Origin of the sequence: Pseudonocardia adelaidensis, from assembly GCF_039543345.1 — a bacterium.
GTDB classification, from domain to species: Bacteria; Actinomycetota; Actinomycetes; order Mycobacteriales; family Pseudonocardiaceae; genus Pseudonocardia; species Pseudonocardia adelaidensis.
The window spans coordinates 1-57,671 of record NZ_BAABJO010000030.1 but is presented as its reverse complement, the minus strand read 5'-3'; the positions used below and the strand labels follow the sequence as shown (position 1 = coordinate 57,671).

General features: G+C 69.7%; 48 protein-coding genes and 1 pseudogene (1 of these 49 running past the window's edge). 33 read left to right on the top strand and 16 right to left on the bottom strand.

What is annotated here, in order from left to right:
• Positions 1 to 36: the final stretch of a hypothetical protein gene (locus tag ABEA81_RS31310; protein WP_345610048.1), read on the top strand. The gene continues 624 nt to the left of window position 1, outside the view; the window shows 36 of its 660 coding nt (coding positions 625-660); its start codon lies beyond the left edge, outside the window; its stop codon occupies positions 34 to 36.
• 101 nt (positions 37 to 137) lie between these two features.
• Here the strand turns inward: ABEA81_RS31310 and ABEA81_RS31305 are convergent, their stop codons facing one another.
• Positions 138 to 1,388 carry an MFS transporter gene (locus tag ABEA81_RS31305; RefSeq protein WP_345610047.1) on the bottom strand — a complete coding sequence of 417 codons (1,251 nt, stop codon included), beginning with the start codon at positions 1,386 to 1,388 and terminating at the stop codon, positions 138 to 140.
• A 207-nt stretch (positions 1,389 to 1,595) separates the two neighbouring features.
• Between ABEA81_RS31305 and ABEA81_RS31300 the strand changes: the two genes are divergently transcribed.
• The 7 genes from ABEA81_RS31300 (at position 1,596) to ABEA81_RS31270 (ending at position 10,941) form a co-directional block, all read left to right on the top strand.
• Positions 1,596 to 5,297: a nitrate reductase subunit alpha gene (locus ABEA81_RS31300; protein ID WP_345610045.1), complete on the top strand. Its 3,702-nt coding sequence runs from the start codon at positions 1,596 to 1,598 to the stop codon at positions 5,295 to 5,297.
• Positions 5,297 to 7,027 carry a nitrate reductase subunit beta gene (gene narH / locus ABEA81_RS31295; RefSeq protein ID WP_345610043.1) on the top strand — a complete coding sequence of 577 codons (1,731 nt, stop codon included), beginning with the start codon at positions 5,297 to 5,299 and terminating at the stop codon, positions 7,025 to 7,027. The genes ABEA81_RS31300 and narH overlap by 1 nt, the downstream gene beginning before the upstream one ends.
• On the top strand, positions 7,024 to 7,650 hold the full coding sequence (gene narJ / locus ABEA81_RS31290) for a nitrate reductase molybdenum cofactor assembly chaperone (protein WP_345610041.1): 627 nt from the start codon (positions 7,024 to 7,026) through the stop codon (positions 7,648 to 7,650). The genes narH and narJ overlap by 4 nt, the downstream gene beginning before the upstream one ends.
• Entirely contained in the window at positions 7,647 to 8,372 is a 726-nt protein-coding gene (gene narI / locus ABEA81_RS31285) for a respiratory nitrate reductase subunit gamma (RefSeq protein ID WP_345610039.1), read from the top strand. The genes narJ and narI overlap by 4 nt, the downstream gene beginning before the upstream one ends.
• A gap of 5 nt (positions 8,373 to 8,377) precedes the next feature.
• Positions 8,378 to 8,722: a cupin domain-containing protein gene (locus ABEA81_RS31280; protein WP_345610037.1), complete on the top strand. Its 345-nt coding sequence runs from the start codon at positions 8,378 to 8,380 to the stop codon at positions 8,720 to 8,722.
• A 221-nt stretch (positions 8,723 to 8,943) separates the two neighbouring features.
• Entirely contained in the window at positions 8,944 to 9,597 is a 654-nt protein-coding gene (locus tag ABEA81_RS31275) for a response regulator transcription factor (protein ID WP_345610035.1), read from the top strand.
• Between the two features lie 303 nt (positions 9,598 to 9,900).
• A complete protein-coding gene (locus ABEA81_RS31270) occupies positions 9,901 to 10,941 on the top strand; it encodes an Acg family FMN-binding oxidoreductase (protein ID WP_345610033.1) in 1,041 nt (346 codons plus the stop codon).
• A 204-nt stretch (positions 10,942 to 11,145) separates the two neighbouring features.
• Here ABEA81_RS31270 and ABEA81_RS31265 read toward each other — a convergent pair whose 3' ends face one another.
• Entirely contained in the window at positions 11,146 to 11,718 is a 573-nt protein-coding gene (locus ABEA81_RS31265) for an Rv1733c family protein (RefSeq protein ID WP_345610031.1), read from the bottom strand.
• Positions 11,708 to 12,049: a universal stress protein gene (locus tag ABEA81_RS42790; RefSeq protein WP_425570756.1), complete on the bottom strand. Its 342-nt coding sequence runs from the start codon at positions 12,047 to 12,049 to the stop codon at positions 11,708 to 11,710. Before ABEA81_RS42790 ends, ABEA81_RS31265 begins: the two co-directional genes overlap by 11 nt.
• Positions 12,050 to 12,264: 215 nt before the next feature.
• Between ABEA81_RS42790 and ABEA81_RS31260 the strand changes: the two genes are divergently transcribed.
• From ABEA81_RS31260 to ABEA81_RS31225, 8 genes are all read left to right on the top strand, one after another.
• Positions 12,265 to 13,245 (top strand): Acg family FMN-binding oxidoreductase, encoded by a 981-nt coding sequence (locus tag ABEA81_RS31260; protein WP_345610030.1) that lies wholly within the window; start codon positions 12,265 to 12,267, stop codon positions 13,243 to 13,245.
• Positions 13,246 to 13,288: 43 nt separating this feature from the next.
• Positions 13,289 to 14,062: a universal stress protein gene (locus ABEA81_RS31255; RefSeq protein WP_345610028.1), complete on the top strand. Its 774-nt coding sequence runs from the start codon at positions 13,289 to 13,291 to the stop codon at positions 14,060 to 14,062.
• Positions 14,059 to 15,042, top strand: coding sequence for an Acg family FMN-binding oxidoreductase (locus tag ABEA81_RS31250; protein WP_345610026.1), 984 nt, complete (start codon positions 14,059 to 14,061; stop codon positions 15,040 to 15,042). Before ABEA81_RS31255 ends, ABEA81_RS31250 begins: the two co-directional genes overlap by 4 nt.
• Before the next feature lie 723 nt (positions 15,043 to 15,765).
• The gene (locus tag ABEA81_RS31245; RefSeq protein WP_345610024.1) at positions 15,766 to 16,758 is read left to right on the top strand and encodes an Acg family FMN-binding oxidoreductase; all 993 of its coding nucleotides are present in this window, start codon (positions 15,766 to 15,768) and stop codon (positions 16,756 to 16,758) included.
• A 393-nt stretch (positions 16,759 to 17,151) separates the two neighbouring features.
• A complete protein-coding gene (locus ABEA81_RS31240) occupies positions 17,152 to 17,607 on the top strand; it encodes a pyridoxamine 5'-phosphate oxidase family protein (protein WP_345610022.1) in 456 nt (151 codons plus the stop codon).
• Positions 17,604 to 18,215: a CBS domain-containing protein gene (locus ABEA81_RS31235; protein WP_345610020.1), complete on the top strand. Its 612-nt coding sequence runs from the start codon at positions 17,604 to 17,606 to the stop codon at positions 18,213 to 18,215. Before ABEA81_RS31240 ends, ABEA81_RS31235 begins: the two co-directional genes overlap by 4 nt.
• 51 nt (positions 18,216 to 18,266) lie before the next feature.
• Positions 18,267 to 18,518: a potassium channel family protein gene (locus tag ABEA81_RS31230; RefSeq protein ID WP_345610018.1), complete on the top strand. Its 252-nt coding sequence runs from the start codon at positions 18,267 to 18,269 to the stop codon at positions 18,516 to 18,518.
• 145 nt (positions 18,519 to 18,663) lie between these two features.
• Positions 18,664 to 20,478 (top strand): sensor histidine kinase, encoded by a 1,815-nt coding sequence (locus tag ABEA81_RS31225; RefSeq protein WP_345610016.1) that lies wholly within the window; start codon positions 18,664 to 18,666, stop codon positions 20,476 to 20,478.
• A gap of 469 nt (positions 20,479 to 20,947) precedes the next feature.
• On the opposite strand, the gene ABEA81_RS31220 is transcribed toward ABEA81_RS31225, so the two are convergent.
• Both ABEA81_RS31220 and ABEA81_RS31215 read right to left on the bottom strand, forming a co-directional pair.
• A complete protein-coding gene (locus ABEA81_RS31220; RefSeq protein WP_345610014.1) occupies positions 20,948 to 22,228 on the bottom strand; it encodes a hypothetical protein in 1,281 nt (426 codons plus the stop codon).
• Positions 22,229 to 22,427: 199 nt separating this feature from the next.
• Positions 22,428 to 22,604 (bottom strand): hypothetical protein, encoded by a 177-nt coding sequence (locus ABEA81_RS31215; protein ID WP_345610012.1) that lies wholly within the window; start codon positions 22,602 to 22,604, stop codon positions 22,428 to 22,430.
• A 708-nt stretch (positions 22,605 to 23,312) separates the two neighbouring features.
• Here ABEA81_RS31215 and ABEA81_RS31210 point away from each other — a divergent pair.
• Together ABEA81_RS31210 and ABEA81_RS31205 are read left to right on the top strand one after the other, a co-directional pair.
• The gene (locus ABEA81_RS31210; protein ID WP_345610010.1) at positions 23,313 to 25,319 is read left to right on the top strand and encodes an alpha-ketoglutarate-dependent dioxygenase AlkB family protein; all 2,007 of its coding nucleotides are present in this window, start codon (positions 23,313 to 23,315) and stop codon (positions 25,317 to 25,319) included.
• A gap of 294 nt (positions 25,320 to 25,613) precedes the next feature.
• Complete coding sequence (locus ABEA81_RS31205) at positions 25,614 to 26,237, top strand: hypothetical protein (protein WP_345610008.1); 624 nt, start codon at positions 25,614 to 25,616, stop codon at positions 26,235 to 26,237.
• Here the strand turns inward: ABEA81_RS31205 and ABEA81_RS31200 are convergent.
• A complete protein-coding gene (locus ABEA81_RS31200) occupies positions 26,221 to 28,518 on the bottom strand; it encodes a hypothetical protein (protein WP_345610006.1) in 2,298 nt (765 codons plus the stop codon). The genes ABEA81_RS31205 and ABEA81_RS31200 overlap by 17 nt on opposite strands.
• Positions 28,519 to 28,632: 114 nt before the next feature.
• Between ABEA81_RS31200 and ABEA81_RS31195 the strand changes: the two genes are divergently transcribed.
• A complete protein-coding gene (locus ABEA81_RS31195; protein ID WP_345610004.1) occupies positions 28,633 to 30,480 on the top strand; it encodes a DUF6585 family protein in 1,848 nt (615 codons plus the stop codon).
• A gap of 280 nt (positions 30,481 to 30,760) precedes the next feature.
• Here the strand turns inward: ABEA81_RS31195 and ABEA81_RS31190 are convergent, their stop codons facing one another.
• Positions 30,761 to 31,132, bottom strand: a complete 372-nt coding sequence (locus ABEA81_RS31190; protein WP_345610002.1) for a YybH family protein — start codon at positions 31,130 to 31,132, stop codon at positions 30,761 to 30,763.
• Positions 31,133 to 31,192: 60 nt separating this feature from the next.
• A pseudogene (locus ABEA81_RS31185) lies at positions 31,193 to 32,480 on the bottom strand (IS256 family transposase).
• Positions 32,481 to 32,766: 286 nt separating this feature from the next.
• Between ABEA81_RS31185 and ABEA81_RS31180 the strand changes: the two are divergent.
• Positions 32,767 to 33,048, top strand: a complete 282-nt coding sequence (locus tag ABEA81_RS31180; protein ID WP_345610000.1) for a hypothetical protein — start codon at positions 32,767 to 32,769, stop codon at positions 33,046 to 33,048.
• 330 nt (positions 33,049 to 33,378) lie between these two features.
• Here ABEA81_RS31180 and ABEA81_RS31175 read toward each other — a convergent pair whose 3' ends face one another.
• Complete coding sequence (locus ABEA81_RS31175; RefSeq protein WP_345609998.1) at positions 33,379 to 34,410, bottom strand: hypothetical protein; 1,032 nt, start codon at positions 34,408 to 34,410, stop codon at positions 33,379 to 33,381.
• Positions 34,411 to 35,214: 804 nt separating this feature from the next.
• On the opposite strand from ABEA81_RS31175, the gene ABEA81_RS31170 reads away from it, so the two are divergent.
• Positions 35,215 to 36,036 (top strand): hypothetical protein, encoded by an 822-nt coding sequence (locus ABEA81_RS31170; protein WP_345609996.1) that lies wholly within the window; start codon positions 35,215 to 35,217, stop codon positions 36,034 to 36,036.
• 307 nt (positions 36,037 to 36,343) lie between these two features.
• On the top strand, positions 36,344 to 36,628 hold the full coding sequence (locus ABEA81_RS31165; protein ID WP_345609994.1) for a hypothetical protein: 285 nt from the start codon (positions 36,344 to 36,346) through the stop codon (positions 36,626 to 36,628).
• Here ABEA81_RS31165 and ABEA81_RS31160 read toward each other — a convergent pair.
• Positions 36,600 to 37,589 carry a GlxA family transcriptional regulator gene (locus ABEA81_RS31160; RefSeq protein ID WP_345610173.1) on the bottom strand — a complete coding sequence of 330 codons (990 nt, stop codon included), beginning with the start codon at positions 37,587 to 37,589 and terminating at the stop codon, positions 36,600 to 36,602. The genes ABEA81_RS31165 and ABEA81_RS31160 overlap by 29 nt on opposite strands.
• A gap of 260 nt (positions 37,590 to 37,849) precedes the next feature.
• Here ABEA81_RS31160 and ABEA81_RS42785 point away from each other — a divergent pair, with 260 nt between their 5' ends.
• The 5 genes from ABEA81_RS42785 to ABEA81_RS31135 all read left to right on the top strand — a co-directional run bounded on the left by ABEA81_RS42785 (position 37,850) and on the right by ABEA81_RS31135 (position 42,870).
• A complete protein-coding gene (locus tag ABEA81_RS42785) occupies positions 37,850 to 39,112 on the top strand; it encodes a GlxA family transcriptional regulator (protein WP_425570750.1) in 1,263 nt (420 codons plus the stop codon).
• Between the two features lie 132 nt (positions 39,113 to 39,244).
• Positions 39,245 to 39,415, top strand: coding sequence for a hypothetical protein (locus ABEA81_RS31150; protein ID WP_345609990.1), 171 nt, complete (start codon positions 39,245 to 39,247; stop codon positions 39,413 to 39,415).
• A gap of 223 nt (positions 39,416 to 39,638) precedes the next feature.
• Positions 39,639 to 40,205 (top strand): dihydrofolate reductase family protein, encoded by a 567-nt coding sequence (locus ABEA81_RS31145; protein WP_345609988.1) that lies wholly within the window; start codon positions 39,639 to 39,641, stop codon positions 40,203 to 40,205.
• A gap of 241 nt (positions 40,206 to 40,446) precedes the next feature.
• Complete coding sequence (locus ABEA81_RS31140; protein ID WP_345609986.1) at positions 40,447 to 40,794, top strand: hypothetical protein; 348 nt, start codon at positions 40,447 to 40,449, stop codon at positions 40,792 to 40,794.
• 636 nt (positions 40,795 to 41,430) lie between these two features.
• Positions 41,431 to 42,870, top strand: coding sequence for a cellulase family glycosylhydrolase (locus ABEA81_RS31135; protein WP_345609984.1), 1,440 nt, complete (start codon positions 41,431 to 41,433; stop codon positions 42,868 to 42,870).
• 592 nt (positions 42,871 to 43,462) lie between these two features.
• On the opposite strand, the gene ABEA81_RS31125 is transcribed toward ABEA81_RS31135, so the two are convergent.
• The 3 genes from ABEA81_RS31125 to ABEA81_RS31115 all read right to left on the bottom strand — a co-directional run bounded on the left by ABEA81_RS31125 (position 43,463) and on the right by ABEA81_RS31115 (position 45,486).
• On the bottom strand, positions 43,463 to 44,242 hold the full coding sequence (locus ABEA81_RS31125; protein ID WP_345609982.1) for an SDR family NAD(P)-dependent oxidoreductase: 780 nt from the start codon (positions 44,240 to 44,242) through the stop codon (positions 43,463 to 43,465).
• 428 nt (positions 44,243 to 44,670) lie between these two features.
• Complete coding sequence (locus tag ABEA81_RS31120) at positions 44,671 to 44,802, bottom strand: hypothetical protein (RefSeq protein WP_345609980.1); 132 nt, start codon at positions 44,800 to 44,802, stop codon at positions 44,671 to 44,673.
• 108 nt (positions 44,803 to 44,910) lie between these two features.
• The gene (locus ABEA81_RS31115) at positions 44,911 to 45,486 is read right to left on the bottom strand and encodes a hypothetical protein (protein WP_345609978.1); all 576 of its coding nucleotides are present in this window, start codon (positions 45,484 to 45,486) and stop codon (positions 44,911 to 44,913) included.
• Positions 45,487 to 46,449: 963 nt separating this feature from the next.
• Between ABEA81_RS31115 and ABEA81_RS31110 the strand changes: the two genes are divergently transcribed.
• A complete protein-coding gene (locus ABEA81_RS31110; protein WP_345609976.1) occupies positions 46,450 to 46,899 on the top strand; it encodes a hypothetical protein in 450 nt (149 codons plus the stop codon).
• Positions 46,900 to 46,983: 84 nt separating this feature from the next.
• Here the strand turns inward: ABEA81_RS31110 and ABEA81_RS31105 are convergent, their stop codons facing one another.
• Both ABEA81_RS31105 and ABEA81_RS31100 read right to left on the bottom strand, forming a co-directional pair.
• The gene (locus ABEA81_RS31105) at positions 46,984 to 47,589 is read right to left on the bottom strand and encodes a hypothetical protein (protein ID WP_345609974.1); all 606 of its coding nucleotides are present in this window, start codon (positions 47,587 to 47,589) and stop codon (positions 46,984 to 46,986) included.
• Positions 47,586 to 48,203 (bottom strand): hypothetical protein, encoded by a 618-nt coding sequence (locus ABEA81_RS31100; RefSeq protein WP_345609972.1) that lies wholly within the window; start codon positions 48,201 to 48,203, stop codon positions 47,586 to 47,588. Before ABEA81_RS31100 ends, ABEA81_RS31105 begins: the two co-directional genes overlap by 4 nt.
• A gap of 409 nt (positions 48,204 to 48,612) precedes the next feature.
• On the opposite strand from ABEA81_RS31100, the gene ABEA81_RS31095 reads away from it, so the two are divergent.
• Positions 48,613 to 49,248 (top strand): tetratricopeptide repeat protein, encoded by a 636-nt coding sequence (locus ABEA81_RS31095; protein WP_345609970.1) that lies wholly within the window; start codon positions 48,613 to 48,615, stop codon positions 49,246 to 49,248.
• Positions 49,249 to 49,806: 558 nt separating this feature from the next.
• On the opposite strand, the gene ABEA81_RS31090 is transcribed toward ABEA81_RS31095, so the two are convergent.
• The gene (locus tag ABEA81_RS31090; protein ID WP_345609968.1) at positions 49,807 to 52,527 is read right to left on the bottom strand and encodes an ATP-binding protein; all 2,721 of its coding nucleotides are present in this window, start codon (positions 52,525 to 52,527) and stop codon (positions 49,807 to 49,809) included.
• 139 nt (positions 52,528 to 52,666) lie between these two features.
• Between ABEA81_RS31090 and ABEA81_RS31085 the strand changes: the two genes are divergently transcribed.
• From ABEA81_RS31085 to ABEA81_RS31070, 4 genes are all read left to right on the top strand, one after another.
• Positions 52,667 to 54,052 carry an FAD-binding oxidoreductase gene (locus ABEA81_RS31085; RefSeq protein WP_345609966.1) on the top strand — a complete coding sequence of 462 codons (1,386 nt, stop codon included), beginning with the start codon at positions 52,667 to 52,669 and terminating at the stop codon, positions 54,050 to 54,052.
• Positions 54,053 to 54,328: 276 nt separating this feature from the next.
• Entirely contained in the window at positions 54,329 to 54,463 is a 135-nt protein-coding gene (locus ABEA81_RS31080; RefSeq protein ID WP_345609964.1) for a hypothetical protein, read from the top strand.
• 13 nt (positions 54,464 to 54,476) lie between these two features.
• Positions 54,477 to 56,096: a carboxylesterase/lipase family protein gene (locus ABEA81_RS31075; protein WP_345609963.1), complete on the top strand. Its 1,620-nt coding sequence runs from the start codon at positions 54,477 to 54,479 to the stop codon at positions 56,094 to 56,096.
• Between the two features lie 149 nt (positions 56,097 to 56,245).
• Positions 56,246 to 56,803, top strand: coding sequence for a dihydrofolate reductase family protein (locus tag ABEA81_RS31070; RefSeq protein WP_345609962.1), 558 nt, complete (start codon positions 56,246 to 56,248; stop codon positions 56,801 to 56,803).
• Positions 56,804 to 57,671 lie beyond the last annotated feature (868 nt).

The window sequence follows — 57,671 nt, the reverse complement described above, 5'->3', positions numbered from 1 at the left end:
CGCGAACGGGCGCAGGACGCGCGCGACGGCGGCTGAGGGCCCCGATCACTCGGAGACCATTTCCGACCGGTACCCCGGCGTCGAGCCAGCGGTCGGGACGTCACCGGACCTGCGTCACCCAGCTGCAGGTGAATGCCTCACCGAGGAGTACCGGCCCGAACGCGCCCACGGACGCCGGTGGCGGTGAGCGCTCCTGCGGCCGCTGCGGTGAGCGCGAGCAGCACGTACCCGAGCGAGTAGTCGTCGAAGACCCCGTAGGTCAGCCCCATCACCAGCGGCGGGAAGAAGCCCCCGAGCCCGCCGGCGGCGCCGACGAGGCCGGTCACCGCCCCGACCCGTTCCGGCTCGACCAGCCGCGCGACGAGCGCGAACACAGCACCGGTACCGACTCCGAGAGCGGCGGCGAGGCCAAGGAAGGCGGCGGTCCCGACCGGGACGAGCGGCAACTCGACCGCGACCAGGACGGCCAGCCCGGTCACCACGACGTAGGAGCCCGTCAGCACCCGAATCGGGTCGTACCGGTCGCAGAGCCAGCCGCCCAGCGGTCGCATCGCAACCGCCAGCACCACGAACCCCGCCGTGCGCAGCGCGGCGTCGCCGCGCTCCAGCCCGAACGCGGTGGTCAGGTACGAGGGCAGGTAGACGCTGAACGCCACGAACCCGCCGAATGCCACCGCGTAGAGGAAGGACAGCTGCAGGGCCACCGGCATCCGCAGCGTGGCGACGAGCCGGGCGAGCACCGACCCCGACGGGACGGGCCGGTCGGGGCGGTCGCGCAGCAGCAGGAAGGCGACCGCCGCGAACACCACCAGCACGGCCGCGACCAGGTCGAACGGGAAGTTCGCCCCGAACGCGGCCGCCAGCTGCACGGTGGAGAACGCCGAGATCGCCGTGCCGCCCATCCCCGCGCCGAAGATGCCGAGGGCGAGACCGCGTCGGTCGGGCGGGTACCAGGAGTTCACGAACGGGACGCCGATGGCGAACGTGGTGCCGCCGAGGCCGAGGAAGAACCCGCCGACGAGGTAGCCGGCCAGCGAGTCGGCGAAGTGCCCGAGGTAGAGGACCGGCAGCACGGTCAACAGGGCGACGGTCGGGAACATGCGGCGCGCCCCCAGCCGGTCGGTGAGGGCACCGACCGGGATCCGGCCCAGCGAACCGACGATGACCGGGACGGCCACCAGCAGCGACTGCTGGAACGCGGTGAGGGAGAGCTCCTCGCGCAAGCTCGCCCCCAGCGGCGAGAGCAGGGCCCACGCCCAGAACGTCACCGCGAAACCGGCCGTGGACAACGCGAGCGCCCTGCCGGGGCCACCATCGCCCGGCCCGCCCGGCGGCCGTGCTCCCCGGGAACGCATGGGCGAGTTCGTCCGCGGGTCACGCTCGGCCATCGGTGTACCTCCGTCTCGTCCGCGTGGCCGCCTGCCCGGGCCTCGCCCTCGCACCCGATTGCGTCACGGGAATGCGACGCGGGACAGGGTCCTTGCGACCGGGTTCCCGGGACCTTCGCCGTGGAATCGGCGAGAACGGTTCCGCCATGGTTGGCTGCGATGAGCCGCAGGTGTGCACAGTCCCGACGACGGGCAGGGAGCATCGCGATGGCCGAGCCGACGGCGCCCACCACCTCCACGACCAGCGGGTTCGATGGCCCCGCTGCCGACGTCCTGCTACGGACCGGGCACTTCTTCACCCGACACGAGACCTCCGGCGACCTGCGAGCGGTGTACCGGGAGGGCGGCCGCGAGGGCGATGTCTTCTACCGCGACCGCTGGAGCCACGACAAGGTCGTCCGCTCCACGCACGGCGTGAACTGCACCGGCTCGTGCTCGTGGAAGGTCTACGTCAAGGACGGGATCATCACGTGGGAGAGCCAGCAGACCGACTACCCGTCGGTGGGCCCCGACTCCCCGGAGTACGAACCGCGGGGCTGCCCGCGCGGCGCGGCGTTCTCCTGGTACACCTACTCCCCCACCCGGGTCCGCTACCCGTACGCCCGTGGGGTGCTGGTCGACATGTACCGCGAGGCGAAGGCGCGGCTCGGGGACCCGGTCCTGGCCTGGGCCGAGATCACGGGCGATCCGGAGAAGCGCCGCCGCTACCAGCGGGCGCGCGGCAAGGGCGGGCACGTGCGCGTGTCGTGGGACGAGGCCGTGGAGATGGTGGCGGCCGCGCACGTACACACGATCAAGGCCCACGGCCCGGACCGGATCGCCGGGTTCTCCCCGATCCCGGCGATGTCGATGGTCAGCCACGCCGCCGGTTCACGGTTCATCGAGCTGGTCGGCGGCTGCATGACCTCGTTCTACGACTGGTACGCCGACCTCCCCGTCGCGTCCCCGCAGGTCTTCGGCGACCAGACCGATGTGCCCGAGTCCGGCGACTGGTGGAACGCCTCCTACCTGCTGATGTGGGGCTCGAACGTCCCGATCACCCGCACCCCGGACGCACACTGGATGGCCGAGGCGCGCTACAAGGGCCAGAAGGTCGTCGTGGTCTCGCCCGACTACGCCGACAACACGAAGTTCGCCGACACCTGGCTCCCCGCCCAGCCCGGCACCGACGGCGCGCTGGCGATGGCCATGGGCCACGTCATGCTCAAGGAGTTCTTCGTCGACCGGCGGGTGCCGTTCTTCGTCGACTACGTCCAGCGCTACACGGACCTCCCGTTCCTGGTCGCCCTGGACGAGCGCGGCGGGGCCTACGTCCCGGGCAAGTTCCTCACCGCCGCCGACCTCGGCGACACGGGTGAGGGCGCGGAGTGGAAGACGGTCCTGTTCGACGGGCGGACCGGCGAGCCGGTGGTCCCGAACGGCTCGCTGGGCTTCCGCTACACCGACTCGGGCCAGGGCCGGTGGAACCTCGAGCTCGGGGACGTCGCTCCGCAGCTCACGTTGTTCGGCGGGGAGGCGGCGGAGGTCCTCCTCCCCCGGTTCGACTCCCTCGACGGCACCGCTGGGGTGCTGCGCCGCGGCGTGCCGGTGCACCGGGTCGGTGGAAAGGTCTGCACGACGGTGTTCGACCTGATGCTCGCCCAGTACGGCGTGCACCGCGCCGGCCTGCCCGGCTCCTGGCCGAGCGGCTACGACGACGTCGATCAGCCCTACACCCCCGCGTGGCAGGAGCCGATCACGTCGGTTCCTGCCGAGCAGGTCGTGCGCGTGGCCAGGGAGATGGCACGCAACGCGGAGGAGTCAGAGGGCCGCACCATGATCATCATGGGGGCCGGCATCTGCCAGTGGTTCCACGGCGACGCCACCTACCGGGCAGTCCTCTCGCTGCTGCTGCTCACCGGGTCGATGGGCCGCAACGGCGGCGGATGGGCGCACTACGTCGGGCAGGAGAAGTGCCGCCCGACCACCGGTTGGGCGACCATGGCGGGTGCCACCGACTGGTCCCGCCCGCCGCGCCAGATGATCGGTACTGCCTTCTGGTACACGCACACCGACCAGTGGCGCTACGACGGCTACCGCGCCGACGCCCTCACCTCGCCACTGGCAGAGGGTCATCTGGCGGGCACGCACACGATCGACACGATCGCGCTGTCGGCGCGGCTGGGCTGGATGCCGTCCTACCCGCAGTTCGACCGCAACCCCCTGGATGTGGCCGACGAGGCCGGGAACGGCGACGTCGCCGCCCACGTCGTCGACCAGCTGCGGTCGGGGAAGCTGAAGTTCGCGATCGAGGACCCGGACGCGCCGGAGAACTGGCCGCGCTGCCTTACGCTGTGGCGGGCCAACCTGCTGGGTTCCTCCGCGAAGGGCGACGAGTACTTCCTCAAGCACCTGCTCGGCACCCACAACAACCTCCTCGCCGACCAGACGCCGGAGGACCGCCGTCCCCGTGACGTGGTGTGGCGCGACGGCGAGGCGCCGGAGGGCAAGCTCGACCTGCTGCTCGCACTGGACTTCCGGATGACCAGCTCGACGCTGCTCGCCGACGTCGTGCTCCCGGCCGCGACCTGGTACGAGAAGCACGACCTCAACACGACGGACATGCACCCGTTCGTCCACGCGTTCACGCCGGCGATCGATCCGCCGTTCGAGACGCGCACCGACTTCGCCGCCTTCCACGCGATGGCCCGCCGGTTCTCCGAGCTCGCCGGCACCCACCTGGGCGTGCGGCGCGACGTCGTCGCCGTCCCGCTCCAGCACGACACGCCCGGCGAGACCGCCCAGCCCGGCGGCCGGGTACGGGACTGGCGGACCGGGGACGTCGAACCGGTCCCGGGGAAGACCATGCCGAACCTGGTGGTCGTCGAGCGCGACTACACCGCGATCGCCGACAAGATGGCGAGCGTCGGCCCGCTGATCGACCGGCTCGGGATGACGACCAAGGCCATCACCTACCAGCCGGACGAGGAGATCGCCCACCTCGCGGCGAGGAACGGCGTGATGCTGGGCGGAGCGGGCGACGGCCGCCCGGCGATCGACACCGACGCGAAGATGGCGGAGGCGATCCTCACCCTCTCGGCCACGACGAACGGCCGGCTCGCCGTCCAGGGGTTCCGGGTGCTGGAGGGCCGCACCGGCACCCGCCTCGTCGACCTCGCCGAGGGCAGCGAGGAGCGGCGGATCAGCTTCGCCGACACGCAGGCACGCCCCGTTCCGGTGATCACCAGCCCGGAGTGGTCGGGCAGCGAGACCGGCGGGCGGCGCTACGCCCCGTTCACCGTCAACGTCGAACGGGACAAGCCGTGGCACACCCTCACCGGCCGGATGCACTTCCTCCTCGACCACGACTGGATGCACGAGTTCGGCGAGACGCTCCCGGTCTACCGGGCCCCCCTCGACATGCAGCGCCTCTTCGGCGGGACCAGCCTGGGACAGCTCGGTGACGACGGCCGCTCCGTGACCGTCCGCTACCTCACCCCGCACTCGAAATGGTCGATCCACTCCGAGTACCAGGACAACCTGTTCATGCTCTCGCTGTCGCGCGGCGGCCCGGTGGTGTGGATGAGCGAGCCGGATGCGGCGTCGATCGGGGTGCACGACAACGACTGGGTGGAGGGCGTCAACCGCAACGGCGTGCTCGTCGCCAGGGCGATCGTCACGCACCGCCTGCCCCCGGGCGTCGTGTTCGTCTACCACGCGCAGGAACGGGTGGTGAACGTCCCGAAGTCCGAGGCCACCGGGCGCCGGGGCGGGATCCACAACTCGCTGACCCGGATCTTGGTCAAGCCCACCCACCTCATCGGTGGCTACGCGCAGCTGTCCTTCGCCTTCAACTACCTCGGTCCCACCGGGAACCAGCGCGACGAGGTCACCGTCATCCGGCGCAGGTCGCAGGAGGTGCAGTACTGATGCGGGTGATGGCCCAGATGGGCATGGTCATGAACCTCGACAAGTGCATCGGCTGCCACACCTGCTCGGTCACCTGCAAGCAGGCGTGGACCAACCGCAGCGGCGTCGAGTACGTCTGGTTCAACAACGTCGAGACCCGGCCCGGCCAGGGCTATCCGCGCCGCTACCAGGACCAGGAGACCTGGAAGGGCGGCTGGGTACGCAACCGCCGCGGCCGGCTGCAGCTCAAGGCGGGCGGGCGGTTCAGGAAGCTCTTCTCGATCTTCGCCAACCCGGTCCTGCCCCACATCCGCGACTACTACGAGCCCTGGACCTACGACTACGAGAACCTCATCGACGCCCCGCTGGGCGACGACTTCCCCGTCGCCCAGCCGAAGTCGCTGATCTCCGGCGAGCCGATGTCCGTCGAGTGGAGCGCCAACTGGGACGACGACCTCGGCGGCGCCCCGGAGCACGGCCCGCGGGACCCGATCGTCGAGCGGATCCGCAAGGAGTCCGAGGACAAGGTCCGCTTCGACTACGAGCGGGCGTTCATGTTCTTCCTCCCGCGCATCTGCGAGCACTGCCTGAACCCGTCGTGCGTGGCGTCCTGCCCGTCCGGCGCGATGTACAAGCGGGCCGAGGACGGGATCGTGCTGGTCGACCAGGACCGGTGCCGCGGCTGGCGGATGTGCGTCACCGGCTGCCCGTACAAGAAGGTCTACTTCAACCACCGCACGGGCAAGGCCGAGAAGTGCACGTTCTGCTACCCGCGGGTGGAGGTCGGGCTGCCCACGGTCTGCAGCGAGACGTGCGTGGGGCGGCTGCGCTACATCGGCTTGTTCCTGTACGACGCCGACCGCGTCACCGAGGCCGCGTCGGTGGAGGACGAGCACGCCCTCTACGACGCGCAGCTCGACCTGCTGCTCGACCCGCGCGACCCCGAGGTGATCGCGGCCGCGCGCCGCGACGGCATCGCCGACGACTGGATCGCCGCCGCCCAGCGCTCGCCGGTCCACAAGCTGGCCAAGGAGTACCGGGTGGCCCTGCCGCTCCATCCGGAGTTCCGGACCATGCCGATGGTCTGGTACATCCCACCCCTTTCGCCCGTCGTCGACCGGCTCACCGAGACCGGGCACGACGGCGAGGACGCCGGCAACCTCTTCGGGGCGATCGACGCTCTGCGCATTCCCGTCGAGTACCTCGCCGAGCTGTTCACCGCAGGCGACGTCGAGCCGGTCCGCGCCGTCCTGCAGAAGCTGGCCGCGATGCGCTCGTACATGCGGGACGTGACGCTGGGCAGCCCGCGCCGCGAGTCGATCGCGGCGTCGGCGGGGATGACCGGCGCAGAGATCCTCGAGATGTACCGGCTGCTGGCGATCGCCAAGTACGAGGAGCGCTACGTCATCCCGACGGCGTACGAGGCGCAGGCCCACGACCTGGAGGAGATCGGCTGCAGCCTCGACGTCGACGGCGGGCCGGGGATGGTCGGCAGCGGACCGTTCGGGGAGGCCTCGGGTCGCCCGATGCCGGTCTCGATGGAGACGTTCCACGCCCTGCGCGACCGCCAGACCAGCGACACGTTCGCCGACCCCGGGCAGCCCGGCGCCCGGATCAACCTGCTGAACTGGGACGGCAAGGGGCGCCCGGCGGGGCTCTTCCCGCCGCCGAGGGAGGCGCCACCGGAGCCGGGTGACATCACCGGCCGCAGCCGGCCGGATCCCGCGCCCGCGCCGGGGACCGAGCGATGACACGGCTCGGGGGCGAGCAGGCGGTCGTCCTCCAGGCGGCGTCGATCTGCCTGCAGTACCCCGACGATCGGGTCCGGGAGATGTTCCCCCTGGTGCGGAGCGCGGTCGACGCGCTGCCACCGGGTCGGGCGCGTGAACGGCTGACCGCGTTCCTGGACCACGCGGCGCTCACCCGGCCCGGCGCGCTCGCCGAGCACTACGTCGAGGTCTTCGACCGGCGCCGCCGCTGCTGCCTCTACCTCACCTGGTGGAGCGACGGCGAGACCCGCCGCCGGGGCGGCGCTCTCGCCACGCTCAAGCAGCGCTACCGCGCGGCCGGCGTCGAGTTCGCGAGTGGGGAGCTACCCGACTTCCTGCCCGCCGTGCTGGAGTACGCCGCCACCGCGGACCTCGTCGACGGTCTCGCCCTCCTCCAGGAGCACCGGGCCGGGCTCGAGCTGCTCCGGCTCGCCCTCCTCGACACCGGCACGCCGTACGCCACGCCGGTCGAGGCGGTGTGCGCGCTGCTGCCCGGCCCCTCCCCCACCGATGTCGCTGCCGCCAAGGCGCTCGCCCGCAGCGGCCCGCCCCGCGAACAGGTCGGCCTCGAGCTCGCGCCCTTCCCCACCGGAGGAGCCCGATGAACCCCGTGGACATCCTGCTCTGGGGCGTGCTGCCCTACGTGACGATCGCGATCCTCGTCGCCGGCACGATCTGGCGGTACCGCTACGACAAGTTCGGCTGGACCACCCGGTCGTCCGAGCTGTACGAGTCGCGCCTGCTGCGCATCGGCAGCCCGCTGTTCCACTTCGGCATCCTCGTGGTGGTCATCGGGCACGTCATCGGCCTGGTGATCCCGAAGAGCCTCACCGACGCCGTCGGCCTCTCCCAGGAGGCCTACCACGTCCAGGCGCTGCTGCTCGGCGGGATCGCCGGGTTCTGCACGCTCGTCGGCGTCGGGATCCTGATCTACCGCCGCCGCACCACCGGTCCGGTGTTCATGGCCACCACCCGCAACGACAAGGCCATGTACGTGGTGCTCGTCGCCGCGATCGTCGTCGGCCTCGCGACCACGCTCCTCGGCGCCGCGGGCGGCGAGGAACACAACTACCGCCTCTCGGTCGCCCCGTGGTTCCGGTCGCTGTTCGTGCTGCAGCCCGACATCGCGGCGATGGCCCACTCCGGCCTCACGTTCCAGCTGCACACCCTCATCGGCATGCTGCTGTTCGCGATCTGGCCGTTCACCCGGCTGGTCCACGCGTTCACCGCGCCGATCGGCTACCTCTTCCGGCCCTACGTCGTCTACCGCTCCCGGACCGGCGGCCCCGCGTCGCGCCGCCCGCGGCGTGGCTGGGAACGGGTGTGAGCACGATGCAGAAGCTCTCTCTGGACGCGCTGGCCCGCGAGCAGCTCGACGCCGCGCGCCGCAGCCCCGCGGGGCGGGCGGCGCACACCGCGGTGGGTGGGCACGAGCACGTGATGCGCCAGACGGTGATCGCGTTGCTGCGCGGCCGGAGCCTGGCCGAGCACGTCAACCCGGGCGAAGCCACCGTGCACGTCCTGTTCGGCCGCGTCCGCCTCGTGAGCGGCGACGCCGCATGGGAGGGCAGGCGCGGCGATCTGCTGATCGTTCCGCCCGCGTCGCACAGCCTCGAGGCGCTCGAGGACGCCGCCGTGCTGCTCACCGTGGCGAAGCGAGGCAGCCACACCCCGTGAGATCCGCCCGGGCCGGCGCTCGGCCCTCGTGGTCGGAGGATCCCGGTCCCGGATCCGGGCCTACTGGCCGCTCGCCGCCCACCGATAGGCGGAGCGGTACGCCGGCGGGAGCAGCACGCACAGGGCCTTTCGGCCTGCTTTCGCAGGCCGACTGCGGCTCGCCGGAGCGGGTACTCGCATCTACCGTTCTCCGTGTCGCAACCGAGCGAAAGGTCAGGGCCGTGACGATCTCCGTGTTCCTGCTCGACGATCACGAGATCGTCCGACGCGGGATCGCCCAGCTGCTCGACGGGGCGGACGACATCACCGTCGCCGGTGAGGCGAGCACCGCCGCACAGGCGTTGGCCCGGATCCCCGCCCTGCGCCCCGACGTCGCGATCCTCGACGTCCGCCTGCCCGACGGCGACGGCGTCACCGTCTGCCGGGAGATCCGCTCGGCCGTCACCCCGCCGCCCGCCTGCCTGATGCTCACCTCCTACGCCGACGACGAGGCACTGTTCGGCGCGATCATGGCCGGCGCCTCCGGCTACCTGCTCAAGCAGGTCACCGGCATCGACCTCGTCGGCGCCGTCCGCACGATCGCGGCGGGCGGGTCGCTGCTGGACGCCAAGGCCACCGCCGCGGTGCTGGAGCGGCTGCGCAGGGGCGACGAGCCGGCCGACCCCCGCTACGCATCGCTCAGCCCCCAGGAGCGGCGCATCCTGCACCTCATCGCCGACGGACTCACCAACCGCCAGATCGGCGCCGAGATGTTCCTCGCCGAGAAGACGGTCAAGAACTACGTCTCGTCGCTGCTGCACAAGCTCGGCTTCGCCCGCCGCACCGAGGCCGCCGTCTACGCCGCGGAGCTGCGCAAGGACGGCAGCACCCGCTGACCGAGCTCGGCTCAGAAGGCACCCGCCAGGGTCGCGTCCAGCTCCAGGCCCGACGCGACCGCGAGCACGGCGTCGAGCAGGCTCTGCATCCGATCGCGGATCTGCTCGATCTCCGCGAGCTGCTCCTGCACGCCGTGCAGGAGTCCGCTCCAAATCGGCGTGCGGCCGAACGCCGGGCAACCCGGTCCGATGTCCGTGCCGGACAGGCCGTTCGCCCGTACCGCACTCCCGGCCGCCCCAGGAGAGTGGTCGAGCGAGCACGGACAGCCGGTCCGCGCTCCGAGCGCCGGTTGGACGTGACCGATGATCACCGCATTCCCCGAGACACTGGGACTCACGCCCGAGCAGGTCGAGGCACTCCTCGTCACCGTCGGGCAGGCGCCCTCGCTGCACAACGCGCAGCCCTGGCGGCTGCGGCTCGGCCCGGAGGCCATCGAGCTGTACGCCGATCCGGACCGCAGGCTCCCGGCGGCCGACCCGGACGACCGCGAGCTGCGCATCGGCTGCGGTGCAGCCCTGTACAACCTGCGCCTCGCGCTGCTCGGCGACGGCATCCGGCCCCTGGTCACCCTCCTCCCCGACCCGGACCGGCCGGAGCTGCTCGCGGTGGTTCGCCACGGCGGACGCAAACCGGCGACCCCCGAGCAGCACCGGCTGCTGCGCGCCGTGCCGCTGCGCCGCACGAACCGCCACCCCTACGCCGACGAACCGGTGTCCCGGCCCGAACAGTCGGCCCTGCGCCGCGCGGCGCTCGACGAGGGTGGCTGGCTGGAGATCATCGACGATCCCGGCCGGCGCACGGCCCTGCGTGACATCGCGGCCCGCGCCCACCGCGCCCAGACGACCGATCCCGCCTTCCGCGTCGAGTTCGCCCGATGGACCGGCCGGGCGGACGACCGGGCCGACGGCGTACCCGCCACCGCAGGCACACCCGCCGAGCCGCACGACCGGTGGGTGCTGCGCGACTACACCGGCGGGAACCGGCCCGCTCGCCCGCCCGGCAAGGACTTCGAGACCGAACCCCTCATCGCGGTGCTGACCACCCATCTCACCGGGCCCGCCGCCGATGTACAGGCCGGGCAGGCACTGCAACGGGTCCTGCTCACCGCCACCGCGGACGGCCTCGCAACCTCGTTCCTCTCCCACATCGTCGAGGTGCCACACGCCCGCGAGGAGGTGCGGCGCCTCATCGCCGGCACGCAGCCCCCGCAGGCGGTACTGCGCGTCGGCCGCGGCTGGCCGGTCCCGCCGACCGGCCGGCGCGCCCCGGCGGACCTCATCGCACCGTCGTCGACATGCACCCGCTCCGGTGCACCTCACGAGAAGGAGACGGAGACGACGTGACGCGGTGGTCGTCGACATCGCCCGGGTCGACGGGACAGTTCAGGCCCTCGCGCGGCCGCACGACCGGGTATCCGACCTGCTCGCCGCTGAAGGTGTCGCGCACATGGGGCCTCTCGAGCGCGTCGCGCCGACCGTCGGGTGCGAGTCGGCGACGGCGCGGGCCGCCCGCTCCGCACAGCGGGATCTTGCGGGACCAGGGGCCGCTCAGAGGACGGTGCGCCGCCACCGCGGCTCGACCCGCTCCCATTCCTGCTCCCATCGCCGGGAGTTGTACCGGCCCGTGAGCCGCCGGACCCCGAGCCAGATCACGAGGAGGGGAGTCGCACCTGCGCACAGCACACCCACTGCTGCCACGGTCCCACCGATCACGGCGCTAGCCGGGCCCCCGGGGCGTGAGGTGATCTCCCCCGCGGCATCGATCCAGACCACGACCCCGGCCCCAGCAGGCACCGAACGCATCACCGGAACGACGCCGACGTGCTCCCGCCCACCGCGATCGGCCCACCGCGCCCGCACCTGCGCCGGCGCGCGGCCGAACTCCCCGGACACCACATGCGCGTCCTCGAGCAACACCGCACTCGTCTGCGACGACGACGTCCTGTCCAGCGCCGCCCGTTCGGCTTCCCGGCGCTGCACGCCCACCCCGGCCAGCACGGCGATGACGATCACCAGCAACGCCGCTCCCGTCAGGAGCCAGGCGACCAGGTCCTCGACGCGATCGGTCGTGCGGCGCGGAAGCCCGCCCGCAACGGGTGGGCCGTCCGGGTCAGGACGCATCGCGATCCCCTCCCTCCACCATCCGTGCCACTGCCAGGGGGCACTCGGCACGGTGCACCGAAGCGTTTCCGACGGAGCCGAGCAGCAGCCCGGCGACCTGGTCCCCGCCCCGCGCCCCCACGACCCCGAGCTGCGCCGCACCCGACCGGGTGGTCGGCTCGACAGCGGAGTGACCACGAACGACGACCCGCTCGACCTGGACGTCCGGGTGCTCGTCCGCCCAGGGGGTCGAGCCGCGGCGGCAGGCGGCGCCAGGCGGCCTCGGCCGTGCCCCACCCGACGGCGCGCAGCACCTGCTCGGAGCCGTCCACCCCCACCGCCACCGGCCGATCGCCGTCCTGTCGGTCCATCGCCGTTCCTCCTCGATCCCGAGGGGACCGTTCTCCGCGCGGCCGGCACCCGGAAGCGCCCGGAGACCCGGCCCGGAGGGGCGAGAGTCCTTTCCGGTACGGGACCACCGCCGCTGGTCGCGACGGCATCGCCGGGGGATCGTCGGTGGTGAGCGGGAACGGACCGCCGCCGCTCCGCCACCCCCGAGGAGCAGGAATGATCACCGACGACGTCGACCACCGCACCGTGATCAGTGCGCTCGCGCTGGCCGTCCGCGCCCCCTCGGTGCACAACAGCCAGCCGTGGCGCTTCGCCCTCGGGCCGAGCAGCGTGCACCTCTACGCGGACCTGAGCCGGTGGCTGCCGTCGACCGACGCTGACGGCCGCGACCTCGTGCTCAGCTGCGGGATCGTGCTGCACCACCTGCGGATCGCGCTCGCCGCCGCGGGGGTCAGGGCCTGCGTGTACCGGATGCCGAACCCCGACGAGCCCGACCACCTCGCCGCCGTCGAGCTGCTGCCGGGCCAACCGGCCGAAGCCGACCTCGGGCTGGCGAGCGCCATCGTGCAGAGGCGCACCGACCGCCGGTGCTTCACCGACTGGGATGTCCCGGAGGGGTTCCTGCGCGAGCTCGGGGCAAGGGCCGCCGAACAGGGCGCGCTGATGCAATGCCTCAGCGGGGGACGCGAGCGTTCGCTCCTGCTCGCGGCGATCCGTGACGCCGCCGCCGAGCAGGAGACCGACACGGCCTACCGGACCGAGAGGGCCGTGTGGAGCGGTCGTGTCGCCGACGACACCGGGGTGCCGGCCGGCAACCTGCTGCGCGACCCGCCCGGCACCGGAACCGCCCGCCGCTTCGCCCAGGGCCTCCTCGAGCAGGCCAACGGCCGGACGGACGACGGCGCAGCCCTGGTGGTTCTCGGAACCGCCTCCGACGATCCGCTCTCGCAGCTGCGAGCGGGCGAGGCGGCCAGCGCCGTCCTGCTGCACGCCACGGAGCTGGGGCTGGCGACCTGCCCGCTCAGCCAGCCGCTGGAGGTCGCCGCCACCCGGATCACGATCCGGGACGCGGTGCTCCGCGGCTCGCTCTGCCCGCAGCTGCTGCTTCGCGTCGGCTGGGCACCACCGGGTACACAGCTCCCGACGACTCCCCGCCGCCCGATCGGGCAGACGATCGAGCGCGTCCGGGACCGATGACGACGGGACCGATGACGAGGACCCGGACGAGGTGACTACGGCGATGACCACGGCAACGACCACGGCAACGCCCGCCCTCGACGTTCCGGGCGTCCCCCGGTCCGACACGCCGTCGCGACGACCCCGTGGAGCGCTCGTCGTCGTCGGCGACGAGATCCCGGGCTGGGCCGTGCGCTGGTGCGACGATTCCGCTCGGGAGATCCGTCACCGACTCGTCCCCGGCCCGGCTGATCCGGCGTCCGCCGAGCGGGTCGGCGCGATCATGGAGATCACGGCCGGTGCGGCGCGCAGCGGGGACCCGGTGCTGGTCCTGCCCGTGCTGCACCGAACGTATGCGAGTCCGCCCCAGGTCGTCGCCGCCGTGCGGTGCTTGCCGGACGACGCGCAGCCCCTGACCGAGGCGGTCGCATGCGCCGGACACATGGGGGCGGACCTCGTCGTGGCGCACGGGCTTCCCACTTCGTTCGGCGAACGGAGCGTCGGCCTCGACCACGCGGTCCAGAACGCCACCCGGCTCCTCGACGCCGCCGTCCGGGCAGCGTCGAGCAGCGTTCCCGGTCTCCGCGTGCGGCCGTGGCTCACCCGGGTCCGGGCGGACGAGCTCGTGGGCGAGCCGCTGGACGCCGATCTGCTCGTTCTGGGCGGCCCGCGCGCAGACCGGTCCGGACGCCTCGGGCTCGTCGCACGCAGCGCGCTGTTCCACGCCCCGTGCGCCGTCCTGCTGACTCCCCGGCCCGGGCTGTCGGCATCCGAGCCGTGGGCACCGACATCCGGTGAGAAGTCGAACCCGATTCCAGCCGCTGGAGGCCGACCGTGACGTCCCCGACGCAACTCGCCGACGCCGTCGAGGACGCCCTCCACGCGCCGTCGGTGCACAACAGCCAGCCGTGGCGCTGGCGGATCGGCTCCGACGAGGTGCGGCTGCACGCCGATCCGCAACGCCACCTCGCGGCCACCGACCCGGACCGCCGTGACCTCGTCCTCAGCTGCGGGGCGGCCCTGCACCACCTGCGCACCGCCCTCGCCGCCCGCGGTCTCGCCGCCGGCATCCGGCGCCTTCCGGACGCAGAGGACAGCACCCACCTCGCCACGGTCACGGTGCGGCCCGGGTGCGAACCGGCCGACGCCGCGTTGTTCCCGGCGATCGCAGAGCGCAGGACCGACCGCCGCCGGATGAGCCGCCGTCCGGTCCCGGCCGAGCACCTGCACACCCTCGTCGAGCAGGCCGCTCGCAACGGGGCGACCCTCGTCCCGGTCACCCGCCCCGCGATGCGGCAGCAGCTCCTCGCGGCGATCGTCGCCGCCGAGCGGCTCCAGCGCGAGGAATCCGGGTACGCAGCCGAGCTGCGGATGTGGACCAACCGCCTCCCGGGTGGCCGTGACGGCGTGCCCGACGCCAATGTCGCCGCACCGCCGATCGGCACCCTCGACCCCTCACCGCTGCGCCGCTTCGGTCGCGCAGGACTCGCCCAGGCCACACAGGTCTCCGGGCACGGCCGCGGTGACGACGCCGCCGAGCTGCTCGTCGTCACGACCGCCGGGGACGAGCCCCTCGACCGCCTCCGCGCCGGCGAGGCGACGAGTGCCGTCCTGCTGACGGCAACGCGGATCGGGCTCGCCACCACCCCGCTCAGCCAGGCCCTGGAGATCGACAGCTCCCGCCTGCAGATCCAGCGGAACGTGCTCGGAGTCCCGGAGCAACCCCAGCTCGTCATCCGTGTCGGCTGGCCGGCCTCGGGTGCGCCGACGCTGCCCGCGACACCGCGCCGCGAGCTCCGCTCCGTTCTCCTGCTGTGACGAGGCCGGACAACCACGCGAAGAGACCTGACGACCGACCACGAGCCCGGAGCCGAGCTGCAGGTCCTCACGCCGGCCCGCCGACGTGGGCTCCAGGAGGGGGCCGCCTCCACCACCCGCGGGCACGAGCAGTGGGCCAGAACGACGACCGTGGCGGCGGGGTGCGCCCGGATATCCCGACCCGGACGCACCCCGCCGCAGCCGATGCAACGCCCGGGCCGTTCCCTGCACCCGGCGCGCCACACCCTCCCCTCGGCCCGAGGACCTCGTCGTGCCCTCGCCACCGAGGATCGCCCACCGGGCCGACGTTCCTCAGGGCCGAAGGTCCCGACAACAGGGGACCCGAGCACGTGGCGAGAAGCGCGCCGCGCTCCTCGGAGCCCACCCGTGCGGACGTGCGATCCCCGTCCTTCCCCCATCCCTCCCGAGGGCGCCCCCGGGCGCGCCGGTGGAGGAGGTAGCGGCGCCGCCTCCGGCTCAGGCGCATTCACGGGGCCTCCGACCGGGGCGCGCCCCGCGCTGCCCGTTGGAGCTCGACGATCCCGGGGGCGCCGCCGGCGCCGTCGGGGCTTCACCCGGCAGGGTCGTTCCGCGCCCGGCACCGGGCCGAACGGCCCTGCCGCCGCGGACGGTGACGACGGAGCCTGGACCGGGTATGCCTTCCGCCTCCGAGTTGGGAGACAAGACAGTGGTGGCAACCCCTGACGGCGAGGGATCACGGTGATGACCGGCGCACTCATCGACGAGGAGACCGTGCTGGCCGCGCTGCGGCTGGCCATCCGCGCCCCATCGGTGCACAACAGCCAGCCATGGGCGTGGCGCGTGTACGGGAACACCGTCGATCTCTACGCCGACTCGTCCCGCCACATCCCCGCAACCGATCCGCAGGGCCGGGACCTGGTGATGAGCTGCGGCGCCGCCCTGCACCACCTGCTCGTCGCGCTGGCCGCCTCCGGCTGGGCGGGGCGGGTGCGTCGACTCCCCGATCCGCAGCGCCCTGACCACCTCGCCACCATCGAGCTCGCCCGGGGCACCCCCACCGGTACCGACGCCGACCTCACTGCCGTGATCCCGCGCCGCCGCACCGACCGGCGCAGGTTCAGCCCATGGGCGGTGCCCGGCGAGGTCATCGGCGGGATGACCGAGCTCGCCGAGCGCCACGGCCTCACCCTCCAGGCGGTCACGGAACCTCGGCTCCGCTGGCACTTGTACAAGGCGATCGCGGCAGCTGCCGAGATGCAGGAGGCCGACCCGCTCTACGCCGCCGAGCTCGCCCGCTGGAGCGGGCGCCTGCCCGGAGCCACGGACGGGGTGCCGTCCGCGAACGTGCCGTCGCCGGCACCGGCGCGGGGTCGGATGCCGATGCGCGCGTACGCCCGCCCGGCGGTGGTCGAGTCGCCGGGACAGGGCGAACCGGAGAACGCGGCCCTCCTGCTGCTGTCGACGTTCACCGACACCCGCGCGAGCTGGCTGCGCGCCGGCGAGGTGACCAGCGCCGTCCTCCTCACCGCCACCCTGGCCGGGCTCGCGAGCAGCCCTCTCACCCAACCGCTCGAGGTCCACGAGACCCGCGCGTTCGTCCGCGACCGCGTCGGAGCCAAGAAGACCGCGCATCCGCAGATCCTGCTGCGGCTCGGCTGGGCCCTGCCCGGCGCCCGCGAGCTGCCCGCCACACCGCGCCGGCCACTCGACGACGTGGTGGCGATCGGCCGCTGAACCGATCGTGTCGGACGTCGTCACCGCCGCCACGCGGGTCGACTTGCGCGAGTGGGGCGGCCCGCCGCAGGAGGTCCACACCTCCTCGCCCGTGACCGTCGTCGAGGCGCAGCGTCGTCGAGGCGCAGCGTCGTCGAGGCGCAGGGCCGCGGTCCGAGTCATGTTCGCGTGCCTGGCCGCGGCGGACGACCACCGGGACCAGCACGGTCCAGATCGGGACGCCCGCGGTCTCGCCCAGAAGGGCTGCGTGACCAGGGCCGGAAGGTGCCGTTCACCGGACATGCTCACCGTGGATGTGATCGGCACGACCCGACCGGCCGAGGACCTTCGGCCCTGTCGACCGCCCTCGGCGCGGGGGATCGTCGGTGGTCGGACACACCGAAGGAGAAAGCAGTGACAGCCGCAGATCGAGCGGCGATCGTCGAGCTGGTGGAGCTCGAGGAGGCCGAGTGCCTCCGCCTGCTCACCAAGAGCGAGATCGGCCGCGTCGTCTTCACCGACGCCGCCCTCCCGGCGGCGCAGCCGGTCACGTACGTCCTCGACGACCAGGAGGTCGTCTTCCGCACCGGAGGCGGGAGCAAGCTGGCCGCCGCCACCCGGGGCGCGGTCGTGGCCTTCCAGGTCGACGAGATCGACCCGAGCACCCGAACCGGCTGGACCGTGCTCGGCGTCGGCGAGGCCTACGAGGTGCTCTTCCCCGAACGCCTTGCCGAACTGGCCACGCGAATGCCGCGACCATGGGCACCGAGCCGGACGGCCCACACGATCGCCGTGCCCCTGCAGCGGCTCACCGGGCGCCGGCTGGTCGCGGTTCCGGCCGACGCCGACACCGCGGAGGGGCGAGCATGAGGGCGCGCGGGCTGATGACGAGCCCCGTCGTGACCGTGAGCCCGGACGCCCCCGTGAAGGAGGCCGCGCGGCTGCTCGTCACCCGTGGATTCGCCGTGCTCCCGGTCGTCGACGCCGACGACCGGCTGCTCGGGGTGGTCACCGAGGCGGACCTCCTGCGCAACCGGCTCCTGCCGGACCCGCGCGAGCTCATCCACAACCAGCCACCCGAGCCGATCCCACCGGCGCCTTCCGAGGTCGCCGGCGTGATGACCACGGAGGTCGTCACAGCCACCCCCGACAGGCACGTCGCAGAGCTCGGCAGGTTGATGGTGGACCGGCACCTGCGTGCCGTTCCCGTGGTGGACGGCGATCGGCTGGTCGGCATCGTGAGCCGGGTCGACGTGCTGCGCACCATCGCACGGGACGACGACGCGATCTCCCGTGACGTGGCCGGCCACCTGTCGGCGGCCGGCCGGCGGCGCTGGGACGTGGCGGTGGCCGACGGCGTGGTCACGCTCTCGAGCGAGGGGGCGGACGAGACCGACCGGCACATCGCCACCGTCGTGGCGGGATGTGCTCCGGGCGTCGTCGACGTCCGCATCCGAGATGACGCTGCGGGCCGGTGACGGAGGCGGTCCACCGCGACGTCCACCCGCTGTCCGAGGTGGACGGCGTCGATGTCGGTCTCGTCCACCGGGTGTCCACGGGCGACCTCGACGACCGCCCGATACGGGGACCAGGTCCCGGTCACGACGGCGGGCCGCTTGATCGCCGTCGCGCTGATGGCGGTCGGCGTGGCCGTGCTCGGCGGCGTTGCCGCCGTCGTCGCCCTCGTCGACCACCGTCCGCCCTGCGTGCGACCCTGGACAAGGGGCGACGGCGGACGGGCCTGCGACATGGTCGAGGGCACCCGAGTCGTGGTCCACTGACACCGGCATCGGTCGCGGGGTGGCCGCTTACCTCGGTCCAGCTCCGGTAGTCGATCGACGTGCCCGGCGTGGACGCGGTCGCGCTGAGCCCGGGCAGTAGGAGAACAGCCTGGTCACCGCGCCAGGACGGCGAGAGGTCGGAAGCGTGTCTGCTGAGGATCACGCGACCAGCATTGGTGGGGAGCAGCGGCGGCAGGACGGTGAGGGCCAGTACGCGCAGGGCCCCGTCCGGCGGGACACCCACGACGACGCTTCGGCGGCGAGCGAGTTGAGGTTTCCGGATCTGCAGCGGTTGGAGCTGGACCAGCTGCTGGGCCAGCTGGTGGAGCGGGCCCAGGAAGTGATGGCGACCCAAGGCCGGCTGCGTGGGTTGCTGCGCGCCAACCAGCTCGTCATCGGTGACCTGGATCTGCCGGCGGTGTTGCGGCGGATCGTCGAGGCGGCCCGCGAACTGATCGGTGCCCGGTACGCCGCGCTCGGGGTGATCGCTGCGGCCGGTGGTCTCGCGGAGTTCGTCCACACCGGCATCCCCGAGGACGGCGTCGAGCGGATCGGGCACCTGCCCCAGGGCAAGGGTCTGCTCGGTGCGCTGATCGACGATCCTCGCCCGATCCGGCTGCGCCGGATCAGCGACGACGACCGCTCGTCGGGTTTCCCGGCCGGGCATCCGCCGATGACGAGCTTCCTCGGCGTGCCGATCCGGATCCGGGACGAGGTCTTCGGCAACCTCTACCTCACCGAGAGCACCAAGGGGGAGTTCAGCGCGGAGGACGAGGAGCTGTGCACCGCGATCGCCGCCACCGCGGCCGTCGCGATCGACAACGCCCGCCTCTACGAAGCGGCCCGGACCCGCGGGGAGTGGCTGCAGGCCTCCGCGGCGATCACCCGCCAGCTGCTGTCCCCGGACGACGCTGGTGCGAAGCGTCCACTACGGCTGATCGCCGAGCGGATGCGGCAGATCGCAGACGGGGACCTGGTCACCGTCGCGCTCCCGACCTCGGACGGGCGCGAGCTGCGGATCGAGGAGGCGGCCGGCGTCGGTGAGCTCCAGGTGCATGGTTCCCACGTGCCGGTGGTGGGCTCGTTGCTGGGTCGGGTGTCCACCACGGGCGATCCGGTTCGGCTCTCGCAGGTCGAGGACGAGGCCGAGTGGGGGTCGCTGACCGCCGGCGAGCTGGACGTCGGTCCGGTGATCGTAGTGCCGCTGCTGGGCTCACGCGGGTCGCGAGGTGTGCTGAGCGCGGTGCGACGGCGTGGGCGGACCGGGTTCACCGAGACCGATCTGGAGATGGCCGGCAGCTTCGCCAACCACGCCGCCCTCGCCACCGAACTGGCCGAAGCCCGCGCCGAACAACAGCGGGCGGCGATGCTCGACGAGCGCGACCGCATCGCCGCCGACCTGCACGACCAGGTCATCCAGCGGCTCTTCGCGGCCGGGCTGTCGCTGCAGAGCGTGGCCATGGGCCTCGGGCAGGGCCGGGCCACCGACCGGATCCTCACCACGGTGGCCGACCTGGACGACACGATCCGCCAGCTCCGCACCACGATCTACGAGCTGCACGACCTGGCCAAGGCCAACCCCAGCGGGTTGCGTGCCCGGCTGCTCGACGTGGCCGCCGACGCGATGAAGGCGCTGGGTTTCGATCCGACCGTGCGTTTCGACGGACCGATCGACACCCTTCCCCCCGAGGTCGGGGAGGACCTCGTCGCGGTCCTGCGCGAGGCGCTGGCCAACGTCGCCCGGCACGCCGGCGCCGGCAACGTGGTCGTCGAGCTCGTCTCCCGCCCCGATCAGCTGAGCCTCACGGTCGAGGACGATGGAGTCGGGTTCGTCCCGGGCGCACGCAGCAGCGGGCTCACCAACATGCGGCGCCGCGCCGAACGCCACCGCGGGACCTTCGACATCGCACCCCGCGAGCCCATCGGGACGATCGTCCGCTGGACGATCCCCCGGACCTAGTGGGACTTCCGACGAGGGGCCCGTCCGTGGCGCCGTCCCTGGAGATCCGGCGCCCCGACAGCAGCTGCGGCGGCACGCACACCACGACGTCCCTCCGCCCCGCTGCCCACGGCTCGGGCTGGTCCCCGAGCCGGCGAGCTGCAGGGGGTCGCAGACCTCGTACGCCCCACCCGTCGTCGACCTCGAACGCCACGACGTTCCCGGGGACCATCGTGGCCAGCTCGCCGCTCCGCCTTGGTCGTGAAGACCACCTCCTCGCCGGAACGCGGGCGAGCTGAACCTGCGGGTCCGAGCACGCGGGGGCGGGTGCGACAGCGGACCTGGATGCTGCGTAGCGGTTGAGCGCGTCCGCGAGAGTGGAGCTGACGGGATTTTCCACCCCTGGCCCCTTGATGAGATGCAATGCCCGCTCTGCGAACTTGCACCCGGCGCATGCGGCATGCTCGCGTCTCGACGCCCGAACGGCAAGTCAGTCATCGTTGCTGAACGGATCGAATCCTGGCGGCCACTTGGTGTCCGAATCCCATACCGCTGGCGAGAGATGGGGGTTACCTTCTTCGAACACGCCGCCAGTGAACATGTTGAGACCGAACTCCGTTCGATCAGGAAGACGGTCGCCGCGATAGGAAAGCACCAATCCCTGCTCGCCATACGCAACAATTGCGACTGAAGCCGCTTCGGAGAAGTCTGCTGCCGATATGTCGACGGCATGGTCGGGCAGCGTCACATGCCCCTTGAACTGCGATCCTTGCAGTTGCAGCTTCACCGTGGTCGCATGAAGGCCCCTTGATTGCAGGAAGGCATATTTCAAACTTCGCAGGAGTTCCGCATCGGAAAGGAAGGCGCAGTCCTGCAAGAGTGGCATCATGCCGGTCCACGCACCGAAGCAGTCGTAGGTGAATTCTCCAGAGAACACCGCACCGGCAAAACTGACAGGCGCCTCGACCAACACCTCCGATATATCCACGCCGGAGGCGAAGTAGCAATCATCGAAGATGATCCCACCTCCCGTCACTCGGCCCCGGAGGTTCACGTCACCAACTATTACACTGTGTCGAAAATCGATCCCCGCCGTCGTGGTGGATACTCTGCCGAAGTCCACATCGATCAAGACGGATTCTCGAAGGTCCCACGGATCGGCGACCGAGTGATCGATACGTTCAAATAGTAGCTTGGCCGCGCTCCTCCGCACGTCCCACTCGTCAGGATTCGCCCACTGATCTCGACGAGCAAGCCGGGATCGTCGCGGCTCATCGCCCTCGGCCTCTTCCGAATTTTTCAAGGATACGGGCTGACGAAGATAGTCGCAAAGGTGGTTCAAGCATGCATTTCGATCACGCTCGGAGTCGTCAGCGAGTCGCGCTAAGGCCTTCGTTCCAGCAAGGCGAGCAACTGATGTTTCGCCTGCCAATTGGGCTGTCGCGGCGCCAAAACGATCCGTGAAGGCCCTGTCCTGGTCACGGTAACTATTCGACTCTTCGGTGCGTTGGCGACGATAGCTGACGTAGATGCCGGAAAGCGCCGCGACACCGGCAACGGTGGTCAACGCAACCTTGAGCGCTTCCAGGCGAGCTTGAGCCTGCTTCTCCTCGAATGTTTGGCCGAAGAAGGGAACCGACTGGAGAGCCATGATCCCGAAGTAGGCACCGGCCGCAAGCACAGCGCCACCAAGGATGAGCGCCATGTAGGTACGCGCGAACGGACGCGGAACATAGGCGGTGCGGCGATATTCCCTCCCGTCGCCATCCACTCAACCGACCGGCCTACGCGTAGGTCTGAGTGACGGCCTGTCGTCTTCTACCTCGTGAGCTCGTCATGTCCCAACTCCTCGGATGTTCGGCCGGCAGCCACTGCTGCCGCGTGGGCAGTGCCGATTCTGAGCCATCCCCGCGATCCTGGCCAGCACTTCGCGGGGCTGGGCGGAGTCAACTCGGAACCCTCGGTTCCCGCTACGAGACCAGCGACGGCGCTCCGAGCCTGATCGCAAGGTGACTTGTGACGGGGATCGGGGCGCAGCGGTCGTCTGCGTTGTCGACGTATATGGGGTAACCGCTGCCGGTTTCGTCGAAGGTGAGGCGGCAGTCGTCGCAGGTAGCGACATGGCAATGGATGCGGTCGATGCTCATGACTGCAGCTCCACCACCCAGACGCAGCAACCGCACCGTCCCGCTCCCGCCGCGCTGCCCCTACGCCCTCGCCGACCACCACTGCCGGCTCCGGGAACTCCACGGCAGCCGCCGATGGGTTGCCGCGCAAAACGCGCACGGGTTGAACCACACGAACACGGCGGACAGGCCGATGATCAGCAACGCCGCCACGACGACCGAGCCGAACTCATCGAAGATGTCATCCCGCTCAGCGAGCCCATAGCTCGCCGCGATAACCGCGACCCGCCGTCACAACAACCGTCGTCGGCAGGACGGGATCGCAGAGCGCCGCGCTCAACCGTGTACCCGCACTTCGGTCGGCCACGTTCCTCCACGGCAGATGCCGCTGTCCACCCGGCAAGGCGAGGACGGCCGGTCTCACACCTCACCTTTTGCGACGACACTCTCCTACACTTCCATACAGCGGAAGTAAGAAAGTTGACATATTTCGCCGGAATCTTGACATGTCTCGCCTCCTCGCGGGAGCCGAGGGGCTACGACGCGCCGATGCTGCTTCTCCAACGCGCGCAGGCAGTAGCTGCCCACCACCGGCAACGAACCCAACATCTTCTCCGCACTCGGCACGCCGTAGGTTGCCGAGGTGGTCGTGAACGCATCCAGCCGCACTGCGACCCTCCTCGCGATCGAGCAGGAGAGCCAGCTCTTCCTGCTGGTATTTTTCCTACCATGATCCGGCCACGCCTCCCCGAAGCTCGCATTATCGACACGCGCCAGATCCTGCTCTTGCTCTCGCCAGGGGACGACGCACTTCCGATGAGCGACTTCGCTGGCACGGTGGTCGCCGACCCCTCGGCGGGGGTGCCCAAGGTCGAGGGGAAGGCCGTCTACCTATGCGGTGACGTGGCGAAGGCTGCCGATCTCGACCTCTCGGCCGCGTCGCGTGTCCTGGTGATCCGAGAGGGCTCCTACGGTTACGCGGCGGGCGACCTCGCCCCTTCGGCGCTGGTGGGCGCCGGCCGGGTCCCCATGCACGTACACGGACTTGGTGTGTACTACCGATGCTTCTTCGGCCCGGAAGACGACTACGCCGAACGGATCCGCAGCGAGCACGCCTTCCAGTCGCTGACCGAGTCCACCAAGCCGGGGACGGCCCATCGCACCGGAATCTACCTGACACCGGTCAGAAAGGAGCGGGAAGCGCTTCATTTCCGCCTGCTGCGCTGCTCGACTAATTTGTCGGGCCCGACTGACAACTTCCGATCCACCGACCGGCACATCGTCGACGCACTGAACCAGGAGGCGGCGCTCGTCTTCTCGGGGGCTGCGCCGTTCAATCACGTATTGGCGCAGATCTATCTCAACACCCCGGCCGACGCCGGGAAGAAGCAGACGAAGGCCCGCATCTCGTCCCACGCGGACAAGACCAAGGACATGCCGGACCACGGAGTGATGGCGTTCTGCACCTTCTATGATCATCTCGATCGGCTCGGTCCCATGGCCGGCGACCCCTTCGACCGTGGTTACCGCGGGATCAGCGGATTGACCCGGCTTCGCTTCCGACACAAGGAGACCGAGCAGGAAGGCGCGTATCCGAACCAGTTCACGATCACACTGTATCCCAACTCCGTGTTCTTCATGCCTCTGTCCACCAACCGGCGCTACACCCACGAGATCGTGCCGTCCGAATTGGACGCCGCGCGGCTGCCGACCCGGCTGGGATACGTGGTGCGCTGCTCGAAGACCGAGGCGGTCCATGAGGGAGGGCGCACCTTCCTGCTCCAGGACGAGGCACGAGTGGAGCTGGAGGCCCCCACGCCCGAGGGGATGAGGGACCTTCGCCGGCTGTACGCCGAAGAGAACAAGACGTCTGCCCACATCGACTACGGAGACGGCTTTCGCTTCAGCATGAACGCGGGCGACTACCGGGCGCCGATCTACGAGGCGTCCGACATGTTCCCCACATACAATGTTCCGACACCAGGCAACCTGTTCGCCGAGCTGTCCGCGTCGGCTCGGACCGAGGATCTCGGAAAAGGCCGGCGCGGCGCGGTACTCGTGGTGGCTGATGGCCTGCGCGGGGTCCCCATCGTCCGCACCACCACGGCTTACACGCTCCCGGCTCAGTGCTTCCGACCCATCCACAGCACGCTCGCGCAGCAGATCCGCGCACGTGCCTCGCTCGCAGTTCCCTTCAACAACGCGCTCCTGGAGATCTACACTCGCGCGTACCCCAAGATGGGCGCGCACTCGGACCAGGCGCTCGACCTGGACGATGCCGGGGTCATCGCCCTCTTCTCCTGTTACGAACGCCCCGAAGCCGAGCCCTCACGGCGGCTGATGGTGGAGTCGAAGGAGCCTGGGGAGCCCTCGTTCGTCATCCCGCTCCTCCACGGCCAGGTCGTCGTGTTCTCCGCCGACACCAACCGAAGGTTCCGCCACCGGATCGTGCTGGACCCCGAGACTGCAGACCCCGACAACCGCTGGCTCGGGATCACGTTTCGCACCTCGAAGACCTACGTACACGTTCGTGACGGGCGGCCGCATCTGGCGGATGGCACGCCACTGACCCTGGCCGACAAGGAGGATCGCCATGAATTCCTCCGGCTCCGACGCCGAGAGAATCAGGAGATCGACTTCGTCTACCCCCGCGTCACCTACACCATGAGCCCGAGCGATCTCTGGCCGCCCGAGATGGCCACCACGCCGAGCGCTCGTTCGCAGGCTGTCGTGTGACAGTGGCGCTCACCTGCAGCCGCAACAGGAGCTTCCCAGCGTCGGCCCCTGTCCCGTCCGGGCTCGGAAGAGCACCTGAGCGGGGGCGCGGCGGTCCCGGTCCGACCTCTCGCAGGTAGCGGCACTGAGACCCGCGAGCAGGCGATCGCCGTCAACGGGCACGGGAGGCGTGGGCGAGACAGACCTCGACCTGGCCCATGGCGAGAACTGCACGAGGACCTCTACTGTCGGTTTCGTTCTTGATGCCGCACGCGAGGGGTCGAAACCCGGCCATCGGCTCGTCGAGGAGAGGACATGGCGACGCGGAACCGGTGGAGCGTGTACCCGGACGATGTCGTCGGATGGCGGTCCGAGCTGCCGCAGCTGCCGGACGACACACTCCGCACGTGGTCACGTTCCGTGCTCGATGCCGGAGCCGAGACCGGGATGCTGACGCCGATCGCGCCGGTACCCCCGGGATCGCTGCCGTTCGCGGGAGCGCTGCGGACGGCTACACGGGTGGCGCACGTGAACGGTGACGGCGACGTGGTCGAGTGCGATGTTGCCGACATGGCCGATCTTGTCGCCGAGGTCCGGAGCACGGCGGCGTCAGTGCATACGCCCGCGCTGACGGTGACGTCGCTCCCGCGAGGCGGGGGCGGCGTCTCGACGACGGTCAGCTTCGCCACCGACATCTGGCTGCCGTGGACGTCGGTGGCCCACGAGCCCGGGATGCGGTGGGACGAGCTGGTCGACAACTCCGAGCTCGCCACCGTCCACACCCCGCGTCTCAATGCCTTTCTCGCCGCGGTGCGCGAGGCGACGGAGGACGTGGGTGGGCAGTGGTCGCTCGACGAGGACCTGCTCTTCTCGCTCTACGCGTTCGAGGTCGACGAGAGGGGCGTGCTGCTGGACGTCCCCCTCAGCGAACACGCCTGACCCGCCGGATGCGGTATCGCAGCACCGCGAACACGGCAATGGCACCGAAGGAGGCCGTCAGGCCGTAGCCCAGGATCGACCAGGGGAAGAACGAATCCTTCGATCCAGGCGCGGGCGTCACCGAGCCCAGCCAGAGGCGTCCGGTCGAGTCGGTACTCGGCGTGTCGAGGGAGGCCGCGGCGGCCGCCGCGAGATCGGGATAGCGGCCCTCGAACGCGGACCGGTCGATGTCGTTCAAGGTGACCGTGTCGAACTCGATGCCGCCGTAGACGTAGTTGACCTCGTAGGAGATCCCGTCGATCACCTCGATCCGAGTGATGTCGTACTCACCTTTCGTCAGGGAGGTCATGTAGTCGTCGTAGATCTCGCGCGACGACCACGCCTGCTCCGATTCCCATGCCGTCACGTCGCCCGAGCCGATGATGTCGCCGTAGGTGGTCTCGTCCTGTAGGGCTCGCTGGCGGTACCACTCGGCGGCGATCCGGCTCAGGTACACGCGGCGCAGGTCCGCGTACTCCGGCGCGCTGTTGACGGCGCGCTGCAGGTCCGCGAGCACGACCGAGCGGTAGACGCCCAAATTGTGGTCCCGCACCGCGGCTGACTGGCCGCGGCATCCGGTCTCGTAGCTCACGGAGGTCGCGAGCTCGATGTGCACCTCGAGCGGCGCGTCCAGGATGTAGAGCTCGTCGTGCTCGGTGTGCACTGTCGCGGGAGCGGGGACGATCCAGAGCCGCAGTGCCGGGACGCACCGCTCGCCGGTCGAGCCGCGCTGCAGCCGGCCCCAGTAGCGCGCCGAGTCCGGGTTGTCGGGCCGGATCAGGGCAGCGACGGTCTTCTTCATCTGCAGGTCGGCCTCGAGCAGGACGCGTCCGGCGTCGGTGCGCCCCAACTGCGGATCCACGATGCGGTCGGGCTCGTCGGGATGGAGGTTGACGAAGAACGTCGACGGGTCGAGAGCGAGCCAGGTGAAGAAGGCGTCGGAGGCGAGGGTGGCCGCACGCAGGTCGGATCCGGCAGGGGTAGCCGGCACACGCCCCTGGGCCGAGAACGAGTATTCCAGGCCGGCGCCCGACTCGGGCTCGGACAGGTAGCGCAGCTCCAAGGTGGTGAGGTCGATGCCGCCAGGATCATCGGCCGCTGCGGCCAACGCGCCCTCGGCCGCGGTGCCACCTCGGCCGCCGAACAGGCCGGCCGCACCGTTCCTCGCGACCTCGGGTCGAGATGGGGGCGAGCTGGTTCCGGTCTGCGGCGACGGGTTCAGCGGTTGCTCCGGCGCCGCGGGCGCCTCGGCTCCCGAGCCGCCCGCCGGGGCGGGGCCGGGATTCGTCGGTGTGCCGGGAGATCCGTCGTCACCCGGATCCACGTCGTCGGGCAAGAAGATCTGCGCCTCTTGTTCCCCAGTCTCGGCGTTCACACCTGCTGCGGTTTGGACGATGAGCAACTGGGGCACGGGCTTGCCGTCGACCAACATGTCCTGGTGGATGCCAACGTCCTTCAGCCCTTGCTGTATCTGCGCCCGGTCCTTCATCTGACCCAGTGGGATCCTGATCCGACTGTCGTCGTCGGTGACGCCTCCCGCCGCCGGCCCGAACGACAGCCAACTGACCTTCAGCGCGTCGTCTGCGACCGGCTCGTCGTCGCCACCCAGTTGCCCGGTCTGCTTCTTGACGTTCGGCCGGACATTGAGCCCGGTCACGTGCTTGTGCTGAATCCCTCTGACCTTCTCGGCGACCGGAAGGCCGGACTCGCGGTCGAGGTACTGCTGCATGCTCCCGGCGTCGACGGCATCGCCGCAGGTGGTCCGAGCGGTATCACCGCCCGGGGAGTAGCAGCCTTCGATGAAGACGGCGTGCCCCAGGTGGAGGAGAGGCAGCACGACTTGCTGCAGGAATTCGGTCTGGCCCGGAGAATGGACGTTCTTGGCGAACTTGTAGAGCCCTTCGTCCAGCCGCACCCTCCGGCCTGACCCGTCCACCCTCCACGCCGCCCTGTTGAGGAGGCGACCGTCGCCGTCCTGCGGCAACGCGATCCGTTCCAGGAATCGGAACGCCCCCGCCCGGATGAACTTCTCGGCCGTGTACCTCGCGTCGTCGAAGGTCATCGCGTCGTCCACGTCGGGCGATCCCGCCTGCAGCGCGGTCAGCACCGCCTGCACACGGCTGCCGAACCGGCCGTCCGGCCCGACCAGCGGGTCTTTGGACGGATCCAGGGCATCGAGGGCCTCCATGACCTGGTCCTGGGTCCAGCGCGGGTCCAGTAGCTCCGCGAGCTCGTCTCTCACCGCCCCTGCCGGCGGCTCGATGTCGAGACGAATCCGGGGGAACCGGATCGTCCCCGGTTCGGCGAGGTCGAGCTCGTCCTGTGCGAACGCCCGCGGCGCGACCTGAGACCGGACGTGCGAGACGTCGACGGTGAGGAGCCGGTGCGGCGCTGTAGCGGTGACGACGACGAACCGATCCCCATCCCACAGCTCGATGCCGGCGACCCCGGCGACGGTCCGCTCACCGACCTGCTGCCACTGTCCGCCCGGCGCGGTGAGGACGTCGGCCAGGGCGCGGGGCACGAGCAGGTCGGGGACGAGCGCACCGACGGCGTCGTCGGGCGGGTCGGAGAACCACCTGCCCGCCAGCCGGTCGGCCGACGCTGGCCGGGACCACGCCCACCAGTCGGCGTCACCGCGCATCGCGCTGGTGGTGCCGTCCGAGCGGATCTGGGCCGAGCCGCCATCGGGGCGGACGAGATCGGCGGCGACACGACCGTCGGCTGCGATCGCGACCTCGACAGCAGTCGAGATGCCGTATGCGTCGACGACCGTGCCTCGGTAGGTCACTTCCTGCTCACCGGCGAGCGCACCGGCGGCTGCCGCGACGAGCCCACCCGGCCGGTCACCCGCGATGGCGGCTGCCGCGAGTCCGCCAGTGATCGCGATCAGCACCGCCACGATCCCGATCAACCTGCGCAACGCTGCCGATGCCGGGTTGCCGCGACGATTCGGCATGGTCCCTCCCAAGTCGAGATGCGGTCAGCACCCATGACTTCCTGCGGGCGGGATCGGTTGGGGTTGGCGGCGCGCGGATTCAACGCGCTCCCGGCCCCCAACCATTCCGGTCGGTGCCGGGTCCTCCCAGGTATGAGCAACGCGAATGGCGGGGATCAGCGCTGGGCCGTGGTCATCTGGAGTGTGTTGGTAGGCCTGATGCTGGCCGGGCTGGGGACGTGGTTCGTGCAGCCCGACTCGCCACCGACGTTCGGACCGATCGAGTGCGACGGCGAACTCATGGGGCCGGGCGACAAGTGCGTCGTGATCGGAGGCGCGGGTACGGACTTCACCTACGAGTCCGAGCAGGCATCCCGACAGGCCAGACTGGCAGCGTGGCGCGACGAACCCGGCGACGAGGTCATCGGTTGGTCACTCATCGGCTTCGGCGTGCTGGGAGGCGTGGCCGGGTGCGGCGCGGGAGCCCGACGGAGGGAACCACACCTGCGTGATGACCTCACGCAGGTGCCACCGGAGCTGCGAGCCGCCGCAACGGAGCACCGGCTGGGCGACCACTCGCAGACCCACCGCACCAAGCCCAGCGAGCTGTGGGCGGCGGTCGGTGGGACGGTGTTCTTCGTCGCCGTCACCTTCGCACTCGCCGTCGGACCCGCAACAAGTGGCGGTTGGGTGGGCCTGCTGGTCCTGTTCACCGGATTCGGCGCGCTCTCCTGCCTCGCAGCAACGGTACGGCAGCTGTTCGTGGCCCGGACCGAGCTGTACCTCTTCGCCAACGGCCTGGTGTACGCCAAGGGCGGCACTGTCACGGCGTTCCCCTGGCGCGACACGGAGATCCGGCGTTCCGTGGTGAAACAGCGGAACTCGTCGACCCCGGACTACCGGTACTGGCTGCAGCGCCCCGGCTCCCCGTCCGTCGAGCTGAGTCCCACGCTCGGGCTCAACGACTTCGGCCCCGAGATGGAGCGTCGACTCACCACCGATCGTGCGCCCGCCGATCTCGACGCAGTGGCGGCGGGCCAACGCATCCAGTACGGCCCCCTCGCCCTCGATCTCACCGGCCTCACCACGCCGAAGGACACAATCCCCTGGTCCCAGATCCGGGCGATAAAGATCGAGAACGGCCAGGTGCAGGTGTGGCAGACAGACGCACGTCGCGCCCAGAACTTCGATGTCGCGAAGGTGCCCAACATCTTCGTGTTCCTCACGCTCGTGGAGACGCTGCGGGAAGCAATGCGACGAACCTGACAGTGCCAGGACCTTCGGTGAAGAAGCCCGCCGTTACGTGACGACCAGCCAGCCGAGAATCACGCTCGCCACCGTGCTGATCACGTCCGCAGCCAATCAGACACAGGAATTGTCAAGACCTGTGGATCAAGATCTCTAGTCGACTGTGGGTGGGGCGTGTTCGTCGGGTCGTTCGATCAGCTGCCCGTAGCGGACGCCGGTCTCTCCAGACCGGTGGATGTCCACAGGAGATCGGTATCGGCTGGGTGGTCCGTCAGTCGGCCCTGGATGGGCGGGCGCGTCAGTCTCCGTTGAAGCCGTTGTCGACGGCGAGGAGCCAGCGGCCGTCGGGCTGCCGGCGGAGGACATCGGCAAAGCGTGATTCGAGCTCGAGCGGGGTGCCGTCGCGCCGGTGGCCGGAGAGGGTGTACTTGCCGAGGACGAGGACGACATCGTCCGAGCGGACAAAGGCGTGCGGGTGGATGGTCAGGTGGCCGCGGAGCTCGATGAGTCGCCGCAGCGCCGTGCGCAGCTCCGCGGGTCCGTCGGTGATGCGACCTGGCTTGATCACGAAGACGGCTTTCGGGTCGTAGAGCGCGAGCATGCTTTCGAGGTCGCCGGCGTTGTAGGCGGTGGTGAGCGCCGGGTGCAGCTCCTCGGGTCGAGTCGACATTGCGGGCAAACGTAGCACGCATTAAGCAAGCTCGTTGTCAAGACCTGTGGATGAAGATCTTTAGGCGGCTTGGGGTTGGGGTTGTTGGTTAGGTCGTTCGACGAGCTTGCCGGCCTCGAAGGTGGCGCCGGCGCGGACGAGGGCGACGAGGTGCGGGGCGTTGACTGCGCGCCAGCGGTCCTGGGCGGCCTGGATGAGCTTGAACGCCATTGCCAGCCCGGCCGCGCGTGAGCCGGGCCCGCGGGTGATCTTGGTGCGGTGGCGGACGGTGGCGAAGGTCGACTCGATCGTGTTCGTGGTGCACAGGTGGATCCAGTGCTCGGCCGGGAAGTCGTAGAAGGCCAGCAACTGGTCGAGATCGTCGGTGATCTTCGCGACGGCCTTGCCGAACTTGGCCCCCATACGCCGCTTGGAACCGGGTCACGGCGTCGAGGGCGTGGCGGCGATCCTCGGCGTTCCAGATCTCCGCCAGTGCCTTCTTCGCCCCCGGGTGCGCGGACGTGCGCAGCGCCCCGAGCACGTTGGCGATCTTGTGGAACCAGCAGCGCTGCTCCCGGGTGGCCGGAAACACCTCGCGCAGCGCGCCCCAGAACCCGAGCGCGCCGTCGCCGACCGCGAGCACCGGGGCGGACATGCCGCGCCGCGCGCAGTCGCGCAGCAGGTCCGCCCAGGACTCGACCGACTCGCGGTAGCCATCGGCCAGCGCGACGAGCTCCTTGCGGCCGTCCGCGCGGACCCCGATCAGCACGAGCAGGCACAGCTTGTGCTCTTCGAGGCGGATGTTGACGTGGATGCCGTCGGCCCACAGGTAGAGGTAGTCCACCCCGGACAGGTCGCGGGCGGCGAAGCTGCGCTGCTCGGCCTTCCAGGTCTCGGTCAGCTTCGTGATCACCGGTGCGGACAGCCCGGCCGAGCTGCCCAGGAACTGCCCGAGCAGGGGCACGAAGTCACCGGAGGACAGCCCGTGCAGATAGTGCAGCGGCAGCACCTCGGTGACCTTCAGCGTCTTACGGCACCACGGCGGCAGGATCGCTGAGGAGAACCGGCGCCGTTGGCCGGTGTCGGGGTCGGTGCGGCGGTCGTTGACCCGCGGCGCCGTCACCTTGACCGCCCCGGCGCTGGTGAGCACCTCGCGCGGCTGGTGGGAGCCGTTGCCCACGACCAGCCGCCGGCCGTGGTCGTCGCGCTCGCCGGCGAACTGTGCGATGTAGGCGTCGACCTCGGCCTGCAGGGCTTCGGCGAGCATCCGGCGGGCACCCTCACGCACGATCTCGTCGATCAAACTCGGCGAACCACCCGCTCCGCGGGGGTCATCGGCATCGGCACCTCCAGGAACTACGGTGAGCACGGGTCGTACCTTCCCGACCGGCGTTGGCGCGCCGATCTTGCTTGAGGGCTTGCAGGTGATCGGGAGGGTACGACCCCTCCTGATCATCCACAGGTCTCAAGCATTGCTCATCAGACACGGCCGACCTCCAAGGCCTGTTGTGCTGGTCAGCCGGCCCCCAACACACGACGCACGTCCGGTCGGCGCGGGCGCGCAGCACGCCGCAGGGCGAATCCCGGCCGGCCGATCAGCGAGCCCGGCGCGCCGTCGTCCCATCCGGTGGCGGCTGCAGGCCGTCGTCGAGAGGATGCAGTCGACCTTCGGCGTCGTGCCGACGTTCGACGTCCCCGCCGGCACTTCCGTGGGCGTCCTCGCGCGCGGCACCTTGCTCCTGTGGCTGCGGGCGGAGCCCCTGCCGCCCGCGGTCCCGGTCGACGGGGGGATCTTCACGGTGGCCGGCGACGTCCGCCTCGTGTACGCCTCGGGCCGCCTGCGGGCCGAGGAGCGCACGACCGGCCGCATCCTGGGCGAGGTGACCGGCATCGGCCCCAAGTCACGTCTATCCGCCTGGGCCGACACTCGCACGTGACACTCGGAGCAACGGCCCACCGAGCGCAAGGAAGCGCTCATTCACGGCAAGATACCGGCGAGAACCGTCCAGCTTCCGACTGTCCGACTTGGAAAACTATGCCAACCCGTTCTCTCTCTGATCACGAACGCGAGTCGGCATGCCCACGGCGCAACGCCTGCAACGTCATCGGCGAGCGAGTCCGCCTGCGGCCCGGCGCGAGCACCGCCCCCGTCCTGTTCCCGACCACGGGCTCGTGAGTGCTCGTGCTCACCTCCTTCTACACCCGCGGCCTCCCGCTCCGCCGCGGCCCCGGCGTCGGGAGCGACGGAGCAGACGGCATCCATCTCGTCAACGCTGTTCCGCGTCCCCGCCGCTGCGCATCCGGAGCTCGAGCTCCCACGGTCCGGGGGTGTCACCAACCAGCCACCACACCTTGGAGCGGCCCGCATCCAGATTCGTGAGGAACTCCCGCCAGACCGGCTCCGGGAGCAGTGCCATGAAGCCGTCCTCCTTCTGGTTTCCGATGCCTTTGCCTGCCCAGTGGCCCAGCATCAGGAAGTTCAGGCCGATCGCCATGTCACCGGGCAGCACGGGCCCACTGTTCTCGACGTACCTGCTCGTATAGACGACGGGCTCGTTCTGCCCCGGCCGCCAGAGGTAGATGTTCTCTTCCGCGAACGGGACCCCCGGGAGCAACGCGACAATGTCCGGCGCGGTGCTGAGCGTCCTCAGCATCCGCCGCCGTGACTCGACATCCACCGAGAGCGTCAGACGGAGCCCTTTCAGGCGCAACGTCAGATATGGCGTGTGCATAATGGCTGACTTCCCGAGAATCGAATGCGCCCGCTGCGCAGCGAGATCCAGCAGCGGTCGGCGGGTGCTGTCGAACCACCACGGAAACGGGTGACAGCCGGCCTCGTGCCCGAGCACGGTCAGGACTCTGCTACGCCCGAACTGGAGGGCGACGTCGATCTCCCCCGCAAGAAGCGGAACCACCAGCAACGGCGGCCGTCGGCCGACGGTCGTCGCCAGCGCGCGGATGATCGGCGGCGCGGCCTCGTACAGGAATCCACCCAGCGCCGGCCCGTGGGGAGGCGGATCGATCTTCGTCAGACCGCCTGCCTCGACGGTGCGGCCCTCGACAGCCTCCCGGTGGATGGTCGCGAACAGGGTGTAGGGGAAGTCCGGTGGCCGAACCTCCCCCGGCAACTTCCGCACGACCAGCACCAGCTCCTGCTGGTCGAACGCCTCCAGACCTCGCGTCGCATAGAGCCACCCCCGACCGCTCGAGCGGCCCAACACCGGCACATCGTCGATCTGCACGCGTACCGCGTTCGGGACTACATCCACCACGCCCACACGCTTCGGCTCGCCGCTCACGATCCCTCCGTCCTGACTCAGGCCCGGCGCCCGCGTCGTCGGGATCGACCCCAACCACCCGACGTTGGTTGGGGTCGCAGACGAGCGATTGCTCCCTCGAACTTGCAGAACGCTCCAGTCCTGAGCCGAGAGCCCGACGTCGGGGAGTCCGCCGAGAATCGCACGGTTCTGGACACGGTTCGCTATTTCAGGTTCAACCCCGGTCCGTACCGCCTTGTGCCGTCCGTGGTACGTCTGCCTCCATCTGGCTCAGCTGGAGCTCGAGCTGGCAAAGGGAGATGTTGAAGGGGCAGGCCGGTCCCGCCGGCGCGCTGGTCGTGATGCCCACCGAGGACCTCGCCCTTGCCGCCGGTGAACACGGCACCGTCTGCGCGTGGGAGCTCGCCACCGGAAGTCTGGTGCATCGGCTGCCCGGCCGGCCCGGTCCATCGGCAGCAGTGGAGAAGCAGGTCGAGTCGGTCGTGCATGGCTCGTGGCAGCCAAGAAGGTCGACGGCATCAGCGGATTGAGCCGGCGGCCCAGGAGTCCGGTACCGCCCGCTGACGGTGCGGGCAGCGAGGCGGCGGCACGGCTTGGCGCTGTCATCGCGGATGGCGCACCAGACGCGCCGAGGACACTTGCTCGGAAATCGCTGAAATTGGCAAGGATGGGACCTTTATTGTCAAGGTTCCACCCTGTGTCCCACCCGTCCGGGTGATACCGTCCCGTGGCCCGATGATCATGGATTGCGCAACCCGGCTCCCCCGGATCAGACGTCCGACGGACGCGCATCCACTCGAATCAGAAGCAGAACAAGGGACGTACATGTCGACGACAAGAAAGCGCATCGCACTTCGGGCAGGCCTGGCCGCCGTGGTGATCACCGCAACGCTCACGGGCTCGCTTCTGGCATCTGCGAGCGTCGCCGCGGCCGATCAGCTCGCACCCACCTCGGCGGCGAGCTCGTCCGGTCCCGTCGCGAGCGCGATGCTGAAGTCCGGGGAGAAGCTGAAGGCGGGCCAGGAGATCAAGTCCGCGACCGGCAAGTTCACTCTGCGCATGCAGACCGACGGAAACCTGGTTCTCCTCGACAGCGCGGGCGACGTCGAGTGGCACGCCGGAACGGCACCGAACCCCGGCGCCGTGACGACCATGCAGCGTGACGGGAACCTCACGGTCACCTCGACCGACGGCAAGCCGCTCTGGTACACGGGGACCCAGGGCAAGGGCGTGAACCTGCACGTCCAGGAAGACGGCAACCTCACCGTCCGTACGCCCGACGGCGATGTCCTCTGGTCACTCAGCGATGAGACCGCCAGCAAGGCTCAGCTGCGCCCCGGCGAGGCCCTGAAGGCCGGCGAAGAGCGCCACTCTCTCGACGGCAAGATCACGCTGCGCATGCAGAAGGACGGGAACCTGGTTCTGCTGAGCGACTCGGACAAGGTGCTCTGGCACGCGGGAACGGCACCGAACCCCGGCGCGAAGGCCACCATGCAGCGTGACGGGAACCTGACGGTCGTGTCGTCGGCCAACAAGTCGCTCTGGCACACCGCCACGCAGGGCTCCGGCGTGACGGCCTACGTCCAGAACGACGGCAATCTGACCGTCCGCACACCCGGCGGAAAGGTCCTCTGGACAAGCAGGTAACCACCTGAAGCATCGACGGATGGCCCCGTCGTCGGAACCCGTCCGGCGACGGGGCCATTTATCTGATCAGTTTACGGGCCCGGGGACGTGAAAGACGATCACGACCTATGCATGACCGGTTAACAGCCCGCAACGACTGCCCGCCGCGCGGGTCAGCTTCGGCACGGCCTGGGTCGTGGCCAGAATCAATGGCGATCTGTCCATCCTGCTTCTTCCGCTCAGGCTATGTCGACGAGATAATCGTCATGGGCGGCAATCGATATGCCTGACGTTCGGCACGTACCGCCCGCGTCCGTTCGTTCGCGCCATGACGCACGACGATTTCAACAAGCAGGCATCCATGAACACCAGCAGTTCCACCCAGGCGCAACGCTGCACGTTGCCAGACTGCGACGCAATCGTCGTTCAACCGGAATGCGGCGGAGTACCACAGATCTACTGTTCGCGGGAGCACCGGAGGATGGCGCGGAAGTTGCGGAGCATTGCTCGTGCCGAGGCGGATCCGGTTCAGGTCGACACGCGTCTGCCCCAAAAGCCTGATGTCAACGACAACCGGGCGTGGCTCACGAACCCGTTCTCAGTTCAGTCCTGAGATGCGCTTTGCCCGCACTCGGCGCGCGCCGTGGGGCGTAGCTGGACGGCGGCACACCGTAGGTGTCGAGGAAGGCCGTGCGGAGGCTTTCGGTGGTACCGAACCCGCAGCGCTCGGCGATCCGTGCGAGGGGGAGTTCGGACGAACTGACCAGCTGCGCAGCAGCCTCGGTCCGCGCACGTCGAACGTACCGCGCGGGGCTTTGGCCGACGTGGGTTTGGAAGAGACGTCGTAGGTGCCTCGCGCTGATTCCAGCCCGCGCCGCGAGAGCAGGGGTGCTGAGGTCCTTGCCGAGGTTGCTGGTGATGTGGTCGACGACCTCGCGCATCACGGGATCGGACGGGACTGGCGCGGCGACGTGGACGCTGATCTGCGCCTGGTTACCCGGGCGTTGCAAGTAGGTCACCAGTGCTCGGGCGACAGAGCGTGCCAACTCCGCGCCCAGATCCTCGGCGACCAAGGCGAGCGTGAGATCGAGAGCCGCGGTGACCCCCGCCGACGTGTAGATCGATCCGTCGCGGATGTAGATCGGATCCGGGTCGAACTTGACCTTCGGGTAGCGGCGGGCGAGCTCCGGGGCGAAGTCCCAGTGCGTCGCTGCCCGGCGGCCGTCGAGCAGGCCGGCGGCTGCCAGGACCCCCGCCCCCGTGCAGACGGACGCCACGCGCCGGGTCAGTGCTGCGAGGCGTCGGACGTGCCCAACCAGTCGTTGATCATCAGCTGCATGTGCAGCGCCGAAACCGCCGACGACGATCAGCGTGTCGGCAGGCTCACGATGGCGCTCCAGGACTCCTTGGGCCTCGATGCGCAACCCGTCGGCGCAGTTGATCGTCCGTCCGCCCGGGGTCAGGAGCCGCACATCGTAGTGCGCACCTCGACCTTCCACACATGCAGCGATCAGTGTGGAGGTCACGCAAGCTATCTCGAGCAGCTCAGCGCCCTCATAGCCCACGACCAGCATCGTCCGCGTCTCCACGCGCCGACGATACGGCCGACACGTCCTTCCGGACCAGTTCCGCAGGATTGCGGCCGTCCCAGCGATCAAGCCACACACCAACCCACCGAGCGGCGCCACGATGCCGCCGTGATCCACGCTGAAGCTGCCGCTCGAGGCCCTCCACACCCGACCGCAGGTTGCGTCGCTGACCCCGCGCCGCCCGTGCACCCGCGGAGCCGCACAACAGGCATGGCAGCGGTGGTCGGCAGCCACGTATCCAGCCAATGACGCGAGTCGAGCACAAGGGACCCTTGCGCGAACGCCAGGGCGTAAACAAATCACCTCGACCATTCCACCACCTCTCGAGTTTCCATCTGCCGTCGTCCGTCGACCAATGGCCGAACTTTCCACCGAAAGCTGAGTGGCGATCCAGAGAAGAAGGGCTCGGTTTCGAGCGCATGATCAAGGGAAGCCTCCAGCGGCCGCACACACCGAAGATGCACGTAGTTGCCGTACTTGTCACTCCCGCCGCTTCAGTACTCGAACTAGCCATTCCTGCCGAGGTGTTCGGGCGTTTTGCTGACCGATCAGCTCAGGGGCAGGAGAAGAGCCGGCCGAGGTATGTTGTGCGCATGTGCGCCATGCAGCCTGGCCTCATCCCCGTCTCTCACGGCGTCTCGATAAGAGTTCCGCACGGGCTCGACGAGCTGAGCAGCGCCGACACCGTATTCATCGTCAGCGGCAACCACGACTATCCCCCAGAGCCTCCTCCTGCATTGGTGAAAGCTCTAGAACAGGCGCATTCCAGGGGCGCGCGGGTGGTTGCCGTTCGATCGGGAGTCTGCATCCTGGCGGCCACCGGCCTACTCGATGGGCGGCGCGTCGCGAGTAACGCTGATCTCGCCGACAATCTGCGCCAGCACCACCCCGCAGTTCACGTCATGCCCTCGATCCTCTACACAGCCGACGAAAACATCGTGACCTGCGCCGGCGGGACGGCCGTACTCGACCTCTGCCTCGACATTGTCCGGCGAGATCACGGAGTCACGGTCACGCATGGGGCAGCCCGGCAACTGCTCGCGCCACCGCATCGGAGTGGCGATCAAGCTCAAGCGGTCGACCTTCCGCTTCCTGAGCGGACTGGTGGCATGTCGGAGCTCCTCGACTGGATCCGAGCCCGCCTCGATCAGCCATTGGCACTCAGCGACTTGGCTGAGGCCGCCAACGTTAGCCCTCGAACCCTCGCAAGGCGTTTCCACTCCGCTCTAGGGATGACGCCGATCCAATGGATCACCAACCAGCGGATCCGACTCGCTCAACACCTGCTCGAAACCACTGAGGACCCGATCAGCGAGATCGCGAGGACCGCTGGGCTGGGCGGCCCCGGCAACCTTCGCCAACAGCTCGTTCGCACAACAGGTCTCTCTCCTCGAGACTACCGAAGACGCTTCGGGCGATCCGGACACGGCATCGATCTCGCGTCAGAGGTGGAGCGCCGTAGGTCGCCCGCTCGGCCCCCGTACGGCGTCGCCGAGCCCGGGAGTTGAACCTGCCGGAGCGCGATTGGTTGGGGGCATTTGACGACATCGGCGGTGTTGTCGCCCGGCAAGAGATCTGTCCGACGAGTGCGCCTCGCGGTGGAGCGGGACCGCTGGCGCGACGAGCATAAAGGAGATTCCATGAGAGTCGCACGCCTCTTCGACGGCAAGGACGATTCCGGCAACTGGCGCATCGACCCGAACCGGCCACGCATCGACGATCCCGAGGAACGCCAGCGGCTCGGTGACTTCCTCGCCGGCGCGATATTGCTTCTGCGGGTGAACGCCCGCGAGAAGGGCGAGAGGCCCTAAGACCGGCGGCACGCGTTGTCCACCGCAGTCGGTCTCGCCGCCGCACCCGCACCCTCGACTCCAAGAAACTCTGAGGTCTGCAACGTCAGCAAAAACGACGAACGTCGACACGGCCCGAAACATGCTCGCCTCCTCGCCGCGCTGGCGTAGCGCGAGTGGAGCACGTTCTGCCGTCGCCGCAGGCCCGCGAACACCGGCCCCCTGCGCTTGATCGGAGAACCCCGTGGCATCACTCATCCTGTACATGTCCATGTCCCTCGACGGGTTCATCGCCGGACCCGATGACCGCAAGGGTCAGGAGCTCGGCCAGGGCGGCTTCCGCCTGTTCGACTGGCTGGACGACCGGATGGGCGACGGCCCGAACGGGCAGGTGTACCGGGAGGCCATGGCGACCCGCGCCGTCGTCTCCGGACGTCGCACCTTCGAGCTGGCCGGGCGCTGGCAGGGCGACCACCACGACGGCGTCCCGATCTTCGTCCTCACCCACCACGTCGAGGAGGGCGACGTCCCGCCGGGCAGCGCACGGTTCGTCACCGACGTCGGGGAGTGCGCCGAGCGGGCCCGCGCGGCGGCGGGCGACGGTGCCGTCCTCGTGCACGGGGCGGGCGCGGCCCAGGCTCTGCTCCGGTCCGGCGAGCTCGACGAGATGGAAATCCACCTCGTGCCGGTCCTGCTCGGGGAAGGGCGCCGCTTGTTCGACTCGCTCGGGGCCGACCGCATCGAGCTCGAATCGGTCCGGGTCCTGCAGGGACACAACGTCACGCACCTCAGGTACCGCCTACGCCGCTAGCGACCCCTTGTCCGCTTGGGGTTGACATTTGGCCAGAGGTCCCCCGGCGGCCGCACCGCTCGACGAACGCGACACAGCCAGGCTCACGCCCAGTGCATGGTGGAACAGCCGGACTTCGGCCACGAGGCCGACGCCATGTCCGATCCATAATCCACCTGATCATCACCAGCGGCACGATGAGCAGCAGGACGGCCTTCCCCCTCCACCAGCACCCGGGCCCGCACATCGAAGAGGTCAACACATGCGAGATCCAGCAGACAAGGAGTTCGTCGGCGCCCTTGTTGCGTTCGTCGTTGTCTGCATCGCGTTGCTAGTAGCCGCATCGTTCCTCGTGGCATCCGTGATCGTGCGTGCGGCTCCGGATCCCGTCCGCACCGTGGACTGCACGATCGCCGACAAACGTGCGGAGACCGGTTCGTACGGCGGCTCGATCGAGTGGATCGAGACGGTTGAATGCGGGCGCCTCGAGGTGACCGAGGAAGCATGGTACAGCCTCCAGGTCGGTCGCAAGTACTCTCTCACGTTGCAATATGGGCAAGACCTCATCAGAAATCCAACGTATCTCGTCGCCGTGAACGGCGAGAGATAGACGCTTCTGAGCCTGACCTCTGGGCCGTCTGGCTCCCGCGGCAGCGACCCCGGGCGATCCTTTAGGCGAATTCCGGTTGATACTGGTCGTCGGAGGCTCCACGAGCCTCCGCCTCAGCATGGGGCAGGGTTGGCCGACGAGGCGGAACCCAGACTGTGCGTTCGGCACACGTCTTCACGGGGCTGCCATCGACTACTCGACGGAGAATCAGGCCTTCCGCAGCGCTCTTCCGGACGGCCGGCTTCAAGCGCGCTGTCGGGCCTCGGCCGCCCTCGGCTGGATCGCGCTCGGCATAGAGAGCAACGGATCATCCGAGTCCCGCGATGGGACCTCCACTCCTCACCGGACGCTGCCCGCGGTGGCCTGACCGGAACGGGCCAGCCGAAAACTCGTGATCTGATCACCTGTCGATATATCGATGCCTGGCAAGAAACGAGCAAAAACTGACCGTCCAGCGTCTTCACCTCGACGATCTTCAAGGGGAGGATGCCAGACGTGCCATGCCGCAGGGCATGGCGTGGGAACGGCTCGGCTCCCGCATGACATGCGGCGCTCCCCAGACCTCCGGCGATGCCTTCCGGTGAAGCGGGGGCCGGGCGGGTTCACCCTTTGTTCGCTCCCCGGGGGAAGCTTCAGATGATCACTTCACGATGGCGTCGCCGTGCCTCGCGCGCGGGCGTCGTGTTGGTCGCCGCAGCGCTCGCGGTCGGCGCCGCCGGTGGAGGTGCGACTGCCGCGCACGCAGCCGACGTCCGGACGGCCGAGGCGCCAGCGCGTATCGCGGTGGGAACCAACCGCACCCTTGTCGACACCCGGACCGGCGAGGCGTTCTTCCCGCGCGGGTTCAACTATGTGCGGCTCACTCCGTCTCCAGCAAGACCACAGAACCCGTACCATTCCACATTCGAACCCGCCAGCTACGATCCGGCCCGTGCCGACGCAGCGCTTCGCCGCTTCGCTTCCTTCGGCTACAACACCGTGCGGGTCTTCATCGACCCGGGCGACGGGCAGGACAACCTGGCGAGCCGGCCACACGGGCTGGGCCACGGTGACGCCGATCAGCGCCCGGCAGACCCCGCCTATCTCGACAATGTCGCCGACTTTGTCCGCAAGGCCGCCCAGCACGGGGTCTACGTGCTGCCGTCGCTCGACGTGTTCCCGCAGAACGGCTACTACCGCGGCGTCATCGCGGCCGCGACTCCTCCGCACAACGTGGAAGGGCGCAACCGCTCCTACATGTACGAGGGTTACATCCGGGCGAAGGAGCACTACCTCGCGACCTTCACCTCCGAGATGAAGAACCGGCTCGGCGTACTGATGAGCACATTCCTCGCTCTGCAGACCGACAACGAGGCCTACTACACGGTGAACACTGCGCCGTTCCAACAGAAGTCTGGGACGGTAACCGTCGCCGGGCGCACATACGACATGGCGGTGCCAGCGCAGCGCCAGGCAGCGGCCGATGACGCGATCGTGGCCTACGCCGACCGCACCGTCGCGGCGGTGAAGGGCGAAGATCCCGCCCTCCTGGTCACGATGGGCGCGTTCACGAACAAGGCTGTGGGCAAGACGTTCGACGGGCTGTCCGGTCAGTGTGGTGGCGCTGCTTGCTCGGACCCGCGGTATCCGGTTCGGATGTCGACGCTGACCCGCGACTCCGATCTGGACCTGTTCGACCTGCACACCTACCTGCACCCGAACCGGCCTATCGAGACTGACCTGGACTCCATGGAGTGGTCCGCCGTCGAGGGAGTAGTGATCAACGGCGAGTTCGGTGCCCTGCACGCGGAGTACAACCTTGACGAAGCGCGCCGCGGGCTGGTCGAGCACCAGGTCACGACGTGCTCTCTGGGCATCTCCGGTTGGCTGTTCTGGACCTGGGACACCGACGAGGACGCGACGCAGCGGCTGTTCCACCGTGGGAACGAATCCGGCGAAGCGATCGGGAACTCCCTGGCTCCGGCCAGCCGACCCGACGCGTGCGCGGCGCGTCAAGCACACCCCGTGACCCGTCCGAACCCCCCGCTCCTGCCCCGCCCGAGGGAAGGAGCACTACCACTACCCAGACCCCGCTGAGGGCGGCCTGCCGTGTCAGGCCGATCGGGCACCGCCACAGCGAGGTTCCAGGTCCGCCGCTCGGCGCCCCACCTGGGTCAGGCAACGCCAGCCGTCGGGAGGGTGCCCCCGACGTCGGGCCATGGGGTTCCTGCCACGACTGAGAGGCGCCCGAGAACACGAAGGAGCTCGGGGTGGTGGCCATCAGTGCACACGCCGTACCTGGACATCGCCGTTGCCGTACCACTCGAACAGCGAGCCGACGGCGTGTCATCCGGACACGCGATGATGCCTGGCGACGTCCTGTTGTCGCTGCCACGCGTAGCGATCTTGGGTCCATCGCGTGATGCCTCTCTACAGGCTCCTCGGCGGGTTTCTGCAGAGACTCACGCGACGGCCCCTGCTTGAGCCGATTGAAGCAGCGCTCGACGACGTTGCGCCGTTCGTAGGCGACGGGGTCGAAGCTCGGTAGTCGGCCGCCGGCGGAGCCTCGCCGAGCGCGGTTGGCCTCGCGAGGACCCGTCCTTCATTTCTACGCCACGGCTCTCACCAGGCCATGCCGCACACCCTCTGTTGGATGCCACTTCCATGTAGCGACGACGCGGTAGGTCCATCAGTCAACGATCTGGCCGCAGGTGACGTTCGCCGCTGCGCCGGTCATTGCGCTGGCCCGATCCGACGCGATCAGCACCGCGGCCTCGGCGACCTCGACAAGCCTGGGAAAGCGTTTCATCAGCGTCTGCTGCCTCAAGACCTCGAGGTAGTCAGAGTCGCCAAGCCCCGCCGGTCGGGCGTTCGAGTCGACGGCGACATCAGGCCCGAAGCTCTCGGGCGAGCCAGCCGAGCGGAGCCAGCACACGCGAACCCCCTTCGGGCCGGCCTCGGCCGCAAGTGTGCGGAGCATCCCCTCGATGGCAGCGCAAGCGGCGCCGAAGCCTCCAACCAGCGGCAAGGCGAGACGTGTCGGTGTCGCGGTGAGCGCCATGATCACGCCGTGGCCGCGTTCGGCCATATGGCGGGCGGCAGCCGTCGCTGTGAGGAAATGCGTGCGGGCGCCAAGCTCGATCGGTCGCATGTAGTCCTCGAGCGGCAAGCCAGCCAGCTCCTGCCCTTGCACGTCCTCGAGTCCGATGAGATTGAACGAGATGTCGACGCCTCCGGCCTGGCCGACGACTGAACTGAAGTGGCGCTCGACGGAACTCCCGTCGGTGGCGTCAACCTGCGCCGTGTGCGCGTCGCTGCCGCCGATCTCGTCCGCGATCGGAGCGAGCGCCTCAAGGGTGCGCCCGGCCAGGAATACCTGCGCTCCCTCGCGCGCGAACACGCGCGCGACAGCGCCGCCTACGTGGCCGGCAGCACCGTAGATGATTGCCGTCTTGCCTTCGAGCAGCATAAATGACCTCGCCTACTGGTTGAGTGTGCTCGGGTCTCACGCTTAAAGACCGTTCATCCCGCGAGGGGACTCATCGGATAAGGCTGCATCTGTTGTTGTCCGGGCAGAGTCCGGTCCGCCAACTTCAGGGTCGAGCGCAGCACTCCCGGCGCGGAAATGAGCGACGGCGTTGCGACTGCTGTGACGGCCACCGTTCCTGGTGATCATCGTGCTCGGCTGTCGTCACTGCTCGCCGAGCGGGCAGACCGGACGGATCTCCATCGCTCCGTGCTGGGCATTCGGGCGCGTGGACGCCACCTCGATCGCCTCGGCGAGATCGGCGCATCCAGCACCTCGAGCCGCATCTGCTCGTTCGGCTCGACCAACGGACCATCGGAGATCAGCACCTGTTGTTGCGGACGCCCACGGGTCGTGGTGGCGTGCACCGCTCAAAGCCGCTTGCCCCCAGCCGCACGCCGCGTCCGTCCATCTCCGCCGCCCCACTCTTTGATGGTGTGGGCCGCGCGGTCCTCCGGGGCCATCTCGCCCTCGGCGCCATAGATCAGCAGCATGTGCTGCATCTCGGATCCCTCCTCGTTCGGTCAGTCACCCCTACGACAACCGGGATCCGCCAGGATCGACATCCTGGGTCGAACGGCGGGTGAAGGTCGCGATGACCGGTGCCGATCTCACCATCCACCTCCAGCCAGCAGCACGAGCAACGCCGCGGCCCCCACCAGCACGTCGAGCACGATGCAGAACTCGGCCAACGACGCCGACACAACCGCCTTGCGCTGTAGGTGCACTGCGTCCCACGCCGCGTGGGCGACGAGGGTGCCAGCGACCACCACGAGGCCGGCGGTCGGGGCGATCGCGAGCCCCGTCACCACCAGCGCGCCGTACGCGAGCAACGCGGCGGTCTGGGCGGTGAGCACCTGCCGTGAGGCCCTGGCCATCAGGCCGACCACCACGAGCACGCCGGCGACGACGGCCAGCGTCGTCATCGGCGGCTGGCCGAGCGACCCACCGAGGACGATGGCGACCACGCTGCCGGGGATCGCCACCCAGGACACCCATGCCCTGCGAAGGGCGGCCGCCGCCAGGTAGCACGTCGTGGCCACAGCCACGATCAGGCCGACGGTCATCCGGTCGGCGCCGGCCAGGAGCACCCCGACCGCGGCGAGCAGACCGACGACCGTTGGCCAGCGCCGCAGGAGCGCTCGCCCGAGCCGGACGCCGAACTCTGGCCCTGTCGTCATCGCCATGCCGATCATCGTGCCGACGCGAGGTCCGCCGCTGCCCGACCGTGGATCCACATGTCCAGAATCCTGCGGAGCCCGTCCGGATGTACCCGTCGGACCGCTACGGCGCTTCGATCAGATCCCTGCGTCTGCCTGGGCCTACGCTGCCACGAGGCTCTACGGCGGTACTGGCTCGTCTTTGTCGGTGAGCCCATTCACCGGAGACCGCACTCATCTCGCTCACCGACATACTCGGGCTGCCGGCCTCGGTGTGCACGACAGCCGCCACTTCGCGGACCGGACCGCTTTCCGCGCCATCTGCACCGAGCGCACTCACTTGGATCGCCTCCGGCGCACCCCGCAGGCGCCTCAGCGCTCAGATCGAGCTGGGCATCGGGCTGTGGCAGTGCGCCTCCGCCTCCCGCGCCCCCACCCCCAGGCGTAGGTGGCACGAGCCGAGGGTCACGAGGAGCGGAGTTTCCGCTCCTTCATCGCATCAGGTTCGTTCGGTTGCTGCCTGGCCCGATCGGCCACAGGTCGTCTCGGTGGGGCCGGCGTTGGATGAGGAGGAGCGGATCTGCCGTCATGGGCTCGGACGATCCGAGCTCTGCGCGGGCGCGATCCGAACCACGGCGCCGAGCCTGGCCGCGCCGGGAGTCCCCGCGGGGAGGAGTTCGGAGGCCGGCCAGGTCGCCCGCCGAGTCGTCGATGGCGGCCCCGTGGCTCCTGTGCCGAAACAGGCGTTCGTCCCGGACAACCTTCACTGGTACCGCCCATGCAGTGGCGGATCCGCCATTTCAACGCAGACCCCGCCGGTGCCGGGCCTGCGGCACGTGGAGCGACTCGACCACCATCAACGGAAGCCGCCGAGAGAATCTTCATCGTGAGCTTGTGGCGACCGCTCCCGCGCGGACCCAGCGCCCGGAGGATGTCGGCCCGCCGTCGGCGCCACATCATGTCCAACTGAGGCGAGCGAAGGAGGCAGTCGTGGCAGTGGACATCAACACCTATGTGGAGCAGCGGAACCCCGACGGTGGCTGGGAGTTCATGACCTGGCCGTCGTACGGGCCGATCGGGCCGTTCCAGAGGCGGAACAACACCGTGTTCGGCTTCCTCGCCGACATCCGCAACTTCGCGGGCATTCCGCCGGTCGACGCGCCACGAGGCCTACCGCCGGACGTGTCCGACCACGTGCGGGCCGAGTTCGAGACATGGGGCACCGACGGCTACGCCCACTCCTGGGTCACGGTCGACGAGCTCGCCGCCGTCGACTACCACGCGTCCTTCGAGATCCTCGACGAGGGCACGGAGGAGCCGAGCGGGCAGACGGCGACGATCTTGGAGAGCCTCGGCGGTCCGTACTTCGCCGACCTGCTGTTGCTGGTCAGACGTAACGAGCAGCACCCCACGCGCGTGGTGTTCTGGTTCGACAGTTGAATCGGTGGCCGCAGCGACCGATTCAACTACCGCGCCCAGAACGCCCGTGGCTTCCGCCTGCTTCCGGGGCTGACACGACGGTACTCATCTTTGCTCTGCCAGATCCAGGAAAGCGCAGCCGCTGGCCAGCAGCTCCCGCAAATCACCGAGCAAACCCTCGACCAGGTCGGCCGCCGCGACGCGCTCGCCGAGGCCGGCCAAAACCTTCTCCCGGACCATGCAGGTATGCCAGAGACTCGGTGCCACCCGTGACCACTGCCATAGCTCGTACGCCGTCCGGTCCAGTACCGCAACCGGGAGGCCGGGGAGACCGAGCTGATAACAGTCCGGCTCCCTGTCGGTGTTGCCGAGGCCGACCAACATCGGGTTCAGCCGGTAGGTAGCGGCGAACCGGCACGCCGCATCCCGGTCGGCCGCGACGGTGACGAGCAGGCCTGACTCGATCATCGTCGCCACCAGGTCCGGTACACCGGACAAGCCGGCGGCCTCGGCGAGGTCGAACACGGCCTCGAGCGTCCAGAGGCCCTTGCCGATCTCCTCGCTGCCGTGGGCGATCACCCAGACGCCGAACCCGTCGGCGGTCAGCCTCTGGTGCGTGAGGCCGACGCGAACGACGTGGTGTTCCTCAGGATGCCGCTCACCCACGTAGTGGCCTACCGGGAAGACGAGCAGGGAGTGCTCAGCCGTCACAAGCCCTCGATCCGTGTGTCGAGACAGGCCACCCGGAGCGCGAGGAGCTGGTGCAGCGAGCCGAGCGCGCCGGCGAGTACCAGCTCAGGCTCGGTCTGCTCGGGATCGGCGATACCGGCCCCCGTGGCGACTGCAGCGAGTTCCCGGCAGGCCAACCACAGGTTCGGCGACAGGTGCGCCCACTGCCAGAGGTCATACATCGCCCCGGTCATCACGACCAGCGGTCGGTAGAGCAGGCCGACGGCGAACAGCCACGGCTGATCCCTGCTGTTGCCCAGGCCCATCGCGAGCGGCAACAGCTGGTGGATCGAGGCGAACTGCACCGACTCCGGGGAACCTGGCACGACCTCGACGAGCAACCCGCGCTCTGCGAGAGAGTGGACGCTTCCCGGCTCGTCGGCATAGTCGAGGATGGCCGCCTCGGTGATCGGCACCGACTGGCCGTCGTCGTCGACGAGACCGTGCGCGAGGGTCCAGACCAGGAACTCGCTGTCGGAGAGCTCGACGAGCTCCGAACCCAGCCGCACCTGCTGTACCGGACCGGACTCCCCGTCACCAGGATGGAAGGCACCCAAATCATGGCCCACCGGAAACAGCAGCTTGGCCCCCGCCACGAACCTCATCTCCTTGGTCGTGTCAGCCAGCTACGTCGAACGAAGCCTTGGCGACCATTCAAGCGCGATGCCACGTTATCCGTCCAACGACCCCGACCTCGTGCGGCGACGCCCGAGACTTGCCAACGTGCACCCACTTCTTGCCATTTCTGCAATCTGGCACCATGGCGGTCGCCGGAACGACTTTCCGTCACGCCCCGGTCAGGAGGGATGCTGCCGATCGGACGCCGCCATTGGATCCACCGATAGCGAAAGCTCCGATGATGCGACACAGTCCCCAGCGCCATCGGGTCAAGAACGGCGATGCATATGATCGCGATCACACGACCGAGTAGCGCCCCAACGCGGCCCAGCCGGAGCCGGTCGTGACCGCCGAACCGTGGCGAGCAGAGGCACAGGGGGTAGGCGGATGTCCGACGGTGAGCCCGGTCAGCACGAGGACGCCTTGCGACGCGCGGCCGCGGCCGGCGGCGCCGAGTCGGCGGTCGAGCTGGGGATCCTCCTGCTCAGTCAGCATCGGCACGAGGAGGGACGGTCCTGGTTGGAGCGCGCGATCCACTCGCGGAGCGGCCCGGAGGCCGCATTCCACCTCGGGCGGAGCTTCTACGCCCGGCGCGACGACGCCGAGGCGATCTGGCTCCTGGCGGCCCACGCCGGTCACGTGCAGGGCGCCATGGCGCTTGCTGCGCTGCTCGAGGAGACGCAACGGCCCGGGGATGCCCTGCACTGGCTGCGCGAGGTCGCCTGGTGCGACGACTGGCGGCTCCGCCGCGAAGCCGCGGACCGCATGGCGGGGCTACGGGTCACCGAGTTCGCCCAGACCCACGCCGGGCGGAAGGACTGGGAGGCGCTCTGGACGCTGGTCCTGTCCACGCCGAGTGCGTCGCCCCATCAGCGATCTAGGAGCCCATCCATGGCCGCGCCATCCGAGTTCGCCGTCGCCGTCGAACAAGAACCGCTACCTCCCCGAGGGCGGCTCGCGGGGCGACGCCATTGTCACGATCACCCCGACCGGCACGAGCAGCCCCCGGCGGGGCATCGGTGACCTTGCCCTGCGGTTGTGGACGCCGCGGGGGCAAGCGTCCAGTTGGTCAGGCAGGTGTGGCCGACCGGCGAAGACCTCACCGACCGGGCACCGAGGCAAGACCGCAGCACCGCGTCGGTGACTACCCAAATCGACACCTGGGGGCACGGAAACGCGCGGCGACGTACTCGGCCAGGGATTCGTGACGGCGATCTGGACCGAGGACACCACTCTGTCCGCGCGCATCAGCCGGGGTGTCGCGCGCAGTAGAGGCATGTACATGACCCTCTGAGTGCCAGCACGGTCAACGGGACACCGGCACATCCATGTAGACGTCGCCGACCTCGATGGCCACCGTCGTCAGCGTCGTGCCTTTGCGCGAAATCGCCGATCCGCGCCCGCCGAGGTGGGCTCATCAGAACCTCAGTTGCGCTTACACGGCTACGGATCGCGAGCTGGTCGTGCCGGGCCGTGCGGCTCGGCGGCGGCGATCGCCAGTGCGACCGGACGCCGCGGCTGCGCCGCAGACGCCGACGGACACCGCGGCCGCGAGGTCTGCGACGCCGAGCTGCGCCTGATCTACGGCTGCGTGAGGCCGGCAAGGTCGGCCCGGGAGTTGATCCCGAGCTTCGGGTACGCCTTGTAGAGGTGGTAGGCGACCGTCCTCGGGCTCAGGAAGAGCTGGGCGGCGATGTCCCGGTTCGACAGGCCCTGTGCGGCGAGCTGGATGATCTGTAGCTCCTGCGGTGTCAGGTCGGTGAAGACGTCGGAGGCAGCCGGGCGGGGCGTCGCGGCACCCGTGGCCCCCAGCTCCGCGCGGGCACGGGCGGCCCACGGCGCCGAACCGAGGTCCTCGAAGACGTGCAGCGCTGCCGTCAGGTGGGCTCGCGCGTCCATGGTGCGCCGCGACCGGCGTAACCACTCGCCGTACCGGAGCTCGGTGCGAGCCCGCTCGAACGGACGGCTCCGCGACTCGTGCAGGGTGAGTGCGCGCAGGTACTGCCGCTCCGCCTCGGGTCCGGTGGAGATCATCGCGCGGCACCGCGCGAGAAGCGCGTCGATCCACGACTGGTTCATCGAGTCCGCCCAGCGTGTGTAGCGGGCGATCGGATCCGCCGCGTCCTCGGGGCGGCCGAGCCGGACGGCGGCCTCGACGAGGTCCGGGATGCTGCGCACCACGGATGACTGGTGTCGGGTAGGCCCGTGCAGCGCCGCGTGGAGCCTGTCGAAGGCGTCGTGGACCCTGCCGCATCCGAGATCGAGGAGCGCGAGCGCCGTCTGCGCCCACGTGTTGCCCGCGGACGAGCCGAGCGGGGAGCCGGGAGCGAGGTCGGCGCCCTCGGCGTGCTCGCGGCATCGCTTCTCGTCCCCCGCGACGGCGGCCAGGTAGGCCAGGGCGCCGCACGCGTAGCGCTCCCACAACGGCTGGCCGGTCTCGCGGGCGATCCGCAGCGCCTCCGTGCCGCTGACGAGCGCCTCGCGATGGTTGCCGAGCAGGGTCTGGGTGAGCGCGAGATGGGCGAGCCCCGTGGGCAGCGCGAAGATCGTGCCGTGCGCGCGGGCGTCGGCGACGAGGGCGGCGGCGACCTCGGCCGACACGTGGTCCCGCGCGGCGAGGAATGCGAAGATCGTCACCTCCGCCATCCCTCGGGGGCCGGCCTGTGCGCCGGCGGCCCGGGCGTCGAGAACGACCTCGTCGAGCGGGGGGAACGTGCTGGTGTCCCGGTCGAGGCTCGCGGCGGTGGCCCAGCGTGCGAGCCACGCCACCGACATCAGCGGCTCGGCCGGGCCGATGCCCAGGGTCTCGAGCCGGTCGACCGGTTCCGCGATCAGCCGCTGGTCGGTGGGCGCGGCCCAGGCCGTGTGCAGGGCGTCCACCAGCATCCAGAAGGCGCGTTCGGGGTCGTCGCGGGCGATGAGCTCGGCGCCGGCGATGAGCAGGTCATGCGCGTCGTGCAGGGTGCCGCCGACGAACTCCGCCCTGGCCACCACGTCGGTGAGGCGCGCCCGGACCGCGGGATCGGTGGTCTCGGGAAGGACCCGCTGCGCCCGGGTCTTGGCCCACTCGAGCTGGCCGCTCTCCACACCGGCCTCGCAGGCCAGGGTGAGCCGGCGGACGGCGGCCACCGGGTCGGGGCTCAGCTGTGCTGCGCGTTCGTAGGCCGACGCCGCCGTCGCGTAGCCGTTGCGGCCGGCCGCCCGGACCGCGGTCATCTCGAGCTCCGACGCCACGTCCTCGTCGGGACCCGTCGCGGCGAGGGCGAGGTGCCACGAGCGCCGGTCGGCGTCGAGACGTCCGGTGCAGGCCGCCGCGAGCGCGGCGTGCGTCGCGATCCGCTGGCCGACGGCGGCTCCGTGGTAGACGGCGGCCCGGATCAGCGGATGCCGGAACGTGAGCGCGCCGCCGGTGACCGTGACGAGGGCGCTCGTCTCCGCGGGCGCGAGGTGCGCCACTCCGACGCCCATCTCGCCCGCGGCCTTGAGGAGGAGCGGCAGCTCGCCGGTGTCGTCCGCGGCGGCGAGCAGCAGGAGGGTCTGGCTGGGTGTGGGCAGCGCCCGAACCTGGTGGTGGAACGCGTCGTGCACGCTGCTGGTCAGGGGGAGGGGCCCCAGCTGGTGCCCCTCCGCCGCGACCACCGCCGGGAGCTCCCGCAAGGCGAGCGGGTTGCCGCGGGTGTCGGCGATGAGCTGGTCCCGGAGCGCGGGCGGCAGCGCCACCCCGCCGTCGTCGAGCAACGCCGAGGCGCTGTCGGTGTCCAGGCCCGTCAGGTGGACCTCCGCGATGCCGGCCGAGGTGAACATTCCGGTGTAGTCGCGTGCGGCGAACAGGATCACCACACCTTCCCGGTCGAGCCGCCGCGCGGCGAACAACAACGCGTCGGCCGATGGCCGGTCGAGCCAGTGCGCGTCGTCGACGAGGCACAGCACCGGTGCGTGCTCGGCCGCCTCGGCGAGGAGCGACAGCACGGCGGCACCGATCATGAACCGGTCGCCGCTGCCTGCGCCGAGGCCGAAAGCTCCGGCCAGCGCCCGCCGTTGCGGACCCGGCAGCGCGTCGAGCCGGTGCAGCTCGGTGCGGAAGAGCAGGTGCAGGCCGGCGAACGGCAGCTCGGTCTCGGACTCGATCCCCGCGCCGCGCATGACCCGCATGCCATCGGCCCGCTCCGCGGCGTGGTCGAGCAGGCTCGTCTTGCCGATGCCCGGCTCGCCACGAACGATCAACGCACCGCTGACGCCCTCGCGAGCCGCGTCGAGCAGCTCTTGGATCATGCTCTGCTCAGCACGCCGCCCGTGGAGCATGCGGTGACCATACCTAAGCCGCGAACCCCAGCAGCCGGGAATCGACTCCCGACTACTGATGCCCGCACAGATGCGTCGGTCGCACCGGCCGCCATAGCGTCGGCAGCCACCCGAGACGGGGAGGTGCCGAATGAGCGGCATGGCAATTCGTGCGACCCGGCGGCTCGCCGACCAGATCTGCGGTCGCGTGCTTCTGCCCGGCGATGCGGGCTATCACGACGCGCGCGCGGTGTGGAACGCGATGATCGACCGCCGTCCCCGGCTGATCGTGCGCTGCGCCGGCATTGCCGACGTGATCGCGGCGGTGCGCTTCGCCCGCGATCACGACCTGGAGATCGGGGTGCGCTGCGGCGGGCACGGAGTCGTCGGGCACGCCGTCCCGCAGGACGGGTTGATGATCGACCTGACGCCGATGGGCGGGGTACGGGTGGACCCTCGACGTCGTCGCGCCCGGGTGCAGGGCGGGGCCCTGCTCGGCGTGTTGGACGAGGCCTCGCAGGCCCACGGCCTGGCCACCACGGCGGGGAACGTCTCGCACACCGGCGTCGGCGGGCTCACCCTGGGCGGGGGAATGGGGTGGTTGGCCCGGCGGTACGGGTTGAGCTGCGACAACGTCCGGAGTTTCGAGCTGGTCACCGCCGACGGCGACGTGGTGCGGGCGAGCGCGCAGGAGAACCCCGAGCTGTTCTGGGGCCTCCGCGGTGGGGGCGGCAATTTCGGAATCGTCACCGAGTTCGAGTTCGAGCTGCACGCGACGGGCACGCGGGCGCTGGTCGTCAACCTCGGCTTCTCGCTCGAGAACGGCTACGAGGCGATGCGGGGATGGCGGGATCTGCTCGCCACCGCCCCTCGACCGGCGACCCTCACCGCCCGGGTGAGCGACGACCCGGACCGGCCGGGCACACCCGTGGCGAACATCGGGTACGTCTGGGTGGGCGATCCCGGCGACGGCGAGAAGCTACTCGGACCGCTGCGCGCGCTGGGCAAGCCGGCCGCCGAGCGGGTCGAGCGGGTCTCCTACCTGGCGCTGCAGCAGAGGGACGACGCGGTCGACGGGCACGCGCTGCGCCGGTACTGGAAGGGCCACTACCTCACCGAGCTCACCGACGAGGCGATCGAACGGTTCCTGCTGCGCGGCACGGCCGACGGCCGTGGTGAGCACCTTCCCGGCGCGGCGCTGCAGAGCCACGGCGGAGCGATCGCTGACGTCCCCGTCACCGACACGGCCTTCGCCCACCGCGACACCCTCGTCGAGTTCACCACGTCCACGGGGTGGACCGAACCCGGCGAGGACGGCGAGCGCATCGCCGCCGCGCGCCGCTGCGCCGCCGCGGTCGAGCCGTTCGCCGGCGGCGCGTACGTCAACGCGCTGAACGACGAAGGCGCTGTCGGCGTCCGGAGGGCCTACCCGACGCACACCCTCGCCCGGCTCACGGCGCTCAAGAACGCCTACGACCCGGAGAATGTCTTCCACCTCAACCACAACATCGCCCCGACCACACGGGTCAGGGAGATCGCGTCATGAACGCCGACACTGCACCTCCACGAGCAGGATGACGCGAATGGACCGCGCCGGCGGTGCTGGCGTTGCCAACGATACTCGTGCCCATGGAATTCTCGGTGCTGTACCTCGCGCTGCGCGGCTCGAAGCTCGAAGCTCTGTGAACGAGGCCGCAGAAACGAGCGGTGTACAGGTCGAAGCGGGTCGCCCGCCATCTGCCGCTTACGTCCCGTAATCCTGATTGCACCACTGAAACGTCGGCCGGGACAGAAATGTCTGGCTGCAGAACAGGGGACCGCCATGCACATCGTCAACAACACCTACACGTCCCTCGACGGCGTCGTCCAACGACCCGAGCTGTGGAGCTACGACTACCGCGGCGACGACGTCGCCGAGGCCACTCAGGAGCAATCTGGGAGGACGAACGATGCGTAAGCTACTCGTGGGCGTGGCCGTCGCAATGGTGGCGATGGAGTGTGCCGGCCCGGGGGCGGCGCCGTCGCCGCCGTCGATCGGCCAGGACGCGCTGCCTGGCAATCCGAAATCGCAGGACGATGTCGTCGTGCAGATCGACTCCGGCGCGGTCCGGGGCGTGGTCGCCGACGATTACCGACTGTTTCAGGGCATTCCGTTCGCCAGGCCGCCTGTCGGAGAGCTCCGCTGGCAGTCGCCGCAGGAACCGGACGAGTGGGCTGGTGTACGAGACGCCACCAAGGGTGGCAGTCCGTGTGCTCAGCTGCCGCCCGGTGGCGCCGAGCCCGGTGGTGCGAAGGCCAGTGGACCGGCGGCGCAGGCTGGCTCGGAGGACTGCCTGTACCTGAACGTGACGACACCGCGCACGACGCAGGACGAGCTCAAGCCCGTGATCGTGTGGCTGCACGGTGGCGGACTCAGCATCGGCTCGGCGAACGATGACGACGCGCGCCGCCTGGCACGCCGCGGTGACGTCGTGGTCGTGAGTCCGGAGTACCGGCTGAGCGTGTTCGGGTTCTTCGGTCATCCGGACCTGGACGGCTCGGGCGGGTTCGGTCTGGAGGACCAGCAGGCCGCGCTCCGTTGGGTGAAACGGAACGCCGCCGCGTTCGGTGGCGACCCGGAGCGCGTGACGTTGATGGGTATTTCCGGCGGTTCGCAGGCGGTGTGCATGCACCTGACCGCACCGGCGTCGCGTGGACTGTTCGAGCGCGCGTTCCTGCAGAGCGGCTCGTGCTCGATGACGATCCACCCCAATGGATACCAACTGAACGACCCCGGCGGCGGCCCGCTCGTTTCGCTGGCGGATGCCGAACAACGCGGCGCCACGGTAGCGACCACGCTCGGCTGCGCCGACCCGGGCACTGCGATCGCCTGCATGCGTACGAAGTCGCCGGCTGAGCTGCTGACGAGCTGGCAGGGTGCCACCATCCAGACCCCGGCGGCCTTCGGTGGTCGCGTACTCCCGACGGATCCGCGTGTCGCCCTTGCTCGTGGGGATCTCCACCGCGTCCCGGTCATCACCGGGACGACGCGGGACGAGAGCACGCTGAACTCCTATTCGCTGCCGCAGCCGTTCACCGACGAGCGGTATCGCTCGTTGCTCGACACGTCGTTCGGCGCCCAGGCCGAGACGATCGCGGTGGCGTACCCGTCGAGCGGGTATGCCTCGCCGGCGCAGGCATGGAGCACAGTAGCAACGGACCGGATCTGGGCCTGCCCACAATTGACCGATGCGCAGTCGCTGGCTCGATGGACGCCGACGTACATGTACTCGTTCGCCGACCAGAACGCGCCACCGGGCTACTTCAAGTTCCCTGACGGCGTCCCGTCGGGTGCGTTCCACAGCTCGGATCTGGCGTACTACTTCGACGTCGCCGGCTTCGAGACAACCTTCACGCCGGACCAGGAACGACTGATCCAGGAAATGATCGGCTACTTGTCCCGGTTCGCCGCAACCGGGAACCCGAACGGTGCGGATCTGCCGCCGTGGAAGCCGCTGCACGGTTCGAACGCGCAGTCCCTCGCGCCGGCAGCGATCGAGCAGGTCGACGTCGCAGCCGAGCACAATTGCGCGTTCTGGACCGGGCTCTGAGTTCAATTTCGAACCCGACACCATTGACGCGAGCGGGTACAGGTCGAAGCGGATCGGCCGCCATCTGCCCGCTTACGTCCCCTGATCTCGACTGCACCATTGGCACGTCAGCCCGGACCGAAAGTCCGACTGGAGAACAGGAGACCGCCATGCACATCGTCAACAACACCTACATGTCCCTCGACGGCGTCGTCCAACGACCGGAGCTGTGGAGCTTCGACTACCGCAGCGACGACGTCGCCAAGGTCACTCAGGAGCAACTGCTCGGCGCCGACGCCCTCATCATGGGCCGCCGCACCTACGACATCTTCGCCCCCCGCTGGTCCACCGCCACCGACGAACCAGTCCTCGCCGAACGGATCAACAGCATCCCCAAGTACGTGCTGTCGCACGGCCTGCACCAGCCGAGCTGGAACAACACGACAGTGCTCGCCGGAGACGACGTCGTCGAGCGGATCCGCGACCTGAAAGCCCAGCCAGGACACGCCATCGTGCAGTACGGCTACGGCCCGGTCACCCGACTGCTCATCGAGCACGGACTGCTCGACGAACTGCACATCTGGCTGCACCCGCTCCTGGTCGGCGACACCCAGCCCAGCGACCAGATCGGCGCCGTGGGCGCACAGGCCCGCTTCCAGCTCGTCGACGTGCGCAGCTACGACTCCGGCCTGGTCATCCTCACCTACGGCAGGCCAGACACCCCCTAGTCAGGCACCAATCCCCGCCGGGAGGTCCGACTACCACCGCTACCAGCCCGGCGGCCGACCGACCACATCCGACAAACGCGGCCCGCACCGACCCCGGCACCCGCCGTGCCGGGTCGGCGCTGGCGCCTACCCGGCCCGAAGGCTGGCGGCATACAGATCATGCAGTGACCGGAGTCAGCCCACCGCTCCACACCTACTGGATGCCGGCGCCATACATGCGGGCGCGGCGTTGTCCGACGGGTGCGCGGTCCGCGGCTCCTGCTGCTCAGGCTCCACCTGCACCGCGACGCCGAGCGAGGCCTGTCGTCGGCACTCGCTTCGTCGGGCGCCGAAGGCGGCAGCCCTTCACCATCAACAACCCATGCTCCGCAGGGAGATCACCGACGGGCCGACCATCGTGCGGCCACCGCATCATCCCCGCACCACCGCCGTGATGACCCCTTGACGACCCGCCATCCGCCCGCGTCCGAACACGACTACGGCCCTGCAACCGATCTCCAGCCGTCACGGACAGGCATCGAACCGGCGCGTACTGCGCTGTCGGACTGGAGCAGACCGTGACCCATTTCGCGGCCACCGACGCCGTGCTCCAGATTTGCTCCACTTCGCCCGCGCAACAGCCACACAGCCCGCCGCGTCAAGATCGACGCCGGACGCAGAAAGCCCCGCCTGACCTGTAGGTGCTCAGGTGGCGGGGCTTCGGATGTAAGAGTGGAGCTGAGGGGATTCGAACCCCTGACCCCTTGATGAGATGAAGGAGCGGGGCCTCCGCTCCTCGTGGTCCCCGGCTCATGCTCGGGGTGCTCACACCATCGACTCGAGGAGGCCCCTGTGAGCGGAGCATACGAGGGTAGGCAGATCGTCGGAA

What these genes read in the sequence shown, in the direction of transcription:
- narJ (WP_345610041.1), top strand. Translation starts at nt 7,024, where the DNA reads ATGACACGGCTCGGGGGCGAGCAGGCGGTCGTCCTCCAGGCGGCGTCG.
- narH (WP_345610043.1), top strand. Translation starts at nt 5,297, where the DNA reads ATGCGGGTGATGGCCCAGATGGGCATGGTCATGAACCTCGACAAGTGC.
- ABEA81_RS31140 (WP_345609986.1), top strand. Translation starts at nt 40,447, where the DNA reads ATGCGAGATCCAGCAGACAAGGAGTTCGTCGGCGCCCTTGTTGCGTTC.
- ABEA81_RS31160 (WP_345610173.1), bottom strand. Translation starts at nt 37,589, where the DNA reads ATGCTGGTCGTGGGCTATGAGGGCGCTGAGCTGCTCGAGATAGCTTGC.
- ABEA81_RS31095 (WP_345609970.1), top strand. Translation starts at nt 48,613, where the DNA reads ATGTCCGACGGTGAGCCCGGTCAGCACGAGGACGCCTTGCGACGCGCG.
- ABEA81_RS31300 (WP_345610045.1), top strand. Translation starts at nt 1,596, where the DNA reads ATGGCCGAGCCGACGGCGCCCACCACCTCCACGACCAGCGGGTTCGAT.
- ABEA81_RS31305 (WP_345610047.1), bottom strand. Translation starts at nt 1,388, where the DNA reads ATGGCCGAGCGTGACCCGCGGACGAACTCGCCCATGCGTTCCCGGGGA.
- ABEA81_RS31120 (WP_345609980.1), bottom strand. Translation starts at nt 44,802, where the DNA reads ATGCAGCACATGCTGCTGATCTATGGCGCCGAGGGCGAGATGGCCCCG.
- ABEA81_RS42785 (WP_425570750.1), top strand. Translation starts at nt 37,850, where the DNA reads ATGACGCGAGTCGAGCACAAGGGACCCTTGCGCGAACGCCAGGGCGTA.
- ABEA81_RS31270 (WP_345610033.1), top strand. Translation starts at nt 9,901, where the DNA reads ATGATCACCGCATTCCCCGAGACACTGGGACTCACGCCCGAGCAGGTC.
- ABEA81_RS31235 (WP_345610020.1), top strand. Translation starts at nt 17,604, where the DNA reads ATGAGGGCGCGCGGGCTGATGACGAGCCCCGTCGTGACCGTGAGCCCG.
- ABEA81_RS31090 (WP_345609968.1), bottom strand. Translation starts at nt 52,527, where the DNA reads ATGCTCCACGGGCGGCGTGCTGAGCAGAGCATGATCCAAGAGCTGCTC.
- ABEA81_RS31085 (WP_345609966.1), top strand. Translation starts at nt 52,667, where the DNA reads ATGGCAATTCGTGCGACCCGGCGGCTCGCCGACCAGATCTGCGGTCGC.
- ABEA81_RS31245 (WP_345610024.1), top strand. Translation starts at nt 15,766, where the DNA reads ATGACCGGCGCACTCATCGACGAGGAGACCGTGCTGGCCGCGCTGCGG.
- ABEA81_RS31180 (WP_345610000.1), top strand. Translation starts at nt 32,767, where the DNA reads ATGCAGTCGACCTTCGGCGTCGTGCCGACGTTCGACGTCCCCGCCGGC.
- ABEA81_RS31170 (WP_345609996.1), top strand. Translation starts at nt 35,215, where the DNA reads ATGTCGACGACAAGAAAGCGCATCGCACTTCGGGCAGGCCTGGCCGCC.
- ABEA81_RS31070 (WP_345609962.1), top strand. Translation starts at nt 56,246, where the DNA reads ATGCACATCGTCAACAACACCTACATGTCCCTCGACGGCGTCGTCCAA.
- ABEA81_RS31150 (WP_345609990.1), top strand. Translation starts at nt 39,245, where the DNA reads ATGAGAGTCGCACGCCTCTTCGACGGCAAGGACGATTCCGGCAACTGG.
- ABEA81_RS31205 (WP_345610008.1), top strand. Translation starts at nt 25,614, where the DNA reads ATGGCGACGCGGAACCGGTGGAGCGTGTACCCGGACGATGTCGTCGGA.
- ABEA81_RS31215 (WP_345610012.1), bottom strand. Translation starts at nt 22,604, where the DNA reads ATGAGCATCGACCGCATCCATTGCCATGTCGCTACCTGCGACGACTGC.
- ABEA81_RS31280 (WP_345610037.1), top strand. Translation starts at nt 8,378, where the DNA reads ATGCAGAAGCTCTCTCTGGACGCGCTGGCCCGCGAGCAGCTCGACGCC.
- narI (WP_345610039.1), top strand. Translation starts at nt 7,647, where the DNA reads ATGAACCCCGTGGACATCCTGCTCTGGGGCGTGCTGCCCTACGTGACG.
- ABEA81_RS31080 (WP_345609964.1), top strand. Translation starts at nt 54,329, where the DNA reads ATGCACATCGTCAACAACACCTACACGTCCCTCGACGGCGTCGTCCAA.
- ABEA81_RS31230 (WP_345610018.1), top strand. Translation starts at nt 18,267, where the DNA reads ATGTCGGTCTCGTCCACCGGGTGTCCACGGGCGACCTCGACGACCGCC.
- ABEA81_RS31265 (WP_345610031.1), bottom strand. Translation starts at nt 11,718, where the DNA reads ATGCGTCCTGACCCGGACGGCCCACCCGTTGCGGGCGGGCTTCCGCGC.
- ABEA81_RS31210 (WP_345610010.1), top strand. Translation starts at nt 23,313, where the DNA reads ATGATCCGGCCACGCCTCCCCGAAGCTCGCATTATCGACACGCGCCAG.
- ABEA81_RS31135 (WP_345609984.1), top strand. Translation starts at nt 41,431, where the DNA reads ATGATCACTTCACGATGGCGTCGCCGTGCCTCGCGCGCGGGCGTCGTG.
- ABEA81_RS31190 (WP_345610002.1), bottom strand. Translation starts at nt 31,132, where the DNA reads ATGTCGACTCGACCCGAGGAGCTGCACCCGGCGCTCACCACCGCCTAC.
- ABEA81_RS31255 (WP_345610028.1), top strand. Translation starts at nt 13,289, where the DNA reads ATGACCACGGCAACGACCACGGCAACGCCCGCCCTCGACGTTCCGGGC.
- ABEA81_RS31260 (WP_345610030.1), top strand. Translation starts at nt 12,265, where the DNA reads ATGATCACCGACGACGTCGACCACCGCACCGTGATCAGTGCGCTCGCG.
- ABEA81_RS31115 (WP_345609978.1), bottom strand. Translation starts at nt 45,486, where the DNA reads ATGGCGATGACGACAGGGCCAGAGTTCGGCGTCCGGCTCGGGCGAGCG.
- ABEA81_RS31165 (WP_345609994.1), top strand. Translation starts at nt 36,344, where the DNA reads ATGACGCACGACGATTTCAACAAGCAGGCATCCATGAACACCAGCAGT.
- ABEA81_RS31125 (WP_345609982.1), bottom strand. Translation starts at nt 44,242, where the DNA reads ATGCTGCTCGAAGGCAAGACGGCAATCATCTACGGTGCTGCCGGCCAC.